This is a genomic window from Streptomyces sp. Q2, from assembly GCF_056820935.1.
The window spans coordinates 1-56,157 of the sequence record NZ_JBXEJE010000026.1; the positions used below are offsets into that span (position 1 = coordinate 1).

The window sequence follows — 56,157 nt, forward strand, 5'->3', positions numbered from 1 at the left end:
CGACACCCCGTCACCGCATCAGAAATGGTGCACTTTCATCCGTACGAGGTGGTGCACGTTCGCTTGTACGCCGACACCACCGTCAGGGCAACTTGGTTGGCCAGGACGAACAGCAGCGTCCACTTCGCCGCGTGGACGCTCTTGCCAAGGCCGGTGCCCCGCCAGTCGAACCGCGGCCGGAACCGGAAACCCGCCGCCCGCGCGAACGGGATCAGCGCCAGGGCCTGTACGGCGATGCCAGCTGTCGTCCCGATCCCCAGCAGCCGCACCTGGCCGGCGGTGATGTCCTCAACCCGGTCGGGCACCGCCATCAGCCCCAGATAGGCGGCGAACATGCCGACGAGCACCACGTTGTTCAGTACCGGGGTCCACATCATCGCGCCGAACTTCTCGCGAGCGTTCAACACCTGCCCGTAGATGCTGAACAGCCCATTCAGTGCACGTCGCCTCGGGTGCGGCACGGGACGCCCTGGCCAAAGAACTGCTCCGGGCCGAGGAGGAGGGACGGACCTCGCCGGATTTCACCGATGGCTACGGCGACGGCCTCTACCTCGAACGCTCGCAGGCCCTGGGCGCGAGTGTCTACCGGGCCCGGGGCGTCGAGCGCTCGGACCGGGACGGCAGGAGTGCGGCGGTCCGCGAGAACCTGGAGTTCTACGACGCTCCCCATGCCGCCTTCCTGTTCATGCCGACGCTCGGAGACGGGGTACGGACGGCCGGCGACATCGGCATGTACGCGCAGAACTTCCTGCTCTCGCTGGCGGCCCGAGGGCTGGCCGGCATCCCGCAGACCGTACTCGGCGTCTACGCCGACACCGTCCGCGAGTTCCTGAGTGTCCCCGCGGAGCTCAAGCTGCTGTTCGGCATCTCCTTCGGCATGGCCGACCCGACGGCACCGGTGAACACGCTCCGCACAGAGCGGGTTTCGCTGCAGCGGAGCGTGGTCCTGCATGACACCCCGGGAGTCCTCGACAGGCCGTAGCTCCTCCGCCGCCGGAGCCATCCGGCGCCGGGCCCGCATCGGAGACATTCTCCGTTTCTCATCGCCTCGTCTGAGGAGTAACCATGACAAACCGACAGATGATCCTGGGCATGCAGTTCAGCGGCGGATACGGGGCCGCACCCGGGGCCTGGCGGCCGCCGGGTGCGAACCTCAACAGCTACACGGACATGGATCAGTTCGTGCGGTACGCGCAGGCGGCCGAGCGCGGAAAGATCCAGCTGCTGTTCATCGCGGACACCCCGGTTCTGGACGTCGACCTCGACAACCATGCCCCGCACCACATGATCGACCCGCTGCTGATTCTGACCGTCCTCGCGCGCGAGACCGGGCGGATCGGCCTGGTCACCACCGCCTCCACCACGTTCACCGAGCCCTACAACCTCGCCCGCCAGTTCAAGGCCCTGGACGTGATCAGCCACGGCCGGGCCGGCTGGAACGCGGTGGCCACCTCCGACCCCGCCGCCGCGGCGAACTTCGGCGCGACGATCCCGCCGCGCGCGGAGAAGTACGAGCGTGCCCACGAGGTCATCCAGATCGTGCAGGGGCTGTGGGGCAGCTGGGAGAAGGACGCCTTGCTCCTCGACGTCGAGGGCAAGCGGTTCGCCGACATGGACAAGATCCAGCCGGTCAACCTGCAAGGCAAGCACGCCGCCTCCCGCGGCCCGCTGCCCATCCCTCCGTCCGAGCAGGGCCAGCCGGTCATCTTCCAGGCGGGCGGCGGCAGTTACGGCCTGGAACTCGCGGGACGTTACGCCAGCGGCGTCTACGCCAACCCGTACACCATCCAGGACGCCCAGGCCCAGCGCCAGGCCCTGCGGGACGCCGCCAAGCGCGCCGGACGCGACCCGGACGAGGTGAAGATGCTCGCCGGCTTCATGCCGACCATCGCCCCCTCCCGCCAGGCCGCCCTGGAACGGCGCCGCTTCCTGGACGAGGTCGTCGACCTGAACCAACGCGTCCACTACCTCGGCGCAATGCTCGGCCTCCCGCTCGGCCCTGCCCGGCTCGACGAGCCGCTGACCGCGGACCAGCTCGCCGACGCCATGCCCAGCCCGCACGACCCGCGCTCCGCCCGCGCCCTCGAAGTGGCCCGCGAAGGCTGGACGCTGCGCGACGTGCTCGCCCACGGCGTCATCGACTACCACCCGGTCGTGGCCGGCACCGCCGCCGACGTGGCCGACCACATGCAGCAGTGGTTCGAGGCAGGGGCCTGCGACGGCTTCTCGATCACCATCGACAGCTACCACGACGGCTTCGACGCCTTCGTCGACCAGGTCGTCTCAATCCTGCAGGAACGCGGCCTGTTCCACGACGACTACGAAGGCCCCACCCTGCGCGAGAACCTCGGCGCCCACGAGCAGTACGGCCTCGACCCGCGCCTCACGAAGCCGGCCCGGTCATGACCACCACCACGCAGCCCATTCCTCGACGCAACCTGAACGGAGATGGCTTCCGCACGTTCTGCCAGGACGACACTGGTGGGTACACCGCGTTCTGCCTGGAGGATCTCCATGATGGTCCGCTGGGCGACAGGTGAACCGCCAGGGTCTTCACGATCCTCACTGACGGCAACTGACGCACACCCGGGCACGCCTGTCACCCACACAGGTGATGGTGCAACACCTGTGGCACCAACTACTCTCCGCTAGAGCTGTTGAGCTGCACGTTCGTGTCCTCAGCCCGTCGCACCACTCTCCGCCCCCTAGAGAAGGCAACCCGAGCCCACCAGCACGATCGACGCGCCGTCGTTGAGCAGTGGAAGGGCCTTCTGAACAGTCTTGAGCGTGCCTTTGGCGTTGATGGTGAAGGTCTTGTCGAAGCGTGGTCGGTGACGTCTTCGAGCCTGGCGACTTCGGCGGTCCCGACGTTCGCGACCAGCATGTCGATCTGGCGGCCGTCGCCCCGCACGGTTTCGTACAGCCGCTCCAGATCTGCGGGGTTCGACGCGTCGCCTTGGACGGCGATCGCGCCCACCTTCGCCGCGGCGGCTTCCCGCTCCTGCTGCTTGCGGCCGGTCACATAGACCACCGAGCCCTCTTCGACGAACCGCTGCGCCGTGGCGAGTCCGATACCTGAACGCCGCCGGTGATGACCGCGACCTTGTTGCTGAGCCTATTTCATGCCTTGAGTCCAACACCGCTGACCTGCCAGAACAATGACGGTCTCGGCATCACAGCGGTACCCGGACGGTATCGGTTATGCGTGGTCGGGCTTGCTGGCTTCCTCGGGTACGTGGAATCCGCGGTCAGCTGTGTCACGGCGGTACGAATCCTTGATGTGTTCACACCCGAGGAGCCGACCTGCGGCAGTGGGATCTGGGGACGAAGGCGTCGCCCACCCTGTCGCTGCGGGTCATCACACCTGGCACCAACAACGACGCATTCTCCGCGTGCGTGCGCGGCCCGCTCCACTGGGGCGAGGCCGTCGGAACAGGTAGCACCACAGCGCGTTGATGACGGCGGTACGACAACAGTGTGCAGGACTACGCGTGCTGACCCCACAAACTTGCGGAGTTGTTTTCACCGGAACTCTGGGTCAGGTCGGAGCAGCGTACGGCTCGTCAGATTTTAGGCCGCGTTGAGCCGCTCTCAAGCATTCGGATGTGGCGCCACACGTTCCCGTGACTGCGCTGAGCCTCGCGTACCCAGGAAGGAACAGAGCGCCAGTCGACGGTCACTTCGCGTTCGCCCCAGGCCGCCTGCATGATCCGTTGATCGCCGGCGAAGTCCTCGACGAGATCGCGACGCAGGAAGAGCAGGTGGCCGCGCCAGGGCTCATCCGCGCGGAAAGCCGCAGAGGCGCGCTGGCCGTCTAGGCCCACGAGGCCCACGGTGCCAGGCAGTTGGCGCAGGCCGAACCGGGCGGCGAACTCGTACGACGGCACGTCATAAGCCCCGCCGAGCCCGGTCTCCGAAGTGTTTTCGGAGGAAGCGCGCCCCGATCCCCGGCAGCGGCCGCGCCGCCCATTCCTGCCCTTCAGAGCGCCACTCAGTGTTCTCTGAATCCGGGAAGCCCGGAGGGATGGATCTCCACACCGAGCCTTCGTCGTCCACCCACAGCAGACCCATGGCATGCAGCCGTGGAATCCGCCTTCAAGGGCATGGGCGGATCCTGGAAGCGGACCGCACCGGGCACCGAGAGCGGCCGGCAGTTGCATGGCCGCCACGGCTACGGACGCTTCCGCGTCCTCGCTCTCGGTTCAAACGCCTCCTGGACGTCCGTGTCCGAGGGACCCGATGGCACCGCCTCCGGCTCCCTGATCGACGAGATCGTCCGCCAGGGCGCCCGCCGGATGTTGGCCGCCGCCCTGGAAGCGGAGGTCGACCAGTACATAGCCGAGCTGGCCGGCCAGCGGGACGAGACCGGACGCCGGCTGGTGATGCGCAACGGTCGTCACCGGCCGCGGACGGTGGTCACGGCCGCCGGGCGGGTGAAGGTGACTGCGCCGCGGGTGAACGACAAGCGGGTCGATCCGGCCTCGGGCGAGCGCAAGCGGTTCTCGTCGAAGATCCTGCCGCCGTGGTGCCGCAAGTCGCCGAAGATCTCCGAGGTGCTGCCTCTTTTGTATCTGCACGGCCTGTCGTCGGGGGACTTCGTGCCCGCGCTGGAGCAGTTCCTCGGCGGCTCGGCCGGGCTGTCTCCGGCCACCGTCACCCGGCTGACCAAGCAGTGGAGCGACGATCACGCCGCGTTTCAGGCCCGCGACCTGTCGCAGGCCGACTACGTGTACGTGTGAGCCGACGGCGTGCACCCCAAGGTCCGTCTCGGCCAGGCCCACAGCTGCGTGCTGGTGCTGGTGCTGATGGGAGTGCGGCTGGATGGCACCAAGGAGCTGATCACCCTGGCCGAGAGGCTGCGCGAGCCGGCCGAGTCCTGGGCCGATCTGCTGCACGACTGCCGCCGCCGCGGCATGCGCGACCCCGAACTGGTCGTTGGCGACGGCGCGATGGGCCTATGGAGAGCCCTGGCCGAGTTTTTCCCCGCCGCCCGCCATCAAGGGTGCTGGGTTCATAAGGTCCGGAATGTCACGAACGCCCTGCCGAAGTCCGCACAGCCAGGCGCGACGAAGGCGATGCAGGAGATCCACAACGCCGAGGACCGCCGACACGCCAAGCAGGCGATCGAGGCGTTCGCCAAGACCTACGGCACAAAGTTCCCCAAGGCCGTCGCGAAGATCACCGACGACCGCGAGGAACTGCGGGCCTTCTACGACTTCCCCGCCGAACACTGGATCCATCTGCGAACGACAAACCCCATCGAATCAACCTTCTCAACGGTCAAGCTCCGGACCAAGGTCACCCGCGGCGCCGGCAGCCCAGCCGCCGCCCTCGCACTGGTGTTCAAGCTCATCGAGTCCGCCCAGGAACGCTGGCGGGCCATCACCGGGGCGCACCTCGTGGCCCTGGTCCACTCCGGCGCCCGGTTCGAAAACGACGTCCTGATCGAGCGGAAGGAGGTCACTGCAGCCTGATCAAGCATGCTATCGCCATCCGACAAGACTCGCCCGATTCCCAACCGCTAGACGCATGCCGATATAGGCATATGATGGCGGCCATGGCACGAGCAGCGACGACGTCGGACGTCTTCAACGCGATCGCCGAGCCGCAGCGCCGGGAGATCCTGGTGCTGCTGCGGGCGGGTGAGCGGCCGGTGACCGAGTTGGCCCAGGAGCTGGGGATGACCCAGCCGCGCGCGTCCAAACACCTGCGGGTGCTCCGGGAGGTCGGGCTGGTGCGGGACCGCAAGGCAGGCAAGCAGCGCCTGTACGGCCTTGACGCCCGCGGGCTGCGACCGGTCCACGAGTGGACCGGCGGGTTCGAGCGGTTCTGGAACGAGAGCTTCGACCGGCTGGACGCATACGTGCAGGACCTCAAGCAGGCAAGGCAGGAGGAGTGACCGATGGCAGCGACAGAACGGGACACGCCGGCGCAGTCCGCGACGGCCGACCGAGAGATCGTCATCTCGCGGGTCATCGACGCCCCACGGGAGCTGGTGTTCGAGGCGTTCACCGAGGTGCGGCACCTATCGCGGTGGTGGGGACCGGAGGGGTTCACCACCACCACGCGGACGTTCGAGTTCCGCGTCGGCGGGGAATGGGACTTCGTGATGCACGGACCGGACGGGACGGACTACCAGGAGTGGATCTCCTGGACCGAGCTCGCCCCGCCGGAGCGGATCAAATTTCACCATGGTGAGTCCCGCGACGACCCGAACGCCTTCGAGTCGGTCCTGACATTCGCGCCTGACGGCGCGGCGACCCGGATCGAGATGCGCACGACGTTCCCCACCAAGGAGCTGCGCGACGATGCGGCCGAGAAGTACCACGCGATCGAGGGCGGCCAGCAGACCCTGAGCAACCTGGCTGCGTACGTCACCGAGATCGTTCAGAACGGAGCGGAGGGCTGATGGCCGGGAAGGTGTTCTTCAGCGTGTCGATGTCGCTGGACGGCTTCATCGCGCCCGAGTCCCCCGAGGAATTGATGGGGCAGCTATGGATGGAGCTCCAGCAGTGGGCCTTCCCGCAGCGGTTCTTCCGGGAGAACCTGAAGCTCGGCGAGGGCGGCGAGGAAGGGCGCGACAACGACATCGCGCGGGAGACGTTCGAGCGCACCGGCGCGAGCGTGATGGGCAAGCGCATGTTCGACGCCGGAGAGCAGATGTGGCCGGAGGAGGCGCCGTTCCACACCCCGGTCTTCGTCGTGACGCACACCAAGCGTGACCCCTGGGAGCGGCCGGGCGGGACCACCTTCCACTTCGTCAACGACGGCATCGAGACCGCGCTCGACCTGGCCCGCGAGGCCGCCGACGCCCGCGACGTCCGCATCGCGGGCGGCGGCGCGACGATCCTGGAGTACGTGAACGCGGGTCTGATCGACGAGTTCTCGATCGCGCTGTCACCCGTGCTGTTCGGCTCCGGGATCCGCCTGTTCGACGGCGTAGACGCGTCCAGAGTCGCGCTGAAGCCGGTCCGTTCGGAGCCGTCGTCGCGGGTGACGCACCTGACCTACGCCGTGCACCCACGGTAGCCACCCCACCACTCCAACCCTTGCGACCCAATCACCCACGGCGCACACGCTTGAATCAGCAGGCCACCACGGCCAACTGCGAATAGCCGCATTACCTGATCCACGACTATTGACTATTGCTCCCGAGTCGCTCTTCGATGACGACGCGGCGCACGATGGCCCACGTCAGCTGTTGCAGATTCGGTTCCCCGAGCAGGGCGTCCCAGAGCCGCAGGGTTTCCAGGAACGCCCGGTGAACCGCACGCTCCGCAGCGTCGTTGGTGCGGAGGAAGTGCAGCGCGTACCCGTGCCATGCCTCCTGGTTCATGACGTAGTGGGCCTCAAAGTCCAGCGGGAGCGGGGCCTGGGTAACGGGACCACGGCCGTCGTCTGCGCGGACGTCTTCGTACATGAATTCTCTTCGTTGAGGAGATGGGATCCCGGCGGGCGCCGGGAGCATTCACTCAACCGGCCGAAATCTTCGAACACGCATGCAAGCGCCGACCAATGTCACGGTCTGGGTGTCGCAAGTGAAATCTGCGCATGCGTGCCTGACCTGCCGCGATGGCCGTCACTCTGCGGCACGGCACGGTCACTCTAGCCTGAATGGGTGATGCAAGTCACAGCTAGGGTCGGTGATTCCGGCCATGTTCAACTACCGTAATCAGCCACGTAGTTGGTGAATTTGAAGCACCCGAACCATCAAGGCCCGCCGGGGCAACCTCCGGCCAGCTCCGAGACGGAGCGCGGGTCCGGACGCAAGGAACGCAGGGGCGTACGACCGAGGCCGTTGGGCTCCCGGGCATACGGTGAGCCAGCCGGTGCCGGCGTCGTGGCCAGCGGCGGCTACGTGCCCGGGGAGTTCTGCGGTGATGGCCGGCCACCGCTGGCGCAGGAAGCACCGGCGGCTGGGGGCTCCCGGCCGCTAGTTACCAGCGCGCCGATCGCCGCTCCGAAGGCCATCGGCTCGCGCCCGCCCGCCGGACCGGCCTCGTACTCAAAAGATGAGAGCCGCTTCAGCACGGACACGTGAGGGGCCATTTCCTGGACTGCTTTCCGGCTCCGGCCATATTTTGAACGGAGCCGGAAAGTGAGCGTTGTCTCAGCTCATTCGTATACGCGAGCCGCCATGACCATGTTCGCCAGGAGGTTCCAGTCCGGCTGGTCCGGAAGCCGCTCACCGAGGTTCCTGTACAAGTTGGGCATGGCCATCACCCAGGCGGACCACGCTTCGAGGAATCGCTCGAGCGTGCCGTTCTCCCAGTCCTGAGGCCGGTTGCGGAGATCGGTCAGAGCATCGGCGAGGAATTGGGCAAATTCCTCCCGCGTGCTCACGGCATCTGCCTGTTCATCCAAACTCATTCACTTCCCCCTGACCACAATAGATGTACCGTCATTCTCCGTCGTGAACTTTCTGGGAAGCTCCCTCTTAACATCCGCAGGGCTTGCCCGAACGAATCGGATATACACGCCGGCTTCTCGGGCGGCGTAGTACTCCAGCCGTAGATCGTGATCTTCATGCTTGAGCGGCTTGTCGCCTGTAGTGGCTGGTCTGGGATCGAGCCTGGTGGCGGCGTCGCCAGACGGACCAGCGAAGCCGGTGGACAGGGTCAAAGGCGCGTTGGATGACAAGCGTGATGAACAGTCGTTGGATCTCGTTACAGGTGAGCGGTATCAGCTCGTCGGGTGAGGGATGACGGTCGTGTTCGTTCGCGCGGACGACTGCGAGGAAGGCGTGCCCCAGCATGGCCAGGGTGACCCAGCGGGACCAAGACGGGTAGCGGCGGACCTGGTGCTCGTCCAAGGCCGCCAAGCCTTTGCCGGACTGGAAAAACTCCTCGACCCGCCACCTTGATCCAGCGACGCGCACCAGGGTGGTCAGCGGCACTGCGGCCGGCGAGTAGCAGCGGTAATATGCGAGTTCGCCGGTGCTTCGGTTGCGGCGGATTAGCAACTGCCGGCTCCCGGGCTGGGGGGCGGTGAGGTCGATGACGGCCCAGTCGTAGAAGCGGTGGCCCTTGGCTCCGGCCCCTGCGGATAGCTTCTGCCAGGCTCTCTTGGGCACCTTCCTGGCCAGCATGTCGGCGCGGAACTTCCCGGCGCCTGTGGTGACTTCGTGCGAGCAGGCCACCGCGATGACGTAGCCGGTGCCACGTTCCTCCAGCGCGGCGCGCAGCCTCGGGTTGCCGCCCGCGACCAGGCGACCCGGTGGCCGGCGTCCAGGAATCGGGTGACCATGCGAGCGGCCAGCTCCGGCTTGGTCGCGAACTCCGTCTTGTCGCCAAGGCCGGCTGCCCAGCAGCAGTCGGGGTCGGAGGTCCAGGAACGCGGAACGTACAGTTCCCGGTCCGCCGCGGCGTGCCCGCGGTGGCCGGCGTAGACCAGATAGACGGCGACCTGGGCGTTCTCAATCCTGCCCGCGGTGCCGGTGTACTGCCGCTGAGCACCGACGGTGTCGGTGCCCTTCTTCACGTCGCCGGTCTCGTCGACAACCAGGACTGCCTCGTCGTCGTGCAAATGCTCGACCACGTAGGCGCGCACGTCGTGGCGGACCTGGTCGGCGTCCCACTTGACCCGCCCGAGCAGGTGCTGCATGCCGTCCGGGGTTTTGTCCCCGGCCCACTCGGCGATGGTCCAGCAGTTCTTGCGCGGCAGGTCGGACAGCAGGCCGAGTACCAACTTCCGGGCCCGGCGCCGGGATTCCACCCGCGGGAACCGCCCCGCTATCCGGCTCATCAGGCCCTCGAACGCTTACTGCCAGCGGGCAGGGTCTACGCTGTGACCTGCGGCCACCGCATGATCGTTTGTCTTCACACACCGATGATCGACGGTGGCCGCGCCCGTCTCCACAGCGCGTCAGGGTCGCGCAGCGTCTGCCTGCCATCCTGCATTTGGAGGACTTGTGCAACGTGGCGAAGTCTGGTGGGTTCAGTTCGACGAGCGGAGGTTGGTCGTACTGCTGTCGGGAGAGGACACGTCCGGGATCCGGGTGATGCAGGTCGTCGCTCCGGCGGGCGTCGACATCAGCGGTCTGGGCATCGAAGTGATGGTGGGCGCCGGTGAAGGACTTCCGTTCGAAGGCGTGCTGCGGCTCGCGTTCCCGCGTCCAGGCTTCACCCCTTGCACGTGGCTGACCACTGTGTCACGGGACGACCTGATAGAGCGGGCGGCCGTCCTGTCCTCGACGAAACTCAGCGAGATCGACGACGCCCTCCGACTCGCTGAACAAGCGCACGAGCGTACCCCGGCAACGACCGCGAAACTCAGCGAGATACGGGACGCCCTCCGTCTCGGTGAACTCGGGTAGACGATGAAGGAGCCGACGCCCGTGACGGCGTGGGCGATCTCGGGCGAGATGATCCACGCTGGCCTCGGCGCCCCTCACCATCGAGATCACGATCTACGGCTGGAGTATTAATACTCCAGTAGGACTTTGCTGTCTGACCTGCGGGTTTCGCTGGGCGGCTGGAGTGTAGCGGGACTTCGATCGTGCGGGGGCGGTCTCACGGGGGACCGCCCCTCGATCGTGCGACAACGCCGCAGGTAGTGACAGCGGCGGGCAACTGCTTGACGTCGGCGGCGCCAGTTCGACCAGCTAAGCGCGTGGTGTAGTCCTCGGTGTCCGCTCAGGTGCGGGGGCCGGGCACGACAAGCTGCCAGGAGCCGCCGAACCTCCGCCACTGTGACTTCGATGGCCCTGGCTGTCCCACCTGTTCCGCCCCTTTTTCCCAAGGCCGGCGTGCCGTGGCAGCCAGGAAGGCGTGCGCGAGCATGGCCAGAGTGATGTGCCGATACCCTCCGCCTGGTGGAAGGCGATGACGGTGTCGACCAGGGCGAGGCCGTGCTCCCGCGGGCCCGTCTTGCTGGCAGCGACGCGCTTCCCGGTGGTCCGGCCGGCCCTCGGTGTGAGCTCGCAGTATGAGACAGGTGGCTCGTTGGGACAGTTGTCAGTTTCTCGTTCTTGCCGCTCTCGCCTGCCGCGTGGCGTTCGCCCTGCCCGTTCGAATCCGGCGGTGCGCTGCCATACCGTCGCGCCGCGTGCGGGACATGTGGGTGACGCTCAGTTAGGTAGTTCGAGTAGCGCCGTCCCCCTGTTCGAGATCTCCCAGACAGGCTCTGACCTCAATAAACGGCCGGTTAGCCACGCGGTGGAGCAGCCGCCGGTTCTCTACGCTGAGTTGTAGGGGCGCGACCCGCTCCTGCGAAGAACTCTCGAAGCTGAGGAGCATGACTTGAGCGACCTCGTACTGCTCGCGGGCGGATCGGTGACGATGACCCACCACGTCACCGGAACCTACTTCATGTGCAACGACTGGCACGACGGTGTCGGCAACCACACCCAGACCTGGGCACAGGACCCCTTCGCCAAGGACAACAACTCGCACCGGTGGTTCCTGCGGCAGGACGCCGACGGCACCGTGCGCATCGAGTCGTACGCCAACCACCGCTGCCTCACCGCAGGGGCCAACCCGCCCGACACTGTGACCCTTCGAGAACGCACGGACAGCCTCAACCAGCACTGGCGGTTGGTTTCCCACGCAGAGCGAGGCAATGACTTCTACCTGGTCTCGGTCGTGCACCCGCGCTACGCCCTGGCCATCGCCGACCACCTCCAGGGCAACGACCGGCTGGTGGGCCTGACCCGCATGTGGGGCGGACCCAACCTCTCCCAGCTGTGGCGGATCTATCCCTCATCCGAGGACCAGGGCTGACTCCGGACCAGCACGAACGCCGCTGTCACGGGAGTTCTACCTGACGCCTGCCGGTTCATCAGCGGGTGGCCGCCAAGCGTCGGCCGGGACGGCGATGCAACGGCGGCCACCCGCAGACGGCGTTCCGCAGTTCTTTCAGGGCCCGCATCAGCTGCGTTCACCGGAAAACAGGGAGTCTTCCCATGAGCCTGACCGCCTCCCATACCCCAGCCGGTCCCCCGGTCCCCCGGTCCCCCGGAGCCCCGCGGGCCGAAGTATCCCTTCCACATCGCCAAGGGAAAGGAACGTCGATTGCGCCTCAAGGGCGCCGAGGCCCTCCCGTCGCTGGTGATCGGGCAGGCCACCTCGTTCGACGAGTACGCCCGCCAGCTGATGGTCCCGCCAGCCGTCACGGACCTTGCACGCAAGGCCGAGGACCTGCGCCTGTCCGCGTGAGAGGTTGAAGCGATGCGCAAGCATCTGGCCCCCGCCGCCGAACCCGGCGACAAGGTGGGGCTGCTGCGCCAGATCCTGCTGGAGAAGTACAAGCACGACCAGACTCATCCGCCGTACATTCGCGTCGCGTGCACCGGCCGGGGCGACTACGGCGACCTGGCCACCGAACACGGCCACCTCCACCCCGACGACCATCCGAAGGGCGATATCGGCTCGCCCGTCGTCCTGGAGATCGCAGCACTACTCGCCCATCCACTCCCACGGCCACACAACCGACATCGTCTTCTGCCTCGCCGGCCAGCTCGACGTCATGGTCTACGAACACCTCAAGTGGGACGCCTGCAAGCTCGGCCTGCACCCCGAGCAGACCGCCGTCCACGACGACAGCTACAACCGCGACTCCTTCGACTACACCGACGAGAAGTCAAAAAAGCGCCGCGCCTTCGCTACCGAATCCGACCTCTCGTGGAGCATCCTCCGCCGTGTCCTGGCCAACACCCCGCTGACCTGAGATCAAGCCAGACTCGGAGTACTCAGGCCGTGGTCAGGCCGGTCGGGCCGCAGCAGCTGGCGAGCATCGGTCAGGGGCTGTCGCCGGACCAGTACAGGTCGGAGTATGCGAGGTGGATTGCGCAGCCACGACATCGGAACAGATACGCCGGCCGGTCGTCCTTGTCCAGCGAGCCGAGGTAGTGCTCAACCTGATCCGACGGCCAGCCCCAACCGCTCGTCTCCTGTCGCACTGTCTCCAGCGCGTCAGCGTGAGCGGCGAGTTCGGCAAACCCGACACGTCCCAGAAAGGCGGCGCCGTCGCCGCAGTGGAAGAACCACTGTGGCTCCTGCGATGCCGAGAAGCCCGGTGCGCCTGTCGACTGCTGAGAAGACCTCAATGGGTACGTCGTCGCCCAGGCAGGTTCCGACCGTGAAGTGCGCGTCAAACCGCTCGGCCACGCTGCCGCTTGCGATGCACCACGGGCACAGTCGGTCCTTGAGGTCTTCGACGGCATAGACCGGGCCCATGTAGATGTACCCGCGTCCCCGCCCACAACAGATGCAGGTCATATCCGAAGGAACAACCACCCCTGTGGCGACAGGGTCGGGGTGGTACGGGAACTCAGGAAGCCGCTCAGTCACAGCCGTGACCGTAACAGTCGTCACGGACAGTCAGCCGTCCCAACCATAAAAAAACAAGCCGAGCACCTGTTTTTGAACCGGACATGCCATATCTTCGCCGACTCGTCAGCGCCGTGCAGCCAAGGTCATCGAAGCCAAGCGGGATCGACGAGTGCGGGCAGGGCCATGTGCGGCTGCGACATCCGCAGGGACGGGTCGGGGGCCCCGATGACGACGGCCATGGTGTACGAGGCCGGGCTGTCGTCGGGCTGCGGTGTGGGCGGGCTCGGCGGTTTCGCCGCGGCAGCCGCGGGGCCCACGACTGGTGGTGACGCCTGTGGGGGATTTGGCAGAGGCTCCTGGCCTCTTGGGGGACGGGCGGGTGGTAGGGCGGCCGTGCAGGCGGGATGGCCCGGCCGACGGTCCTGTTCGGGACACGCGGGTCCGAATCCAGTACCCGCCACAGGCGGTCCGGGTCATCGAAGGGCGGCGGCAGCGGACGGCCGGCGGCCAGGGCCGTGAGTGCGTCGGCGATCCAGTCCAGGCCGGTCAGACCGGCTCCCTCGCAGGCCCGGCGGGCCGCGAGCAAGGCCACCGAGCGCTGGGTGGTGGGGCCGGCGGCGTCGATGGCGTGCAGGAGTGCGGGGTCGAAAGCGAGCAGGCCTCGGACGTTGCCGCCGACGGTGCGCAGGGCCTGGCTGGGCAGTTGTCCGCCCCATTGCCCTCGTTCGTGGGCGAGCAGGCTTTCTCGTTCTGCTTGTTGCTGGGTGAGGCGGGCTTGGTGCTCGGCTGCGGCGCGTTCGGCGGGTGTGGGAGGGGGGCGGCTGCTGTCGGGCGTAGTCATGCCAGTAGGCGGCGTTCTGCGAGGTCTGCTTGAGTACCTGGTCGGGCCGAGGCGACGCAGGCCAGAACTGCAGCAGGTATCTGTCGAGTTGGGGGTCGCCGTCCAGTCGGGTGTCCCGCTCGCGTGCCGCGTCCATGCCTGTGGCGCAGTAGCGCACCCGGTAGTCGGCCCTGTCCAGGTCCAGCGCCCAGGCGTCCTCGCCTGCCCATTCCATGAGCACGCTGTTGGCGGACAGCGGGCGGAAGGACACCTCCACGACCTCCTCCCATGACGGGTCCAACGGCGGGACCTGGCCGTGGACTTCGACGGTGAAGCCGACGCTGCCGGTGTGCAGCCCGGTCGTCAGCCACAGCGCGCCGGGAATCGCCGCCCCGCACAGTCCGCTGCTCTGCCCGGCGAACGCCTCCGCGAGACCGGGGCCGAAACCGTCCGGGTCACTCTCGACATAGATCTGGCCGTAGTGGACATGTACCTCACCATCGACGGGCCTGCGCACCTCACACCCTCCCCGACACGAGCGTGCGCCGGATGCGGCAGTCCCTCATAGGTGACACGGCGATGGCGGTTGTGACGGGCGGCGTCGGCCGAGGCCGGTGAGCGGCGAGGCTTCCTGGACCATGGTGGGTGGGCCTTCTTCCTGGACGGGGCAGGAGGTGTGCGGCGGCCTGCGGCGGGACGGCAGCCACGCTACCGGCTCGGTCCTGGGCTGGGGCTGGGGGCGAGGGCCACGCGGTTATCCGGCCCCACGCCTCTCTCACGCCTCCTGTCTCGTGCATCGAGGTACCGCTCATGTGTGGTCTCCGCCCCGGCAGGATGCGCACATACCTGGAGCAGGCCCGCCCATCCCGCTGGCTCGCAGGGAGCGTTGCCGGGTCTCCCGGACTGTGAAGTTCTCCTCTTGGCGAGGCGACGACAGCTGGTGATCCATTGGAGAACCGTATGCGGGCCCACTGACAGTGACGGACGCGGAGCGCGTTTCTGCAGAGCGTCTACCCTAGACAGCTTGCCCCCCGGAGCACACCGCCAACTTCTAAAACACTCCCTAGTCGTGCTGTCGAGCACGAGCTCAAGCAGACGGCGTGACCGGGGGCCGCAGGCCGAGCCACTGCCCGGCGTCCCAGGCATGGAACCGCTCTACCTCGGTGAACCCAACTTTGCCGCGCGGCGCATCGAGCCGACGTTGGCGGTTTGGGTGCTGAGCACCACCGGCTCGCCGGGAAGGACGCCGTCGAACCAGTCGAGTGCCGCCGCGCACGCCTCGGCGGCGTACCCGAATCCCCACGCCCGCGGCAGGAACACGTAGCCGAGATCGGCCTTCCCCGCGGCAGCCGGGCGACGGTGCCCCGTTGCTCTCCTGAGCAGAATCTGGCCGATCTTCGACCCGTCGAGATCAACGACGAAACTCCCGGACCACCGCTCGGGCACCCTGGGCGTCTCGCGCTCAAGCTCGTCACGCGGCCGGGGACCACCGAGATTGGTGTGCACCTCCGGCGAGGCGAGCAGCTCGATGAACGCCGCACGGTCCCGGGTCTCGGACTCACGGAGCACCAACTCATCAGCAGGCTCGGCAGTGATCAAGGACTCGCGGACGGATCAACTCACCTGCTCAGGCTCCACCCTCACCTACTGGGCCAGTCCCCACAAGCCCGTGGGGACGCGACTCCTCCCCCTCATAAATGAGAGGGCTTCTCGCTATGCCGGTTGGGCTTCGCGACGGACGAACCCGGCCCGTAGAACGTTCAGGGCGCCCACCGTGTCGGCGTGCGCCTGGTGGCCGCACGCGATGCAGTGGATCTTCTCCTGGGTGGGCCGGTTCTCCGCTGCGACGTGCCCTCATTCGGGGCAGGTCCGGGAGGTGTTGCGGGGGTCCACGGCGATCACTTCCCGTCCGGCGCTCTCCCGACGGCGTCCTCGGTCTCCCAGCGCAGCAGGTCGCCCGGCTGGCACTGGAGCACCTCGCAAAGCGCGGCGAGCGTCGCGAAGCGCACCGCCTTGGCGCGGCCGTTCTTGAGTACCGCCAGGTTGGCAGGCGTGATCCCCACGCGGTCCGCGAGTTCGCCCACGGACATCTTGCGCCTGGCCAGCATCACGTCGATGTCGACGGTGATCGGCATCAGATCACCTCGTCCAGCTCGGCCTGCATCTGTGCCGCTTCGACGTCGCGCGCGACGGCCTGGGCGAGCAACATCCGCAGCACGAGCACGATGAGCGCGACCCCCAGGATGGCCAGGCCGATCCCGCCCATGATGACGGTGACACCCGGGTCGTCCCGCTGGCCCGGCGCATTGACGGCCGTGACCGCGAACCACACAAGGGCAGCCGCCACGATCGCGCCGATCACGCCGTCTACGCACCGGAAGGCGGCGTGGGAGAACACGGTTCCGCGTCGCACCATCGCCACCAGCCGCCATACACAGACCAGCGCGACCTGGACCGACACCATGCCCAGGATCGTGATCACGCGCAGCGCGGTCAGGGGGGGGGGCCCCGCCNCGTGGGAGAACACGGTTCCGCGTCGCACCATCGCCACCAGCCGCCATACACAGACCAGCGCGACCTGGACCGACACCATGCCCAGGATCGTGATCACGCGCAGCGCGGTCAGCGGGAGCGACCCGTCCTCCGGATCGCTCCCGCTGACCAACGCCCGCACCATCCCTGCTTGTACGAACACGGTGCCGGCGAGCACTACCACGAGCACGGCGCGCAGCGCACGCACTGTCAGCTTTCCCACGACCCATCCTTCCATCGAATGACGATGGGAATCTATCGAAATTCGATAGGAGAAGCAAGGGCTGGGACGGAGCGTGGTGGCAGGCTCGCACGGTGGCGGGACGCCGCCGTCTCTCATGGTGTGGCGGTTGCGTGAACGGTCTTGATCTTGTCGAAGTCCCCTGGCTGTCAACCATCGAGATCAGGTGTCACCTATCTCGACAAGTCGCGGCAGCTCCGGTGGTCGACTCAGGGCCTTCGCCAGCCAGCGTGAACATCCGCCACCTGTCGCAGCTCGCCGCATCGTCCCGTTGGCGTTCGAGGGTAGGACGAAACTCGATCGTGGTGACGAAGAACGTGCACGACTCGCAGATCGACTCGAAGTGGCAGTCCACCTCGACGGGCCGGGCGCAGTAGCCGTTGCCGTTGCCGTTGCCGTTGCCGTTGCCGTTGCCGAGCATCCGGCGGTGCACTTCACGGCGGAGCTTGGCCATCTCCGAGCCCTCGACATCGGCTGGCAGCTGGCGCGGGGCGTCATAGAGCGCCTCGACCTTCTCGGAGACGGCGAAGTATTCGTCGGCGACGGTCCGGTCCGCGATGGGCGCGTAAACGCGTGTCGGGCTCGCCCGCGTCCGACGCCGGAGCGTCGCGTGACCGCGCGCGGTGGCTCGACTACGCAACTTTCGGTCCCGGCAGACTCCTTGACCGCCGAGATCCGCACCGTGTAGACATCACGCCTACTGGATGTTTACGTAAACATATCGCCTCGACCCCCACCACGCAGGCCCCGATCTCTGTGTCCCGCCGGGACGCGCGGCGCACAGAAGAGCTGGAGTACTCGAGATGGCACACCCCACCCGTAGGAGAAGGCTCCTGGGCATCGGCATCACGGCCCTCGCCACCGGGACCGTCCTGGCCGCCACCTCGGTGCCGGCCGCGCCCGCGGAGCCGACGGCCACCGCCTCGGTCACCGTCCGGCCCGACCCCTCCTACCAGCAGGAGAGGTTCGAGGGCTGGGGCACGAGCCTGGTCTGGTTCGCCAACGCCACCGGCGACTACCCGCCCGCGGTACGTGAGAAGCTGGCCCAGCTCCTCTTCGGGGACGACGGCCTCGCCCTCAACATCGCCCGCTACAACATCGGCGGCGGCAACGCCCCGGACGTCAAGGACTACCTGCGCGCCGGCGGCGCGGTCGAGGGCTGGTGGAAGGCCCCGGCCGGCACCACCCGCGAGGACGTCGACTGGTGGGACGCCGACGACCCCGCCGACTGGAACAACAAGGCCGACAAGACGCAGCGGTGGTGGATCGACCGCATCAAGAAGGACATCACCCACTGGGAGACGTTCAGCAACTCGCCGCCGTGGTTCATGACCGAGAGCGGGTACGTCTCCGGCAACTTCGACGCGGGCAAGGACCAGCTGAAGACCGAGTCCGTGGAGGACTTCGCCAAGTACCTGGTGGGGGCTACCGAGCGCCTGGAGAAGGCGCACGGCATCAAGGTCGACACGCTCGACCCGTTCAACGAGCCGAACACCAGCTACTGGGGCACCAAGCTCGGTACGGACGGCGAGCCCGTCGGCGGCCGGCAGGAGGGCGCCCACATCGGCCCCGAGCTCCAGCAGAAGGTGATCCGCGCGCTGGCCCCGACCCTGGAGGTGTCCAGGACGAACGCGGAGATCTCCGCGATGGACGAGACCAACCCGGGCCTGTTCGCCACCAACTGGAACTCCTACCCCCAGGAGGTCCGCGACCTCGTCGGCCAGATGAACGTCCACACCTATGGCACCGGCCAGCGCACCACCGTGCGCGACCTGGCCAAGGCCGCGGACAAGCCGCTGTGGATGAGCGAGGTCGAGGGCGACTGGGGCGACGGCCAGAGCTTCACGGACATGCGGCCCGGCCTGGGCCTGGCCCAGCGCATGGTCGACGACCTGCGTGAACTGGAGCCCAGGGCCTGGGTGTTCTGGCAGCCGGTCGAGGACTACGACAACATGAAGCCCGGCGGTGAGTCTGCGAAGGGCGGCAACTGGGGTGAGATCCAGCTCCCGTTCAGCTGCACGTCCGCGGACACCCTCAAGACCTGCCCGATCTACACGAACACGAAGTTCGACACGGCCCGCAACTTCACCCACTACATCAAGCCCGGCGACCGGCTGATCAAGACGGACGACACCTCCAGCACCGCGGCCATCTCCAAGAAGGGCAACGCGGCGACGGTCGTCCACGTCAACAGCACCACCGAGGCGCGCGACGTCACGCTCGACCTGTCGAAGTTCGGCCGGATCTCCTCCCACGCCACCGTCACCCCGGTGGTGACCAGCGCCGACGGCAAGCTGGAGAAGCAGAGGCCCGTCCGGGTCACCGGCAAGCAGGCGACCCTCACCGTGCCCGCCCAGTCGGTGACGTCCTTCCTCGTCAAGGGAGTCTCCGGCGTCGCCAAGGACGCGGCCGAGCTGCGCAAGGGCCACACCTACCGGCTGACCGGCGTCCAGAGCGGCAAGGACCTCACCATCGCCGACAACGGCACCGGCCTCGTCATCAAGAGCGCCGACTCCACCGACCCCAGCGGTCAGCAGTGGCGCCTGGAGCGGATCACCGGCACCGACAACCGCAAGCGGTACACCTTCAGCGAGGCCGCCGAGGACAAGCGGCTCGCCGTCCGGGACGGCACCCTGGTGGCAGAGCCCGCCGAAGGCCGCCCTGACCGCGCCGCCCAGTGGATCATGTCCACCACCGGCGACGGCACCTGGACCCTCGTCAACGCCGCCACCGGCCGACTCGCGGACGTCAACGGCCAGTCCACGAACGAGGGAGCCGGCGTGGGCGTATGGCTGGCGAACTCCGGCACCAACCAGCGCTGGAAGGTGACGGACGTGACGACCGCCGCCGCGCAGACCGAGTAGCACGCCCGCCCACCGGCACCCACCGGCCACTCTCCACCACTCACCTACGACGCCCCCGCCCCTCGCCGCCGTGTCCCGGCGGCCGGGGTCTCGGGGGCGTCGGCCCATCTGGGGGAGGCTGTCACGAGAGGGTTCAGGCGTGCTGGAACTTAGAGGGCTGGGTGAGGGGTGCGAGCGCCGGACCTCACGGGCGCCGTCGAGGCTGACCTGCTGAGCGACCTGATCGGCGCCGACCAGGTCCTCCCCCTTCAACGCCATCGCGGTCAGGCGGCCGCGTTGCAGACCGGCGGCGTCCATCAACTGGTAGGCGAGGATGCGCAGATCATCGTCGTGCGCAGACGGCTCGGGCAGGCGGCGGGTCTTCTCCCAGCTGCCATTGCCGGCGAACTTCAGTGTCAGCGTCAGCGCACGGGACACCTGGTCGCGGCGGCGCAGCAGGAGCCCGAGGCGGACCACAAGGTCGAGCAGGGCGGCGCGGGCTTCGGCGCCGTCCAGGATATGCCGGTCGAAGGCACAGCGGACGGTCGCGGCAGCGGGCAGCGTGCGGGGGATGACGGGGCGCGGGTCGATGCCGCGGGCATGGTCGGCGGCGGTGCGGCCGGCGCGGCCGCCCAGCAGGCGCTGCAGCGTGGCGGCGGGGATGGCGGCGAGCAGTCCGATGCTGTGGATGCCGTAGTCGCGCAGCGCTCCTGTCTGAGAGGGCGTTTATGCAGGTCAAGCCCTAAATGCGGCTCTCGCCCCTGCCCTGCTTTGGGAGCCTTCGTACCATAGGCGGCGAATGACGGCCTCCAGGGCGGATACTCAGTCATCCGTCTCGTCCGCTTCCATGCCTGGAAGTCCGTCTGGTTTGAAGTTGCTGTGGAATCGCCCAACGAACGACGGAACCGAGCCCTCCGTCTCGCATGTGATCACGCTACGCCGTGAGCGAGCGCAAGCCGTACCCCAGCGACCTGTCCGAAGCCCGATGGGCACTGATCGAGCCGACGTTGACGGCCTGGAGAAAGGCCCGCCTCGCCCGCAGACCAACCGGACAGCCAGCCAAGGTCGATTTACGGGACGTCTTCAACGCTACGTGAACCGCACCGGAATCCCCTGGAAATACCTCCCGCACGACTTCCCGAACCACGGCACCGTTTACGCCTACTACGCCGCCTGGCGCGACGAAGGAATCTTTGCCCAGCTCAACTACGACCTGACCGGACTGGCGCGAGTGAAAGAGGGGCGCAAGCCCGAGCCGACCGCATCCGTGATCGACACGCAGAGCGTGAAGACTTCCACCAATGTGCCCGTGACCAGCCAGGGAACGGACGCCGCGAAGAAGATCGTGGGCCGGAAGCGGGGCATCCTCACCGACACGATCGGACTCATCCTCGCCGTGACCGTCACCGCCGCCGGCCTCTCGGAGAACGCCCTCGGAATCCGCCTCCTCGACCAGGCGAAGGAGAGGTACCCGACCATCTCGAAGAGCTGGGTCGACACCGGCTTCAAGAATGCCGTGGTCGAGCACGGCGCCACCCTCGGAATCGACGTCGAAGTCGTCAACCGGAATCCGGAGAGCCGCGGCTTTCAGGTCGTGAAAAGGCGCTGGGTGGTGGAGCGGAGTATCGGGTGGATCATGATGCACCGCCGTCTCGCCCGCGACTACGAGACCCTCACCGCCAGCTCCGAGGCCATGATCCACATCGCCTCGATCGACAACCTCGCCAGGCGCATAACGGACGAGACGACACCCACCTGGCGAGGAACGTACTAGGACGTAAACGGCAATCTGCCCACTTCAAACGCCCTCTGAGAGGTCGTTTTCTCCCGATGTTTCATCCCGGAATAGGTGTTTGATCCTGCGGGCTCGGGTCGCGCCAGGAGATGGTGGCTTCGCCGGTGAGGCGGCGGGCCATCAGATCGGCCATGGCTAGGTGGATCATGGCTTCGGAGCGGGTGGGCAGGGTTTCGTAGTCGCGGGCCAGGCGGCGGTGGAACATCAGCCACCCGTAGGTCCGTTCCACGGTCCAGCGTTTCGGCAGCGGGCTGAATCCTCTGGTGCCGGGTGTGCGCCGGACGATTTCCATGTCGATGCCGAGGGTCGCGGCGTGCTCGACGAGGTGTTGGCGGTATCCGCCGTCGACCCAGGTCTTGCGGACGCTGGGATGCTCCGCGGCGACTTGTTCGATGAGCGTCTGGCCGGCGTCGGAGTCCTGCACGCTCGCCGCGGTGACCAGCACCGCCAGCAGCAGTCCGAGGGTGTCGGTGACGATGCTCCGCTTGCGGCCCACGATCTTCTTCGCCGCATCCGTGCCCTGCCCGCAGGCCAGTACGCTGGTGGAAGTTTTGATGCTCTGCGCGTCGATCACGCACGCGGACGGCTCCGCATCCTTGCCCTCCTGCCGGCGTAACAGCCTGCGCAGTACGCCGGTGAGCTGGATGAACACACCATCGTTCTGCCATTTGGCGAAGCAGCCGTAGCAGGTCTGCCAGGGTGGAAAGTCGTGCGGCAGGTAGCGCCACTGCACCCCGGTGCGGTCCACGTACAAAATCGCGTTCATGATCTCGCGAAGGTCGCGCTCGGGCGGGCGGCCGATGTTCAGCGCATACCGGCGCCGCTCGGCCCGCCACGCCGACAGCACTGGCTCAATCAACTCCCAGCGGGCATCGGACAGATCACTCGGATACGCACGACGTTCGGCCATGACCAGGTGATACCGCCGGACAGGGGGCGTGCGCCCAGGCGTGTGTCCCGGCGTTGGAAGCACGGGCCAGGTGTTTTCGTCAGACACTGCTCCTGCCGCAACTTTTGTGACGGCCGCATTGTGAAGTCCGGCTTGATGGCCACGCAATTTGAGTAGCCGTACTCAGGCGTGTGGCTGTCCGCCCGCTTCAGCATGGTGAACATGTTGAAGTGGGTCCTGGACCTTGGCCTGGCGATCCTGTTGTCAGGGCTCGAAGTGGCAGCGCTGGTTGCCTTCTGGTTCGTCGAAGGCATGAAGAAGTGGGCTGCCAAGGGAGGGCCGGTTCCCGGTGAGACGAGTCGGTTCTTCCTGGTACTGAGCGTGGGGTCGACTTCCTCGGCGCCGATGAGCTACGGCTTCTCTCGGGCTGATCTGCCGGTGACCTGTGCGTCTCAGGCGGTCTTGGCTGCACTTCTCACGTTGCTGCTGCTCCTGGGTGCAGGAACCGAATGCGGCAAGCGGATCAGCCGATACCGATTACGGCGCCGACTTCGCCGAGAACGTCGTCGCTGGCACGAGTCCCAGCGTGAAGGCAGTGGACATGCATCGGCTCCGGTCCGCCGGTGCTGGTGGCGGTGGTGACCCCTCGTCACTGAACCGGACCATGCGGCGGACGTCCTGGGATGAGACAGGTGTAAGGCGCGTTCCGCCTCTCCGGTCACCCCTCACGCCCCATCCCCTGCATCCGACTCGTCACCCCCACCGCGACGACACCCACGCGCTGCGGAATGCGGGGGAATTTTCACTTCACGGGCGAAAACGGCCTCTGAGAATCCGTCTTTGAACCTGCTGTAAGCGGCAGCGTTGGCCATGGGTTGCTATGGGTCTCGGACCGCAGGGATGCTGCAGGCAGAGGCCGGGGCTGGGCGTGGGCGAAGGGAGCGTCGGCGTCAGGGTTCTGAACCCCGTGGGCGCCTCAGCCTGGCGGGCGCAGGGCGTCGGCGACGGCACTCGCGAGTTGGGGCATGTTCCAGTACTCCGAGTGGGTCCACAAGCCGGCGCTGGCGGTGTGCGGCAGGGGCATGTCGACGGGGGATGTTCCGTCGTCGAGGCGGAAGATGCCTGAGGCGGCGAACGCCAGCACGTCGAGCGGCTGCCACAGGTTCGTCCAGCGGGCCAGCGATGGGGGAAGGGTGACCGGTGCATCCAGGCTGTAGGGGGTGAGTTGGCCGCCGCGCGGGTCGCACAGGTGGAAGTAGGCGGGCTGAGAGCCGAAGGTGACCAGCGAGGAGATCCATAGCGGGTCCTGGGCCGTGGCCATGTCGACGGCGATCACGCCGCCGAGGCTGTGTGCGGCCACGCGCACCCGGTGGTCGGGGCCCGTGCCCAGGCGGGAGTCGACGGCGGCGATCTGGTCGCGGACGCGTGCCTGGATGGTTTCGCGGTGGCGCTGGTAGACCAGTACATCGCCCAGGAAGCGTGTCGTGGCGGGTCCGTAGCGGGTGCGCAGGGCGTGGTTGGCGCGTCCGGCTACCGCCCGCATCGCGGCTCCGGCGATGCGGTCGAGGTCTGCCAGTCGGCGCCGGATCAGGCTGTGCTGCTGTTCGCGGTCCGTTCCCGGCCCGCGCAGTCCTGGCCAGGAGTCGTCCGTCTCTGCCTTCACGGCGTCGGCGATCGCGCGGCCGGTCTCGCGGAGCAGGGCCTCATCGTCGGTGCTCGAAAGCCACCGGGTGGCGGGCCACTGCTCGGCCAGTGTGTCCAGGACGAACCGCTCGGTGTCCGCGTCCCCGGGGCCGGTGCGCAGCCCGTCGTCGGCCTCGGTGGCCAGGGCGTCCCGGACGCCCTGGCGCACCGCCTGCGGCAGGTCCATGTCCGGGCCGGAGGAGGTGGCGTGGTGGTGGAGCAGGGCTGCCAGTACGCCGGCCGTATCGGCGTCCCTGGGGCTTCCGGCCGTGTCGTCGGGGACGTCGTCGCGTAGTCCTGCCGTGCGGCGTGGGGGCAGGGCCAGGTCGACGAAGGTGTCGTCGGCGCCGAGGTCGCCCCAGTAGACGGGGCGCAGGGTGAGTTCCACGGCGGCCTCCAGCGCGGCCACTGTGTGTGTGAAGCCGTCGCGGTCGCGGTTGCCGACCCCGTGGATGACGAAGACCGGCTCGTCCATGCTTCTCCTTCATCGGACGGGTGGGGGCGGGTCACGAAGGGGTGCAGCGGGCGGCCGGGCTTCCGTAGACAGCGTAGGCCAGCCAGGTCGGGTCGCCGCTCAGGTCGCGGATGGCCTGGCGTGCCTTCATGGATGCCTCGCCCAGGGGCAGTCGGTCGGTGACCAGGTGGGTGTAGAACGCGTCCGCGTAGGTCAGGGCGGAGTCCGAGCGCACCGGCCACAGGGTGCCGACGAAGGCCCCCGCGCCCGCTTTGAGGAACTGCGGGGCCCAGCCCATCGTCGTGGAGTACCAGTCGATCTGCCCCGCACTGCGGCAGGCGTTGAAGAACACCAGTGGACGCGTCGCACGCAGTGCCCCGGAGCGGCTGGCGTAGGCGAGGTCCAGAGGGTCGAAGGAGCCGTCCGCCATGGTGACCCGGGAGCCGGCCTCGGTGAAGACGTTGTGGCAGGCGAAGTGCAGCAGGCCGGCCATCCCCGCGTTGACGAGGTCTTGGACTTCCGCGCGGCCGGTCAGCGTGCCGCCATAGGCAACTGCGGGACCGAACCGGGCGCGCAGCGCGGTGACTTCCTGGTCCGCTTCCGGCGGCGAGGCGGGCGGCACCACGAACGTGGCCCGTGGAAGGGCGAGTTGCCGTACCCGATCCTGGCCGAAGACGCGGCGCACGACGGGCAGCCACTCGGCGAGGAAGCCGTCCCCCTCCTGGGTGCCGTCCACGGGATACAACAGCTCCCACGGCACCACGTCGTGCTCGCCGACCACGGTGAAGGCCCGGATACGGTCTGCCTCCTGCCAGAACTGCCGCCGCACCGCGTCGGGGACGGCCTCTCCCCACAGTGAGACTCCGAGATTGCGCAGCCGCTCCCGCACCCGCGCCGCACTGGTCCCGGCACCGGCCGCCGCCGCGGTCGCCCGCAGCTCCCAGTAGATGTTCTCCGTGGCGCGCCCGGGATCCCCGGCGAGCAGCCGGAAGGACTCCGGTGCATAGCTGGTCGCGCTGATCAGCTGGAAACGGTAGGTGCCGTCCCCTTCCTTGAGGACCTGCAGCGTCGCCTCCCCCGGGTCCATGGCGAGCGACTCCAGCGCAGCCACGCGAGGCGGTCCGTCGCGGGCAGGCACCCCTTCCTCGACGGAGATCTGCACCCGCAGCTCGCCCAGGAACGACCCCCCGCGAAACGCCCGTACCGTGACGGTGTGCAGGCCCGGCCGCAAGGTGCGCAGGCCGAACCGGAGCACGTCGGAGTCACAATTGGCCTCCACCCTCATCTCCTGCTGCGGATCACCCAGCATCAGGAGCCCCGGTGCGTGCACCGTGATCAGCAGCCGGGCCCCCTGGGCGGAGATGGCGAACCCCCGCAGCGGCACGCCCGTCTCGCCGCCGCAGATGACCTGTACCTGCAAGGACACCTCGCGCCCCGGCGATGTCTGCTCCACCAGTTCCGCCACCAGCCGGCGCTGGGGGAATACATCGCGCTGACCGGTATGGGACCCGGGAGGCTCTGCGCCTTCCGAAGACCCGCCGGCTGAGGCACCGCCGCCCCAGGATGGGGAAGCGCGATCGTTTGAACGAACGTATGGGCGCACGGCTTCTCGGCCTGTCTTACGGGGGCTGAACCAGTCCGAACCTGGACCGTTGCTGCTGTCGTGCACGACGTCGGGCGGTGCGTCGGCGCCTCCGCCGGCCGGATCAGGACGTGGGGCGGCGTTCGCACGCTCAGGCTCAGGCCCATCTCCGGACTCCAACGCCGGGGCAGTGTGTGGGGCCGACGAGAAGGCGACTCCACGCAGCGCTGCGGCGACCTCGTCGATGGTAGGGCGCGCGTCGGGATTCTTGGCCAGCAGGGCAGCCAGGAGTTGGGTCAGCGGTCCAGCTGCAGGAAGCACGGGCTCCTCGTAGAGGACGGCGTGCAGGGTGGCCAGCGTTGTCAGGCGGGTGAACGGGGACTGGCCCGCGACGGCCGCACACAGTGTGGCGCCGAGCGACCACAGGTCGGAGGGCGGGCCCTGGCGGTGGCCGCTGATGCGCTCGGGCGCCATGTAGTCGGGCGAGCCGACGACCATGCCGGTCATCGTCAACGAGGTCATATCCTGGATCGCGGCGATGCCGAAGTCACTGAGGATGACCCGTTCCCCCGAACCGAGCAGCACATTTTCCGGCTTGAGGTCCCGGTGCAGCACCCCCATCGCGTGCGCCGCCCGCAGCGCTTCCGCGAGATGGATCCCGACCAGCGCCGCTTTCCGAGCACTCAGCGGTCCGTCTTCGGCCAGGACCCGTTCCAGCGAACGCGCCTCGACCAGTTCCATGACGATCCACAGCCCGTCGCTGCCCTCCGCCACGTCATAGACGCGCACGACGTTCGGATGGTCGATCCCGGCCGTGGCTCTGGCCTCCCGCAGGCTGCGATCACGCAGGATGCGCATGTCCCCGCTACTCGGTTCACCGATCCGCACTTCTTTGATCGCGACCGGTCGGCCGAGTAATTCGTCGGTCGCTCGCCACGTCTGAGGGCTTCGGCCAGGAGAGGATGGTGCGCCCAGTCGATATCGCCCCGCAATCAGAGTCCCGCGCACTAACGCCCCCCCCCGCCCCCGGCTTGACCTGTGCCGGCGCGCCGCTGCCCTCGGCACATGCGCGCTCGCATCGCCCCCGACGCGCAATCCAGGATCGTCCTTTTGCCGCCAGCACCGCCAGGTCCCTGCCGGGGTCGTTCGGCGTACGGTACAGGGAGTAACTGCCCTGGCGGGCGGCCAAGGCCAACTCCTGGTCGGCGTCCGGCTGGGCAAGCCTCCCCAGAAGCGGAACCACTTCAAACGACCCGCGCTGCATCACCGTGCCCGAGGCCCTGGTCCGGCTGCTGCGCCACAACTGCCCCGAGGGCGCCGGCGGATAGGAGGGGTCGGGCGTGGAGAGCATCAGACACGAGAAGCGCGGGCGGATACGTGAGGACGAGACGCGGAAGTACAGGTACGAACCCCCGCTCGGGGTCCGAACCGTCAGGGTCCACTCCACGGCAGGGCCCACATCGCCACGGAAGGCTGCAAACCAAGGAGCGATCTCGTCAAGGAGCTGAGGGCCGTTGTTGCGGACGTTGTTGACGGCCAGTGAGACGGGCCTCGCGTCCAGGTGGCCGCCGGCGGGCTGGGTGAGGAGCGCGCGCAGGTCGTCGGGGTCTTGCTGGTGGGGGTCGAGCCAGGTGTCGTAGTGGTCCTGGGTGAGGGCGAGCGGCATGCGCGGGTGGACGCGTCCGGCTGCGTCGGTGGCTTCGGTGGTGAGGATGGTGAGGATGGTGAGGATGGTGCAGGTCATCAGCCAGGCGGCAGGGTCGTCGTCCCGCTTCGCGTCGGGGTTTCGCCAGTACTCGGCCCCGGTGTCCTAGCTCAGACACCAGCCGCAAAGTAGCGGGGTGATCACGTGCTCGCCGCCGTGGCGACCTGCTCGTCGTGTTCGCGGAGCATCCGCATGACGGTGGCGGGTGAGGGGTGCTGGCCCTTCTTCGCGCCGAGCCCCTCTCCGGAGGTGGAGGGCAGCCAGTCTCCTACGACGCCAAAGGCGCGGTGGTGTGTTCGTCGTGCTCACGCAGCATGCGCATGACGGTGGCCGGGGCTGGATGCTGGCCTCGCTTCTTGCCTGTTCGACTCACGAGCCGGGAAGCGATCACGCGCAGCGACAGGTGTTCCTGGTCGCGCAGGCGCAGGGCGGTGGCGAGCATGTCCTCGTCGGAGACCTTGACGCCGCCGATGGCCTTGCCGTTCTTGCGGGCGGTCTCCTGGCCTTCGAGGGTCTTGTCGCGGATGTAGTCGCGCTCGGACTCCGCCGTAGCGGCGAAGAAGGCGAACAGGGCGGCCCCGTGCCCGGCCGGGTCGTGCTTCCCGGCCAGAGGGCCGGTGAGGACGGACCGGCCTGCGGCAATGCCGTCGCCGTCCGGCGTTGAAACGGGGACCGGCTATGCAACAGCTCGTTTCGCCGATCTACGAGGCGCGCCGCGTCCGCCGATTGCCCGGGCTCCTATCGCTTGCCCGGAACAGAGTGATCGCTGCTGCCTTCTGGCATGTCTCACCTCATTGCTCCTGGTCGTTCCCCGCGCCCTGTCATGCCTCGGCGAATCGGCGGCGCAAAAGGCACGAACGGCTACCTGGATGCGATGTGCTCCCAGATACGCCGGGAGTCTTCCAGCGGGTAGGGGGCGTCGGTGGGGAGTGTGTCCCATATCCGGGTAGTGGGGCTGGGGTGTTCGGGCGCGAAGCGCGGCCAGCCGGGGTCGCCGGTGGCGGCGAAGGACGTCCAGGCCGTACGGATGCGTTCCGACAGGCCGGCGAAGTCGGCAGGCGGCGGGGAGCCGAGGAACCGGGCGGCCGGGCGGTTCGTGGCGTTGCCGAAGACGAACGGGACGTCGATGCCATGGGCGGCGCCCAGGGAGGGGCCGCGCCAGGTGAAGTCGTAGAGCCAGGTCCGTCCGCCCGCGCGGGCATGGGCCTCGGCGACCCAGGTGGTGGGCATGCGGACGAGCGCGTCGGACAGCATCACGGTGAACAGGTCGGCGTCGCTGACGCCGGGATGGCTCTGCCGGTAGGCGGTGGCCGACTCTTTCTCCAGCCCGACCGCTTCGGCGACAATCGCCAGGTCGACTCCGGGCGGGGGCTGCGGTCCCTGGCCTCGGTATTCCTCGTGGGTGAACCCGCAGACCAGGTCCACGTCCCGGCCTGCGCCCGTGCGAAGCGCAGTCCAGGGCGGTCCCGTCACGAGGTCGCCGTCGATGACGGGGGCGAACGCGGTGAACCCCTGCCGGTCGCGCAGCGGCGCGTCCTGGACGGCGAGGATCGTCTCGGGCGGCAGTGCGGCGAACGCGTCCCAGGTCGGTGCGATGCCGAGGGCTGCCGCGATCGTCGCGGTGACGGACTCGGCCTCGGCGCCGGTGCGGATCCCGGAGGGGATGCTCTGGGTGATCGCGCTACGGAACAGGCCGCGCGCGGCGGGCGCGGCCATGAGCAGGGCGGTGGAGGCGGCACCGGCGGACTGGCCGAAGACGGTCACGTTGGCGGGGTCGCCGCCGAACGCGGCGATGTTGTCCCGGACCCATTCCAGGGCGGCGATTTGATCGCGCAGCCCGCGGTTGTCCGCGACCCCGGGCAGGTGTCCGAAGCCCTCGAAACCGACGCGGTAGTTGAAGGTGACCACCACGGTTCCGGAGTCGGCCAGGGTGGAGGCGTCGTACTGCGGCATGTTGGAGGAGCCGTGCTTCCACAGGCCGCCGTAGATCCACACCATGACCGGCAGGCCCGCCGCGCCCACGTCTGGGCTCCATATGTTCAACGTCAGGCAGTCCAGCCCGGCACCGGGCCGCCACGCCGGTGGAGCGGTGGGTGCCGGTGCCAGTTGCGGCGGGGCCGCGCCGAACCCGACGCAGTCGCGGACCCCGTCCCACGGCGCGGCCGGTTCCGGAGGCCGCAAGCGCAGCATCCCCTCAGGGGCTGCTGCGTAGGGCACTCCCTTGAACGCCGTAATGCTGCCCGTACCAAGCCCGCGGACCCGGCCCGTCGTCGTGCTGACGATCATCTCGACCACCCGGCGGGGACGGTCGGGTCACACTGGGTCGCCATGGTGGGCTCCTGGGGTGTCGGGTACGGGCACAGACGTGCAGGGACGTTATGACGGAGCGTCGCCATCTGAGTGCGTCTGGTGCACGGGTGCGATCCCAGCGTGCACCAGGCGCAGGAACAACGCCTTCCGCTGCTGCAGCGACTGCGGCGCCGCACTCGTCTTCCTCAGCCCGTCCGCGACTGCGAGGAGGAGAAGCGCGATGTCCTCGGCGGTCGCGTCGGAGGTCGAGAACTGCACTTCTCCCGCTGCCGCCGCGCTCTGCAGTGCGCCGGTGAGCCGGGTGACCAGAGCCGCATGGGCCTCGCTGACGATGTCCCCGGCGACGTCGAGACTCGCACCGAGGACCTCCCCGCCGTGCACGCTCGACGAGATCTGCGCCAGGAGTCCTCCGAAGTAGGCGGTCACCGCGGCATCGACTCGGGGCAGCACGTCGCCCTGCTGGGCGAGAGCAGTGTCCACCTCGCCGAGCGCCCGGGAGTGCGCCCGGCGGGACCCTGCGCGGAAGAGATCTTCTTTGCTGGGGAAATGCAGGTACAGAGCGGCCCGGGACATCCCGGCGGCGCGGGCGATGTCCTGCATGGTGGTCTTGCCGTAGCCGTACTGGCAGAAAGCGGTCAGCGCGGCATCGAGGATGTGTTCCGTTCGGTCGTCTGCCATGCTGTGATCTTGACGTAATGGACTCTAATCGTCAATGAGTCCAAACTTGCTGGTCATCTAGGGTGCTCCACGCCCAGTGCTTGGCTTCTCGACCCATCAGGAGTGAATCCCCCATGGCGCAGACAACAGCCGTCCCGGCCGGCGGTGCGATCGCCGAGCAGATCCGCGACGTCGAGCGGGTGAGACTCCGAGCGCTCGTCGCGGGCGACATCAGTACCGCTTCCGAGCTGCACGCACCCGACTTCCAGCTCGTCACCCCCGTCGGCCACGTGCTCTCCAAAGACGCATACCTCCAGGCGATCGCAACCGGAGACATCACCTACGTGGAATGGGAACCCGGCCCCATCGACGTCCGCATTCACGGGAACGCCGCCGTCATCCGCTACCAGGCCACCCTGGAGGTGATCTTCAAGCACCGCCCGGTACCCCGCGCGAGCTACTGGCACACCGACACCTATGAGAACGCAGACGGCCAGTGGCAAGCAGTCTGGTCCCAGGCAACCGCGATCGAGCAGATCACGCAGTCGCCCACTCCCGTAGCGGCCCGCCGGACCTGAGAGCGCCGTAGCTCCCCGGGGCATGGGCGTGTCCGCGGACGCTTGCTGCACGCTCTGCTCACCTCGGCGATATTCCGGCCCAAGGCGGGCCGCTGGCCCGGTCCCGCGACAGCTCATCGCGTCTGCGTACTCGATCGCTCGGCGGCCTCCGCCGGTGTGCGGGGGCGGGGCACGGCAGCGGTCGACCCCTGATCGAGCCGCTTGTCCATCTCCAGGCGGAAGGTGCCGTACGGGTTGACGTTGGACCAGAACAGCGCGGTCAGGCCGCGCCGGTCCTGGTCGCTCAGCTTCTTCGACCAGGCCGGTTCGGCCAGGACCTTCTGCACCGGCAGCGTGTTGACGTGCACGAGCGCGGACTGGAGCAGGTGCAGGGCGAGCATCGACGTCTCGGCGTGCTCCGTGATGAAGTGTCGGCGGACATGCCGCAGCGCGGCGTCGGTCTCGCCGTGCTCGCCGGTGGCCACGATGGCGCGGATGCCCATGTTCGTACCCAGGGCGAAGAGGGCCAGCAGGAGGCGGCGCTGGAGGACGTCACGGTCGATGCGCTCGTACGCGGCCACCGAAGAGAACTCCTCAGTGAAGCCGGTGAGGAAGTCGGAGTTCTTCAACACGTCCAGGAGGTCGAGGACGCCCCAGCGCCGTACGACTTCATCCTTGAGGGCCTGGAGGCCGGTGGGCTCGTCCAGCGGTTCCAGCTTGGGCACGGTGAACAGGGCTCGCTCTTGCGGGTGGTGACCTTCACCCCGCCCCCCGAGCCATCCACGAGCGAGGTCGAGAGCCGGTTCAGGCCCGTGGTCATGCGCTTCTTCAGGTCCGCGATGAACGCCCTCGGGTTCAGGGGCTGGCGGATCGCGGCGTAACGCACGGTGCGGGTGGCCTCGAAGTCGCCGGGCAGGTCGTCCTCCGGGTTGCGCCAGCGGGCCGCGCCTTCCACGTAGATCTCGCGGCGGACCGCGTCCCGCAGCGCGACCAGCACGCACAGCTCGTACGGGATGCGCTCGAGCACATGCTCCTGGTCGCCCGTCTTATCGGTGCGGTGCGATTGGTGCGCGAAGCGCCTGCGTCATCGGCCGCGTCGGGCTCCAGGAGCTGGCCGTCCCCCGTCGACGTCGACTGGCTGGAGGATGTCACCGGCATCGAAGCAGTCGTACCGGAGAACCCAAACGCCGGCCGGAGATCCCGGCTCCTGGTAACGGCAACCGGGACCACGGCCTCCGGGTCGGCTCATGACTGCCTTGGTCTTCGCGATCCCCGAAAATGCCGCCGCCTCCTTGCGGGCCTGCGGCAAGACCGTCCGCCATGCGGCGAAGGACTCCCGCATCGCCCACTGCGAGGGCTGCACCCGCAGCCCGAGGCCGCCGCGGCGGCGCGGATGGTTGAACAGGTCAGTGGGCGACTCCACCAGCGTGCCGAACGACCGGTGGATCGCGCCCCTTGGTGGCTGATCAGGGGTGCGGTGGAGCGGTAGTGGTCGACGGCCCAGCAGGCCCGCGGCCGCCTGCAGCTCGTCCACTGCTGGACAACAGGGAGGTGGCCACCCCGCACGGGCACGGGCTGATGACCATGTGGTCCTCACCTATGGGGTGAGCGCTCGTCGCAGTGCCTCGTCAAGGAGGTGTCGCAGCCGGGTGGCGGTGTCGGCCACCGCGGTGGCGAGGAGTGCCGGGCCGGCCAGGGGGACCAGCACACCGTGGGCTGGGGCGTCGAGGTCGCCGAAGAGGACCGGTGAAAGGGCTGCCGGGGCGAGGGACGGGTCGACGACGAGGAGTTGACCGCAGGCGCGGTGCGAGCCCATGACGGCCGGGCCGTCCCAGGCAGGGTGGGCGCCGCCGAAGGAGGTGTGCTGGTCGAGAAGGGGGCGGCCGGCGCGGAGCACGGTGAGGCGGGTCGTCAGGTCGCCGCTCATCTCACCGGTGCGGCCGAGGACCTGTTCGTCCCTCAGGACGAGGCGGGCGGTGGCGGCGAGGTCGACGGTGCAGGTCTGGCGGAGGTTGCTGCCCGCGGTGCTGATCAGGGGCTGCGGCAGCCAGCGCAGGGCGGCATCGTCGCCGACGGACAGGCGGATGTGGTAGGTGGCCGTGTCGTCGGTGGCGCCACGCAGCGCGATGGTGGAGGCGGCTGACGTGATCTGGAGGCGGGCGCGCGGGCCGACGTCGGCATGGAAGGCGAGCCGGTCGCCGCCGAGGGGACCGCTCATGGCGCCGATGACGTCGACACGGGCCAGGCCGCCACGCGAGCGGAGCCTTTGGAGGTGAAAGGGGCCGTCGCTGCTGAGCAGCGGAAGGGTGGTGGTGCAGCCGTTATGGCCGGCCCGCACCCGGGCGGTCGCCACGACTGCGGACGCGTCCGGGAGAGCCGCAGGGAGGGGCGTGAGGTCTTCGGCGAGCATGCTCATGTCTTCTGCTCTTCTGCCGGGTCGTGGCGGGATCAGTGCGCGGCGGCGGGTTCGGGCGTGGTCTTGCGGCGCCAGGCGGTGAGGCGTTCCAGGACCCAGTCGGCGATGGGCCGGACACCGTCGTCGCCGGTGAGGGAGGTGAAGACGACGGGCAAGTCGCCGCGCCGCTGGACCGCGTCGGAGGCCATGGTGGCGAGGTCGGCGCCGACGTACGGGGCGAGGTCGGTCTTGTTGACGACGAGGAGGTCGGCGGTGGTGATGCCGGGGCCGCCCTTGCGGGGGATGTCGTCGCCGCTGGAGACATCGATGACGAAGATCTGCGTGTCGATGAGGCCCTTGGAGAAAGTGGCGGTGAGGTTGTCGCCGCCGGACTCGACGAGGATCAGATCCAGGGGGCCGAGGCGGTCCTCCAGCTCTTCTACGGCCTCCAGGTTGGCGGAGATGTCGTCGCGGATCGCTGTGTGCGGGCAGGCTCCGGTCTCCACGGCGGTGATCCGCTCGGGCGGCAGCACGGCCTCGCGGAGCAGGAACTCGGCGTCCTCACGGGTGTAGATGTCGTTGGTGACAACGGCAAGTGAATACCGGTCGCGCAGGGTGCGGCAGAGGGCGGCGACGGTGGCGGTCTTGCCGGAGCCGACCGGACCGCCGAGACCGATCCTGAGGGCGCGGCGGGTGCCGTCGAGGCGGTGGGCGTCGGCGGAGACGGCGTCGGGGCCGTCGTGCGTGTGGTCGAGGTGCATGGGCGTGAGCTCCTTCGGATGTGCGGCGAGTGGCGGGTTGGGCGTCAGGAGGCGAACAGCCGCATCGGCCAGGCGGCATGCTGTTCGGCGGTGATGTCGAGCAGTGGCGACGACGCAGCCGGCAAGATGCCGACACCCTCGTCGACGACGCGCGCGGCGGCGTCGGCGGCTTGGTGGGCCACGGCGTCGACGTCGTCGCAGAGACGGGCCAGGACGGCAGTGGCGTCGAATGGGTCGAGGCCGAGCAACCGCACGGCCGCGGCGGCCGGGCCTGCAACGTTGCTGAAGGCCGCGGCATGTGCGGCATCCAACGCGGTCAGGCCGGCTACTTGGGCGGCGACGCCGAGCACCACGGGCTGGTGGGCGCCGCCCGGCAGATCACGTGCAAGCCGCTGAAGCGCCTCGCACGGCCAGGCCGCGCGGGCTGCCCGCAGCATCTGCCGGCCCAGTTTGCGGGCCGTGGCCCGCAGCGCCGGGGAGGGCGTACGGGCGTCGGCGGCCTCGTCCAGGACGAGCGGGTCGCATCCGGCGGCTGCCGCGGCGGCCAGTGAGGCAGCGGTGAGGCCCGCGGTGTGCAGACGGCCACGGCAGAACGCGTAGAGGGTGGAGGGATCGTGGACGGCGCGGGCGGCGACGGCGGCCTCGACGCCGCCGGAATGCGCATGGTCTCCTGCCGGGAAACGGCCGTCGGCGAGGACGAGGAGAGCGGTCCGGCTCATGGGAGGGGTGGCCATGCCTTTCGAGGGCGCGGCGGGAAAGACGGGGACGGGCGACGTCCGGCTTACCGTTCCGCCCGCGCCGCCGTCCGCCAGACGGTCAGAAGATGAAGTACCGCTGGGCCATGGGCAGTTCCGACGCGTAGTGCGTGGGGGCGGGCCGCTGGGGGCACAGCGCCTCATCGGCCTGCGCCTGTTCCTCCTTCTGCCGGCGCAGTTCGGTGATGCAGATGTCCTCGATGAACACCTCGTAGGTGTTCGGGTCGACCCGGATGTTGGGGGTGGCATCGTTGAGGATCATGTGCCGTTTGAACACCTGGCGAGTGTCCTTGATCTCGTGCAGGGACTTGCCGATGCCGAGTTCCTGAGCGCTGACCGTGGCCTGCGGGCTCACGAAATTGACCGAGTTGGCGCTCGGCGCGTTTCCTGTGGCGCCCCACATCGGGCGGGGCAGGACGGGCTGCGGCGTCGGGATGGATGCGTTGGCGTCACCGACCTGCGCGTAGGCGATCTGACCGCCCTTGAGGACCATGTGCGGCTTCACGCCGAAGAACTTCGGCTCCCACAGCACCAGGTCCGCCAGCTTGCCGGTCTCCACGGAGCCGATCAGGTCGTCCGCGCCGTGGGCGATGGCCGGGTTGATCGTGTACTTGGCGACGTAGCGGCGGGCACGGAAGTTGTCCGCCTCGCGCCGCTGCTGTTCCTGCTCCACGGCGGTGCCTTCGCGCAGCTGGCCATAGCGGGCCTTCATCACGTGAGCGGTCTGCCACGTCCGCATGATCATCTCGCCGATGCGGCCCATGGCCTGCGCGTCGGACGACATGATCGAGATGGCGCCCATGTCGTGCAGCAGATCCTCGGCCGCCATCGTCGATGGCCGCACCCGGGAGTCGGCGAAGGCCCGGTCGGCGGGCAGCTCCGGGTTGAGGTGGTGGCAGACCATCATCATGTCGATGTGCTCCTTGACGGTGTTGACCGTCAAAGGGCGCGTCGGGTTGGTGGACGCGGGCAGAACGTTCTCCTCCCCGCACAGGGTGATCATGTCGGGAGCGTGGCCGCCGCCGGCGCCCTCGATGTGGAAGATGTGCAGAGGACGGCCCTTGAACGCGGCCTTGGTGCTCTCCACGAAGCCCGCTTCGTTCAGCGAGTCCGCGTGCAGGGCCAGTTGCACGCTGTTGGTGACGAGGCCGCCGGTCCGCTTGTCGTCCTCAGGGCTGTTCCTGCCCTCGCACACCTTCAGGCAGGTGTCGATGACCGCCGGGGTGGCGCCCCAGTCCTCATGGATCTTGAAGCCGATCACGCCGGCCTTCACCTGGTCGAGCATCGACTCCCGGGACATGGTGCTGCCCTTGCCCAGCACCCCGACGTTCACCGGGAACTCATCCAGCGCCTTGAACAGACGCCCGACATGCCACTTGCCTGGGGTGACCGTGGTCGCGGTGGACCCCTCAGCCGGTCCGGTGCCACCGCCGATCAAGGTCGTCACCCCGGACGCAAGGGCCTCGCCGACCTGCTCCGGGCAGATGAAATGGACATGGGTGTCCACCCCGCCCGCGGTCAGGATGCGGCCCTTGCCTGAGATCACCTCGGTCTCCGGGCCGATCACGAAGTCCGTCGGCCCGTCCGTCCGGCCATCGTGGATCCTGGCCATGGTCTCCGGGTTGTACGCCTTTCCGAGGGCGCTGATCCTCCCGTCCCGGATCGCAACGTCCGCTTTGACCACGCCCCAGTGATCCAGGACCACCACGCCGGTGATCACCGTGTCGGCAGGACAGACCTCGACGTCGCTGCGTGGCCGGGCCGACTGGCCCATCGACTCCCGGATCACCTTGCCGCCGCCGAAGACCATCTCGTGCCCGCTCCTGCTCGTCAGCAGGCTGATCTTGCCCTTGTCCTCGCCCGGGCAGTTGTCGTTGTCCTCGGGCGCCGGAACGGGCAGAGCGGTCACCGGATCTTTGGTGAGACCGCCGGACCAGTCGTCGGTGACCTTGATACGCAGCGCGGTGTCCGCCAGCCGGATCTCGTCCCCGGTCGTCGGGCCGAACAGGTCTACGTAGTCCTCGCGCGCGGTCGTCCTGGTGTTCTTCCGCTCAGCCACGGTCATCAGCTCCCTCACCGTCACAGTCGTCCAGGGCCTGGTCCTGCAACACCCCACCGACCAGCCCGCGCAGCCCCAGCACCTTCCGCTCGCCCTCGATGCGCACCAACTCCACCGTGCGGCGATCCCTCGGCTCGAACCGTTCGGACGTGCCGGCCGCGACGTTGAGCCGCTTGCCGTACGCCTCCTTCCGCTCAAACTCGAGCCCTTCGTTGGCCTCATAGAAGTGGTAGTGCGACCCAACCTGCACCGGCCGGTCGGTCGGGTTGTGCACCTCGATCTCGGTGACGTCCAGCCCCGGGTTCAAAGGCACCGCCTCGTCGACGAAGTCGACTTTGCCCGGGTGGAGTTCGATCTCCCCGTGCGGCGCGTCGAACGGGTCGTGGATCGTCACCAGCTTCGTGCCGTCGGGAAACGTCGTCTCGACCTGGACGTTGTCGATCATCTCCGGGACACCGTCCATGACGTCGTCCCGTGTCAGAACCCCCCGCCCCGAGTCCATGATCTCGCCGACGCTCCGGCCGATCCGCGCCTGGTCGTAGACGTAAGCGGTGAGCAGCGCCACCGCCTCCGGGTAGTTCAGCCTGATTCCTTGCTCTCTACGCTGCCGCGCCACGTCGGCCGCCACATGGACCAGCAGGCGCTCCTGCTCATGGGGAGTGAAATGCATCGTGCCCTTCTCGGCTCCGGAGACCAACGTCTGTCGACGGCGCGGGCACGCCGGACCACCAAAGCCAGAGGTCCCAGCCACGCTGCACCGCGGCCGATCGTCCTGGCTCGGGCCGGCGCTTCGACGCGGAACCTTCGCTTTCACTTCTCGCAGCCAGTCGGCCACGAGGCGGGTGCTGAGGTCGTCGAGGAAGACGACGTGGGTGTGCTCACCCCGGTGTACCGCCAGGGTTCAGCCGGAGAGATCGGCGTCGGCCAGGTTGAGCCGCGCGACTTCCGCGGCGCGCACAGCGTGGATGGCGACCAGGCCGACGACGAGGCGCGCAGCGGGACCGTCGAGCCGGTCCAGGGCGCCTTCCAGCCGGTCGCTGGAGATCGGCAGCGGCAGGTGCACCCCGCCGGGCCAATGCAGCCCGGTGGTGGGGTTGTGAAAGATCCCCCTCTCCTGTTTCAGTGCCCGGAAGATGCTTCGCAGAACGCTGAGGAGTTGGCGAGCCACGTTGCCCTGGTGTCGGGCGAGTTCGGCCTGTATGTGATCGGCGGTGATCTGCTGCAGGTCCTGCCCGGCCTGGGCCCATGCGGTCAGGGCGTGTGGACGATCGCGAAATTCCCCAGGCGGAAGTTCACGTAATTCCCCAGCTACTGACGTGAGCTGACGGTAAGGCAGATCGCGAGCTGTTTCCAACCTCAGCTTGAGCAGGTCAGATGCAGGGTGAGGACCGCACCCACAGCAACCGCTTCAAGCGCTGAACACTTCGCGAAGCGCTGCAGGCGGTCGCGAGCTGGCAGGTCGGCAACGACGACGAAAGGCAGATCAGCGCACCGGCTCAGACGTGCCTCGCGCCTGGTCGCGGCTGGCGACCACCAGGTATCCATCGCTCTCGGGGTCGAAGGTGGTGGACTGCACCGTGAGCCCGACGCTCCGCAACTGCGCCACGAGGTCCTCGTACCGGTAGGGCCAGATGGACAACCGCTCCGAGCAGGCTCGCACTGCCCCATCCGGCTCGATCTGGGCGACCACGATCTCGAGGAAGTGTTCCTGCTCCCAGCGCTGCTCGATCTGCCAGTAGTAGCTGACGACCGCATCGCGGTCGTTGCGGCGGATGAGTCGATCACGGACGTCTACCCGTGAGCCGGCGGAGCGCACGAGCTCCCAGTTGCGTGAGTGGAGCACAAGGCGTCCGCCCGGATTCAGCAGCCGCGACATCACTTCCAGTGCGGTCAGGCGCCCGGCTGCGCCCTCGGCGTGCCCGAGCGAGTTGCCGACGCAGAACACCAGATCGAACGTGGAGTCCTCCAGGTGGTCGGGCAGCTCGTCCCAGCTCGCGCGGAGGGCTCGAAGCGAGACACCCTGCTCGTCGGCGGCATTCTCGGTCCGGCGAACCATCCCGCTGCTGGCGTCTGCGGCGACCACGTCAAGGCCAAGACTCGCCAGACCGACGGCGAGCTGGCCGGTTCCACACGCGCAGTCGAGGACGCGCGCGTTGGGCGGCAGAGAGCCCACAACATCGCTGTAGTAGACCGCGGCTGCCTTGGCGGGGGTCAACCTGTCGTCCCCGATCAGCCACTCGTATACGTCGGAAAGCGCCCCATAACCAGCCACCGCGATAACCTCCATCACTCGACGGCACGCGGGCTAGACCGCGCCTGCGATTCGGACCTTGCGCCTCGCACGGTGCCGGGCCGTGTCAGCGAAGCATTGAGCAGGACCCAACCACTTCCGGCCGCTGAGACTCCACCGGATTTCGTGGGAAACCGCGACACGCCGCACCGACGCAGGTCCCCACTCCACCGGCGCCCCATCGGCCACGATGGGGACCGCGGCCGGCAAGCGCGCGTTCACTGCGGAGCGCTTTAGGCACAGCCATCCAAACTGATTGCCGAAACGCCGCGTCCGGATGAGGGACCGTCAGCGACCGCCCCCACTGCCAAGTATCCCGACGACGTCCACCGGTTTTTCCTACTTGGTCTTGTCGGTGGGGTTCCTGGGCCGCTTGTTCGGGCGGTAGCTGGGCCTGTTCATGATCACCTGATGGCTGGTGTTGATGAGCCGGTCCAGGAGGGACTCGGCGACGACGGGGTTGGGGAAGAGGGGATACCAGTCGCTGGGCGCCCTGTTGCTGGTGATGATCAGCGAGCGTCCCTGCCGCTCGGAGACGAGTTCGTAGAGGTCGTCGGCCTGGGCCGCGGACAGCTGACGCATGGCGAAGTCGTCGAGGATGAGGACGTCGGGGCGAACGAGTTCGCGGACGCGTTTCTCCCAGGTGCGGTCCGCGTGGCCGCCGGCGAGGTCAGCGAGGATGCGGCTGGTCTTGGCGAAGCGGACGTGCGCGCCCTGGCGGACGGCGAGGTGGCCGAGGGCCTGGGCGATGTGGGTCTTGCCGACGCCGACGGGGCCGAAGAGGATGACCGATTCGCCGGCGTGGAGCCAGCGCAGGGCTCCCAGATCGCGGATCTGGGCGGCGGGCAGTTTCGAGGAGGCGGTGAAGTCGAACTCCTCCAGGGTGACCTGCTGTTCGAACTTCGCTCGCTGCAAGCGCCGTTGGAACGCTACGGTCTCGCGACGGGTGATCTCGTCCTGGCAGAGGACCTGGAGGAAGTCGAGGTGGCCGAGCTCGCCTCCGTGGGCCTGGGCGAGGCGAGCGTCGAGGGTTTCCAGCATGCCGGACAGTCGCAGGGCCTTGAGCGACTCCCGCAGGGCGGCGTCCATCACGGTCATCGGGCTTCCACCTCGGCTTCGTCGTGGACCTGGTCGTCGTGGTCGTCATCCGTCGCGTCGGGGGTCGCGACGGTGGCGAAGAGCCGGGCGGGGCCGTGGAGGAAGGCCGCGGCCCCGGCATCACCGCTGGTCTCGGGCTCGGGGTCGGTTTCGGTGCCGGCGATGAGGATGCCCTTGATGGTGCGGTAGGACGGATCGCCAACCGCGATGGCCCTCGCGCAGGCGGCCTCCAGCCGTGTGTCGCCGTACTTCTTCCGCAGCCCGAGGACCCCCTGGGCAGCGCGGAGCCTATAGAGGACGTTGACCTCCAGCATCTGGTCGACGACTTCGCGGTAGGCGTCGCCGACCTCAGACGCCTGGCTGCGGCACCAGACCGGCGTCCGCATCTGAAAGGCGATCTTCTCTGGCGGATAGTCGTTCTTGTCGGTGCGTTTTCCCTGGTCAAGGGCTGCGTGGGTCTTGACGAGCTGGCCGTCGTGGAAGACCTGGACCATCGTGGCGGTCGAGCGGACGTCGACCTTGCGGCCGATCAACTTCCACGGAACCGAGTAGAGGGTGCGGCCGACCTTGATGTGGATGTCCGGGCCGACCGTGGCCGTCGACCAGCGGGCCAGCACGAACGGAGTCGGCGGCAGAGGCAGCAGTTCGGCCGCCTCCAACGCGTCGAACACGGTCATCGGGGCGGCCCCGCCGAGCGGCCGGCACTTCCGCCGCCCCGCGACCTGCTGGCTCCAGGTCACGGCCTCGGCCTGCATGTGCTCGATCGAGGTGAACTCCCGGCCTCGCCAGAACGAGTCGCGGAGTAGGGCATCGGCCGCTCGACCCGCGGCTTGTCCTTCGGCTTCGCCGCCCGGGCGGGATCGACCAACGCTCCGTAGTGCGTTGCGAGTTCGGCATACGCCTTGTTGATCTTCGGGTTGTAGAGGTCGGGCTTGTCGACGCCGGTCTTGAGGTTGTCCGGGACGAGCCGGCGCGGGACGCCGCCGAAGTAGCGGAAGGCCGCGACGTGCGCTTCCGTCCACGCGTGCTGGTCCAGGTGCAGCACCGGCCGGACAAACATGTGCCGCGAGCACGGCAGCACCATCACGAACGCCCAGACCCGGTGGCGTTTCCCGGTCCGCGGATCGTTCCACGGCCCGAGGAAGCCGTAGTCGATCTGAGCCTCCAAGCGGGCTCGATGTCGTCGCGCAACACTGTGACCTGCGACTTCGCCACCTCGTCCGGAAGCGTCGCGTGCACCCACCGACGGAACGAAGAGATCGACACCTGCAGTTTGTGTTCGTCACGCAGGCGCTGGTGGATCGTCGAGACGGTCACCGTCCCGAGCAGGCTCTTGATGTAGTCGCGGTGCTGGTCGATGTCCGGCCAGGTCACCTGCCTCAGCCTTCTGTCGATGAGCCCCGGGAACCACTCCCTGATCAGCTTCGACCAGTCGGACTCGCTCATCGGCGGGCCGCCCGGGCTGATCCCGGACGCTTCCGCCGGCGCCAGGTACTTCCTGACCGTCTTGCGGTCCACCCTCAGCGACGCAGCCAGCTCGCTCTTCGAGCGGCCCGCGTACCAGTGGACGTAGATCTCGGTGATGTCGACCACGACGAACGTTCTCCTCGCCATCCGGGCTGCCCATCGGCCATCCGAACCACGGGACGAGGAACTTGACCAGCTCCGCGACGACCAGGTCCCTCGATCCCGACCTCCGCGCTACCCATGGCCAATTAGGAGAATTCGGGATGGGAAATTACATGACGCTCAAACCGCCCAACCTGGGGAAAAACTTGATCGTCGACAGGGCGGGCCACGCGACGTACAGGTAGCGGCGGAAGTCGGCCGGAGGGTGCTGGGTAACGGCCGTGACCGCGCATGACCCGCACCCAGGCATGGAGTTGGCCGGCCATGGGCTTTGGCAGTTGCGTGAACTGCTTGGTCAGAGCCTGTTCATCGTGCCGGTCGCGTCGCTCCTGGCCCAGGTCCCGGACGCGTGGCAGGACGGGGCGCTGCGCATCGGCCGCAGCTGTCCGGGCGCTTCGGAGAGTTCGTCCGGCTCCAGCAGGGCTTGCTCGCTAAGGAATGCGATCACCCGGCGGGTGGCGGCGGTGCCGGCAGCGACGGTGTCGGCCAGGGAGGCCACCGATTCGGCCTCCAACAGGTCGGCCACCGTGCACTACTGCAGCGCCGCGCAGATCTTGTCCAGGTCGTCCAGCCGCACCGTCACCGGGGTACCGCCCCACAACGCGGCCACCTTGCTCAGCGACGGCGTGAACCCCACCTTCGCGAACGCCTGCAGATCAACCGGCCGCCAGATGTCACGCTTGGCAGCCGCCCAGCGCAGATTCCACTTCACCGCAAACTCCCCCTATCCGCGACCAGCCGCTGCCCGGCCCGCGCCGCCGACTGCCGCCACCGGTCCGCCTGCTCCGGATCGGCCTGCGCCGTCGCCAGATAATTGACCGCCGTGGTTGTCCAGACGTGCGCGAGCAACCGCTGCACCTCCCACAACGTCATCCCGCGCTCGTAGTTGTGGGTGGCGCACGCATGCCTTGTGTCCGCAGAGGCCGTGTGCGGATAGGTCCGTGTGGCCATTGAGCGGGGCGATTGCCGCGGCCGGTTTCGCCTTGATGTCGACGGGCGGTGTTGCGATTCCCGAGTGGTCGCAGTGAGGCAGGTCACAACCCGTCCTTGCTTCGCGTTGCCTGCGGAAGGCTCGCGGAGGTCCGGATGTCGGTGGTGTGCGGCAGGGTGGTCGTCATGGGAACGAGACTTGAGACTGTGGCGATCACGGGTGCGGCCGGGCGGATCGGATCGGTGGTGCGGACGGGCTTGCGTGATGAGGTAGCGCGGTTGGTGCTCATCGATCGTGTTGGGCTCACAGCGCAGACGCCGACGGAGGACGTTCACCAGTTGGATCTGCGTGATGCCGAGGCGGTGACAGCAGTTCTGAAGGACGTGGACGCGGTGGTGCATCTGGGTGGGGTCCCTGATGAGGCGCCACTGCCGGATCTGCTGGACGGGAATGTCCGAGGGACGCACAACGTGCTGGAGGGCGCGCGTCGGCAGGGAGTGCGGCGGGTCGTGCTGGCCAGCAGCAATCGTGTGAGCGGTTTCTATCCGGTCGCGGAGACCGTGACACCCGAGATGCCCGCGCGTCCGGACGGCCTTTATGGGGTCAGCAAGGTTGCGGTGGAAGCGCTCGGGCGGCTGTATGCGGACAAGTTCGGCCTGTCGGTGGTGTGCCTGAGGATCGGGAGCTTTGAGGACGCACCGAGCGAGCGACGGCATCTGTCCACGTGGCTGAGCCCCCGCGACGGCCTCGGCTTCGTCCGGACGGCTCTCACCGCTTCGGACGTGCTCTTCGAGACCGTCTATGCAGTCTCCGCCAACACCCGCCGTTTCTGGGATACCGATGCCGGGGCGGATTTGGGATACGTGCCCGTGGACGATGCCGAATCCTTCGCTTCGCGTCTTCCGGCGGGCCAAGATCCGGCCGGGAGCGATCCGCAGGGCGGCGAGTATGCCGGCGCGGAATACACCCTCCGACATATGTGAAGGCCGGCTCGGCTGCTGTGGGCTGAGCATGTCAGCTGCAGGATCCGATTGTCGTTGTTCGGGCTGCTGGGAGGCGGGTCACACGGTTGGCCGCGGCGGCGGTTTCGCGGAGATGGGCGATCTCTGCGTGGTGTGCGGCGAGTCGGGCGAGGGCCTGGGTGCGGAAGTCGGAGAGTTTGTCGACGGTGCTCTCCGACTGGGCGAGCCGTTCCTTGAGCTTTGCGTTCTCCGTTTTGAGGCGGGCGACCTGGGCTTCCCGCGGGTCGGGGATCTCGCCAGCCCGGTGCAGTGTCTGCGGCCGCCGACACGCGAACGGAACGGGGCAGGCCGTCGTAGGCGGAGAGCCGGTACGCGACGGTGCGACGGGCCTCTTGTTCCTCATCGCTCACCCCATCAGAGGTGAGCGGGAAGACCGCAGCCTCGTACATCGCGATGCTCAACAGGACCACGTCGGCGATCCCTTCCGCATAGCCGTCGCCCCTGGCCGCCCGGCACTGACCGTCACTCCTCGTTACCGCCGATTACGGGACAGAACCGCTCTTTTGACAGACCCTGACCAGGCCAGATAGCGAAACGCTTCTGGAGTAGCCGAAGAGGACGAGGAACAGCTGGACGGGCGCCGTGGGGATCCCCCTGGTCAGGAAGACGCCGGTGAAGACGCGTACCAGGAGAGGGACGCGCATGGTTCAGCGGAAGTTTCTTTGCCGCCTCAAACACCTCGGGAGGCGGGACACGTGCCGGTGCGCGTCAGCACGTACCGTGGCGCTCCCGATCATCTCCGCTGCTACTTCACCACGAAGGTGATCGTGGCGTCGTCACGTTCGTCGTAACGGCTCTTCACTTCGTACCGGAGCGAATCCTCGCCGGTGAAGTTCTTGGCGGGCGTATACCGGATGACATCGCTGAGGTGTTTTTCCGTTCCATGCTTCGGCTTGGACACCCGCGTGATCGCGATGGGGTGTTTCCCCCAGACCAACTCGTTCACCACTCTCACGGTGAAGGCCTTGTTTTTGGGGATCTCGTACGTGGTGCCCATGGCAGTCAGCGGAATGTGTCCGACACGGACCTCCACCTTGATCGTCTCACCGTCGTCGAAGGTCTCCATGGGGCTGGCCAGCACCGTCACGCGCCTTTCCGTGAACTTGCTGACGTTGTTCAACAGGGTCCTCCACTTCTTCTTGCCCACGTTCTCGACCTCGGTGATCACCGTGTCAGTGTCCGTGGCCTCCACGAGCTGGAAGGCGGCGTCGACGACCTCGGACGCGGCGGCTGCGCGCACAGAGATCCTTTCTCCGGGCCTCAGCCGGAACGTGGCATCGCTGCAGTCCGCCCAGTTGGTGGTGTCACCTTCCGGGCAGTCCTTGGTCACGTCGCGCGGCGGGGGCGGGGGCGGAGGCGGCTTCGGGGCCGACGCGGCCTGCTGGGTCGCACCGGGGTTCGGTTGGCCCGTCGCCGCTGTCGGGCCGGACATTCCGACGAACAGCGCTCCTGAGACGGCTACGGCGATCAGAGTTCTCTTTCGCATGGCACCCTCCTGGTTCACGCCACGAACCACGGCTCCCCCGGCCGCGCAGGGCCTGGGCTGCGCGGAGGGATGGTCGCCCTGGTTCCAGGGTAGTAAGCCGCGGGCTTACGAGCAGCGTGGCAGCTACGGGGCGGGACTCGCCGTCCGCCAGGTGCTTGCCTTTGGGGCGGGGCGGGGCGGGGAGAGGCGGGGCCGCGGTCACGGTAGCGGCCCGGCGCCGGGGCCTGGACGGCGCGGGTCGCTGGAGTCGCGGGGCTGGCCGTAGGTCTGGAAGGGGTTGCGGGCAGGCCTCCTCGGGAGGTCCGGGCAGCGGAAGCAGGGCGGCGAGGTGGCAGGAGCGGCGGGGCTGCTCCTCGACGGGGCCGATGGCGGCGTCGAGCTTGGTAACGGCGGCCGTGCCGGGGCGGTCGGTAGGCCCGTCAAAGGCGCCGCGCACGGCACCGGGTGACGCCCCGCTCCAGCCAGGCCTGCAAAGCCGGGGCGGGCGAGGCGCCGGACGACTGGCGCGGGAGCTGGCGGAGGGGCGAGGTGGGGAGGTGGGGAAGCGGGGGTCGTGATCTTGGTGCCGGCAGCCGACAGCCTTAAGACTCGAGTACTCCCCCGGCCTCCTGCGGCAGCCGTTAACTGAACACCGTGGAAGGCCCCTGATCACATAGCCTCTCCTGGCACGCACACGACAAGGGGAGGATCATGCGAGGCAGAATGGCCTGGGCCGCGGCCGGCGGAGCAACAGTCCTGGTGCTGACGACGGGGACCGGAGCGCACGCGGAGGGGCGGGGCGACATCCGAGTGGTGAAGACCGTCGTCAACGGCGGGGGCAACGTCATCGTGGGTACGTCGAAGACAATCCTGTACCCGATCGACATCACCATCAAGGACAACTCGGGAGTGAAGGGGCTCACGCGTGTCAGCACCTTCAACAAGACGAATGGCTACACCTTCGCGACCTGGAACGACGACTCGTCTTGCACGAAGCAGAGCGCGACCACCTCGGTGTGCCGGGCCACGATGACCATCGACCCCGCCTGGATAGCTGACAGCGACGACATCGACACCAACAAGGTCGCCGGCATCTGGCAGGTCAACGCCACCGTCAAGGCGGAGGACGGCGACTACTGGATCTCCGACCACATTGCCGAGTACAAAGTCAAGCGGGCCGCCCAGCTCACCACGGTGATCGCACCCGAGAAGGTCGCCCAAAACGCCCAGGTGACCGTCACCGGCAAGCTGTCGCGGGCCAACTGGGAGGACCTGAAGTACCACGGGTTCACCCGACAGCAGGTCAAGCTCCAGTTCAGGAAGAAAGGCGCCGCCCACTACACCACGGTCAAGACCGTGACGACGGGCGACGCCGGCAAGCTGACCACCAAGGTGACCGTCACCTCGGCAGGCAGCTGGCGCTGGTACTTCCCCGGCACCACGACCACCTCGCGCAAGGTGTCGGCCGGGGACGTACTCAACCTGAAGTAACTGACGAACGGCGCCTCAGAAGTCCTCTTGGGCCACGGCGCATCCCGTGGGCTGCGCAGGCACTACGGGACGCGCCCCTGAGTGCGAGAGACACCCGCATCCTCGGTGCGCGCATGCCGGAGCCTCTACCGCACGTTCCGGTTTGACATCTTTGCGGGCGGCCGCTGCCACTTCTCGTGCTGGTAGGGCACGCCGTCGGTCTTGCAACTCGCCCCACGCCCGATATTCATGCCATCCGTGTGCTGACGTTCCCGATCACCTCGACGTGGGTGGCGTTCGGCGGCGTCATCGGTGCCTTGGAGCGGGTGCCAGATCCTCGACGCCCTCGGCCTGGTAGCGGCGGTACCACCAGGGCGCAGGCGGCACGGTCCGCCTCCCGTACTGCGGCCGGTGGGACCGCCCCTCCGTCGGCCAGCAGGCCGTCAACCGATCTCACGCAAAGGTCCGGGCCCTGGTCGAACAGGCCATCGCCACCCTCAAGTCCTGGCGGATCCTCCGCAGGCTCCGCTGCTCAACGATCCGAATCACCAGCCTCGTCCAAGCCCTCCTCACCATGCATCTGGCCAGCTCAAGCCGAGGATGGAAAGGCTCCCTACGTTGTTCTGCGGGACGTCGTGGCGGAGAGCGCGCGTCTGCGTCATGTCCGGTTTCGCTCAGAAGGTCGCGCGGCGGGCCCCGTCACACGTGCGGTTTGTCTACGCCGCGCTCGGCCTGGCGCCGAGCGGGGCGGCTCCGTCATGGTCGCCTACGGGTGGGGCTACCGTGATCCCGGCGTGTAACGCGCAGCCCGTGCTGACATGCCCTGACTCTACGATTGCAGAGGCAGGACTCTGCGGCTGTAGAGGGTGCTCGAACCGAACGGAAGTGGAGTTCCATGCCGAAACGTCACGCGGTGGTGGCCGGGGCCGGAATCGGCGGCCTCACCGCCGCCGTCGCACTGCACCGCCGCGGCTGGCGCGTCACCGTCTGCGAACGCGCCCCCGAACCCCCCGCCACCGGCGCCGGCATCGGCCTCGCCCCCAACGCCCTGCGCGCACTCGACACCATCGGCATCGACGCCGCCCGCGCCGCCGGCAGCGCCGTACCCACGACGATGGGCGTACGCCGCTCCGACGGCCAGTGGCTCACCCGGACCGACACCGCCGACATGGCAGCCCGCTACGGCATGCCCCCGATCGCCGTCCCCCGCCCGGCCTTCACCGCCGCCCTGGCCGCCTCCCTGCCGCCGGAGGCCCTCCGCTACGGCACGGCCGTGACCGCCGTCGACGGCGCCGCGGGCCGCCCGACCATCCGTACGGCGGTCGGCTCGAACCTTCCCGCCGATCTCGTCGTCGCCGCCGACGGCATCCACAGCCCGCTGCGCCGCGCGTACTTCCCCGCCCACCCCGGACTGCACTACATCGGCGAGACCGCCTGGCGGACCATCGTGGACGCCCCGGACCTCCGGATACCGGCCATGAGCGAGACCTGGGGGCGGGGCGAGCGGTTCGGCGTCACCCCGCTCTCCGACGGCCGGTATTACCTCTACGCCACCGCGGTCCTCCCGGCCGGCACCCGGTCGGCCGACCCCCGCGCCGAACTCCGGCGCCGCTTCGGCTCGTGGCACGACCCGATTCCGGCCCTGCTGGACCGCGTCCGCCGCCTCGACCCTGCCGACGTCCTCCAGAACGACCTCTACGACCTGGCCGCCCCGCTCCCCACCCTGCACCACGGCCGGATCGCCTGGCTGGGCGACGCCGCCCACGCCATGGCCCCCAACCTCGGCCAGGGCGGCTGCCAGGCCATCGAGGACGCGGTGCTCCTCGCACACCTGCTTCCCGCAGGAGACGGCGACGACAGCACGGACTCCGTCCCGGCCGCCCTCGCCGCGTACACCACCGCCCGCCGCGGGCGTACCGACGCCGTACGCGTCCGCGCCCGCCGGGTCGGCCGCCTGGGCGCCCTGCGTAACCCGCTCGCGGTGGCGGCCCGCGACCTCGCTGTCCGTGCCACCCCTGCCCGCCTGGCCCTGCGCGGCATGGACGACCTCTTCAACGGCTTCCGCCTCCCCGGGTAGCAGGGACCGCGAGCCTCTGCCGTCAAAGTCCCGCCGGGCCACGCGGCCCAGCACCGCTGCTCGCTTCGTTGTCGGACCGCCCAACTGCGTCGCGGTGGGACAGGCGGTCTGGCGGGTGAGGCGACGGGTCATGAGCGTGATGGCGGCGAGGGTGAGCATCGCTTCGGAGTGCTCGGGGGGCGTAGTCCCGGGCGTTCCTGCGGGCGTGTAGCCACCACCACGCCAGGCTCCGCTCCACTACCCACCTTCGCGGCAGAAGAACGAAGCCCTTCGCCCCTTCGGGCTGTTCACGGTCTTGATCGTCAGGTTGAGCAAGGTCTTGGCCCAGTCGACCAGCGTTCCCCCGCAGATGGAATCCGCCCAGACGACGGCGACCTGAGGGTGCATGAGACGCAGCCGGAAGAGGACCTTCCCTGCCGCGACGGCGTCATGGGTGCTGGCCGGCGTCACCATGACGAACAGCAGCAGTCCTTTCCTGCCGACGACGATATGTCGCTTCCGGCCCGGGATTTTCTTGCCCGGATCGAATCCGGAAGTGGACCTCGGGACGGTAGCGGCGACCCTGACGGACTGCGAATCGATCACCGCGGCCACGGGGTGCGGGGATGTCCCATGGCGCGGCGGACCCGGCGCCGGAACTGGTCACGGATGAGGTTGAAGACGCCGGCCGCGCGCCACCGGCTGAAGAACCCGAAGACCGTCTGGAAGGGCGGGAAGTCCGCGGGCAGGGCCCGCCTCATGTGGAATCGAGCCGGGCTTGTAGTGCGGCCGATTGCAGAGGAAGCAACCGTCCCAGAGCGGGAGCGCGCTGAGGACGCGGTGGCGCACGCACGAGGCCATCGCGGCCTCGTCCCGGCCGGGGAAGCCGCGTGCGGCGCTGCTGTCGGCGGGCGGGGCGCAGGACTCCACCATGGTCGTGAAGCGGTGCAGGTAGTCATGCACGCGGGGCGGGTGGTAGCCCAGCTCGCTCCAGCGATGTCCGCTCGCCGCGAGTGCTGTGGCACGCAGCACGAAGTCCTTCGCGCGGGCGCGTTCCCGCTCCGACGCACCCCAGTCGAACTCCGCCAGGTCGAACCCGACGGCACCGCGCCCCATGACGTTCTGGTCCTGCAGGGTCAGCAGCGCCGCGAAGCGGAAGTCCCAGTCCTCGGAGGCGAGATCGGACACGGCCAGCATCAGCACGTCGATGAACACCGCGGTGGCACCATTGGACAGGTCCAGGTCGAGGCGATCGCCGGAGAAGATGTCGTTCACCGACCTATGGTGTGATCCTGGCCCTCCACCTGCTTGGAGAAGACGCATGACGGATGCGGGCACCGGCAAAGTGGTGGTGAACAGGGTGATGTCCCTCGACGGGTTCATCGCCGGTCCCGGCCACACGATGGACTGGATCTTCGAACACATGACGTCGGCGACGTTCCCGGAGGTCATGGCGGCCACGGGCGCCATGCTCATCGGCCGGGGCACGTACGAGGTCGGCAAGCGCATGTCCGACGAGAACACCGACTACGACGGCGGGGCGCAGTTCGTCCTCACCCACCGCCCGCCCGACGAGCCGGACCCCAACGTCACCTTCCTCACCTGCGACCTCGAGGAAGCCGTGGCCACGGCACGCCACGCCGCCGGCGACAAGAACCTGGAGATCCTCGGCGCCGACCTGGCCGCCCAGTGCCTGCAGCGCGGCCTCGTCGACGAGATCCTCGTGTACGTGCTGCCGGTGCTGCTCGGCGACGGCGTCCGCTTCGCGCCGCCGGGCCTCGACCGGATCGACCTGGAACCGTTGAGTAACGTCCAGTCGGGCGGGGTCACCATGCTGCGCTTCCACGTGCGCAAGTAGGCACGGTCGCAACTTCGGAACGCCCCAGGTGGCGAGCTCGGAAGGGTGGGGCGTCCGAGTAGCCCTCCTGCGGCGCGGGGTGCCAGAGGGGGCGCGCATGAAGCCACGGGCTTTCGGCCTGGTCCTCCGTCGGCGCGGCATCTGCCTCAGCCCCTGCGCGAAACCATGGGCTTTCGGTGAGTGGCTGTCGGTCCTCTGGATCGATGCCGTCGACGGCGTCGTTCCACAACCGCTGCAGATGCTGCCTGCGTGTGGTCGGACCCCCGGACTCGTTCCAGCCACCCGACTCCTCGGGCCATCGCAGGCTTTCGGTCGGAGTGGAGTGAGGACCTCCGCCAGGCTGGCCGACTCAGGTGCGAGCCGCCACCCTGCGTCCGACGCTGGTCCGTACGAGCTGGGGCCACAGGAACTGGCCGCAGATCATGCCCCTGTCGTGCTCAGCCCGCACCCCGACGACACCGCCTGGTTCCAGCAGACGGCACTCCGGCTCCTGGGCGAACACCGCGCGCTGGGGCGCCGCCCCCTCGACATCCACCACGCCCTGCGGCGCAGCCTGCTCGAATCGTTGCTGCTGCGCCTGGCCAACTCCCTGGGCATCGCCCCCATCGGCACGTCCACGGCCGGCGCGGGCCGTGCCGACAGGTACGGGCGCTTCCTGGACGCCGTGAAGCTGCACTTTCGCGAACTGAACCAAGCTGCGGATTACGCCGAGTTGCTCGGCTGCTCGGTCCGCACCGTGAGCCGTGCTGCCCGGGACGCCACCGGCAAGGGGGTACGTGAACTCATCGACGAGCGGCGCCTCCTCGAAGCCCGGCGCCTGCTGGGAGGTGCCCGGTGGGACGCCCGGACGGTGGCCGTCCACGTCGGCTTCACCGACCCCGCGAACTTCGGCTCTTCGCGCGCCCCGGCAGCCCCTGTGAGCGAGGGACGAATGAGAATACCAACGGCTTGATCCGGCAATACCTGCCCAAGCGCACGAACCTGTCCCTGCACAACGCTGACGATCTCCGCGCCATCGAGCAACGGATCAACAACCGCCCCCGCAAGAATCTGAGTTGCCAGACCCCGGCTCAGGCATTCGCCTCGGCTCTGGCACTCTGAGCCTGCAACGATGCGACGATCATGCGAATCCGCCGGTGGGCGCGTTCGTCCGGGACCGGGAACGGCAGCCGTCAGCACACAGGGTTGCTTCCTGGTCGGCGAGTTTGTTGCGCGATAGTTGGCGAACTCTTGTCGCCGATTCCGGTTTGCTGTTCCTGCTTTCAGCCTGGCGGACCCCTCTGCACTATGTGCCCCTACCGAAATGGGGTCTGCGCCCGATGGCCGTCTGGTGTCCGGGCGGTGAGGGTGGGAGGCCAAGGGGAGAGTGCCACGAACGCGGTGGTCTCCCTCGGCTGATGTGGGAAGGGACTGTTTCGTGATGTCGCTGGACTCCACTGCCCGCGCCGGTTCTGCTGTCGAACGCCTGAGTGCGTCTGAGGCCAGCCAGCGTCTGGAGCACGAGCGCGGCGCCCGTCTCGCCCAGTTGCAGGCCGTCGACGAAGCCTCTGGCGGTGCTCGGCAGGCCGATGATCTGCAGGTCATGCAGAGGGGAGCGATCGAGCGGGCACTGAAGGAGATCGAGGCGGCCTTCGCCCGGCTTGAGGAGGGCAGCTACGGCATTTGCCAGGGGTGTGGCAGGTCGATCCCGGCGGAGCGGTTGGAGATCCTGCCGTACGCAGGGTGCTGCGTGCCCTGCCAGCAGCGCACCGGCTGATCAGCGAGGTCTTCCCTGTGCCACAGGGCACACAGGGGCAGGGGCGGCCGGAACGTTCTGTGTGCCCGCCCCCTACTTCATTTCTGGAAAGTGGTGAAGTCGTGAACCAGCAGGTCGTCGATGCCGTCACCAGTGCGGGCCTGAGCGCGGCTGAACTGTCTGCGCTGCGCGAGAACCTCAACGAGCAGCGTGACTTTCGTCTGGACCAGCTCGCCCAGCTCCGGCAGGGCGCTCCTGCCCGGGCCCAGCGCGCCCGCGAACGCGCTGCGATTGCCCAGCTGGAGGTGCACATCCAGCTGTGTGCCTCGGCCCGCATGGTCCTGGCCGATGTCGAAGCCGCCCTGGAGCGCATGGATCAGGGCACGTTCGGCATCTGCCAGCAGTGCCGGCGCCCCATCGAGCTGGCGCGGCTGCGCATCGTGCCGCAGGCCCGCTACTGCGGGCGCTGCCACCAGGTCAGGGAGGCCCGCTCATGATCGCCACCCTTCGTCGCCCGCCGTGGCCGGCCTGCCGGCGCTGCCCCGCGATCGCCATCGACCTGGGCAGCACCCGTACACGCGCCTGGACGGCCGGCCGCCACGGCATCCTCGACGTGCCGACCGTCACCGGCCCGGACGACCTCGCGGCCCATCCCGTCCAGCGCGGCACGATCGTCGATCCGGCCGGTAGCGCGCGGATGCTGTCCCGCCTGCTGGCCCACCGCATCCCGAAGAACGCGCAGCCGGTGATCGCGTTCACCATGCCGGTTCTCAGCGGTCAGAGCCACTACACAACCGCCGTGAGCGTCCTTCAGGTGCTGCGCCCGCGTACCGTGCTGGCGCTCGACAGCGTCATGGCCATCGCCCTGGGCACCGGCGCTGACCCGTTTCATCCGCTGCTCGTGATCGACCTCGGCTTCCACCTGACCGAGGTGGCATTGCTGGCTGACGGCGAGATCATGACCGCCCGGCGGGAAGCCATGGGCACCCGCGACCTGGAGGACAGCAGCTCTGCGGATCTGGTCACCGGCATCACCGCCGTGGTCACCACCATGATGCGCGACGATCCGCTGCCGCAGTTCGTCGACGCCCTCGACCGCGGGCCGCTGCTCGCCGGGGGCGGTGCCCTGCGGCCGGGGCTGGTCTCCCAGCTGTCCGCGCAGCTGCACGCCCCGGTCCAGCCCGTGCCCCAGCCGCACACCGCCGCCGTGCGCGGAGCCGCCCAGGCCCTGCGCTCCGCCCAGCACCACCCCTCTCTCGGGCCCCCTTTGCACCCCACGCCCTGATGGAGCTGCTCCCCGGAGGCAGCTCCGTTCCCCCGACTCGTGGCTGGAGGCGACGTGCCCGACCCGATTCCGCGAGCTCAGCCGCCGCCCATACGCACCGTCCGATGGTGGCGGTGGCGGCGCAACGCGCTGCGCCGCCCAAGCGATCTGCTCCAGGCATGGATCGGCGTCATCCTCGCCATCACGGTGGCGATCACCGCCCCCCTGTCCGCGTGGGTGGTCGGCACGGTTGTGCACGACACGCTCACGGCCAACGCCTCCGAGCAGGCCCGCACCGGACGTCACGCCACGGCCGTGCTCCTCAAGGACACGCCAGGGCACCCAGAGCCGGGCTCAGCAGAGGCCAGAAAAACCCAGTACCCAGTCAAGGTCCGCTACACCGCATCCGACGGCACCGTCCGCACCGCCACCACCGACATGGACCCCGGTCTTCCGGCCGGGCACCGCGTACAGGTGTGGACCAACGCCGAAGGAACGCTCACCAAGCCGCCCATGCGCCCGGATGAGATCCGCAACCGCGCCGTCGGCGCCGGCGTCCTCAGCGCCATCACGGTGCTCATCACCGGCGCACTCGTCTACCGGCTCACCGCACGCGTCCTGGACCAGCGCCGCATGCGCGCAGGGGAGACCGAATGGCAGCAGACCGCTCGCCGTTGGACCACCTCCCCTTGACTTCCTCCCCCTCGTGAACGAGGGGGATCCCTACGGCTCGCGCCGTGGGGTTTCCTGCTTCGTCGCCGACTGCCCGCCCGGAGAACTCCGTTGAGGTCTTACACCAGCTCCACAGACAGACGCCGCCAGCCCGGCGGCCAGAAGGTTCTTCGCCGCGTTCACGTCCCGGTCATGGGCCGCACCGCAGGCGCGCGTCCACCTACGGACGCTGACCGGCATCTTCTCCTGCACGGTGCCGCAGACGGAACAGAGCCTGGAGGAGGGGAAGAAGCGGTCCAACGCGATCACTTCCCGCCCTTACCAGGCGGCCTTGTACTCCAGCATGGAGCGCAACTCGCTCCAGCTCGCGTCCGAGATGGCCCGGGCGAGCGTGCGGTTTTTGACCATGTTGCGCACGGTCAGGTCCTCGATCACGAGCGTTTGGTTCTCACGCACGAGCCGAGTGGTCAGCTTGTGGAGCATGTCCCGGCGCCGGTCAGCGATCCTCGCATGGACCCTGGCGACCTTACGCCGCGCCTTGGCCCGATTGGCACCATCGCCTCTGGCCTTGCGGGACAGCTTGCGCTGAGCCTTGGCGAGTCGGACGCGGTCGCGGCGTTCATGCCGGGGGTTGGCGATCTTCTCCCCCGTGGAGAAGGTCAGCAGGTGGTCCAGGCCGACATCGATGCCGACCGCGCCGTCGGCGGCGGGCAGAGGCTGGACGGACGGGTCGTCACACAGTATCGAGACGAACCAGCGTCCGGCGGCTCCTGCGACACAGTGACGGTGGACGGCTTCGCTCCTTCGGGCAGCGGCCGGGACCACACGATGTCCAACGGGTCCGCCGTCTTCGCCAGCGTCAGCCGGCCGTCGCGGAAGCGGAATCCGCTGGTCGTGTACTCCGCCGACTTCCGCGACTTCTTCCGCGACTTGAAACGCGGATACCTCGCCCGCTTGCTGAAGAAGTGGGTGAACGCGGTCTGCAAGTGCCGCAGCGTCTGCTGGAGCGGCACCGACGACACGTCATTGAGGAACGCCAACTCCTCGGTCTTCTTCCACGCCGTCAGCATCGCCGAGGTCTGGTTGTAGTTGACCCGCTCCTGCCGCGCCCACGCCTCAGTACGCGCCGCGAGCGCCAGGTTGTAGACCTTCCGCACACAACCAAACGTGCGCGACAGCTCCACTGCCTGCGCATCACTCGGATAGAAACGGTACTTGAACGCCCGCCTCGCATGGTTCGCGGCCACGCGCACAAACTAGCCAGACCGCAAGTAGAGATCAAACCTGCCCGTCAGGGCACTGTGATCCGCCCTGACGGCGAATCCCGGCTCCTTGCCCTGCTCCGCAGGCATTTCGTT

The 56,157-nt window shown here is 68.3% G+C and carries 49 protein-coding genes and 17 pseudogenes (1 of these 66 only partly in view); 28 read left to right on the forward strand and 38 right to left on the reverse strand.

From position 1 onward, the window contains the following. Positions 1-65 precede the first annotated feature (65 nt). Positions 66-431, reverse strand: a pseudogene (locus ACWBNA_RS27665) (lipid II flippase MurJ); the annotation flags it as partial. A gap of 5 nt (positions 432-436) precedes the next feature. Between ACWBNA_RS27665 and ACWBNA_RS27670 the strand changes: the two are divergent. From ACWBNA_RS27670 to ACWBNA_RS27680, 3 genes are all read left to right on the forward strand, one after another. Then, entirely contained in the window at positions 437-982 is a 546-nt protein-coding gene (locus ACWBNA_RS27670; protein ID WP_482707236.1) for a nitroreductase family protein, read from the forward strand. A gap of 83 nt (positions 983-1,065) precedes the next feature. After that, entirely contained in the window at positions 1,066-2,406 is a 1,341-nt protein-coding gene (locus ACWBNA_RS27675) for an NtaA/DmoA family FMN-dependent monooxygenase (RefSeq protein ID WP_482707237.1), read from the forward strand. Further along, a complete protein-coding gene (locus ACWBNA_RS27680; protein WP_482707238.1) occupies positions 2,403-2,540 on the forward strand; it encodes a hypothetical protein in 138 nt (45 codons plus the stop codon). Before ACWBNA_RS27675 ends, ACWBNA_RS27680 begins: the two co-directional genes overlap by 4 nt. 98 nt (positions 2,541-2,638) lie before the next feature. Here ACWBNA_RS27680 and ACWBNA_RS27685 read toward each other — a convergent pair whose 3' ends face one another. Together ACWBNA_RS27685 and ACWBNA_RS27690 are read right to left on the reverse strand one after the other, a co-directional pair. Next, entirely contained in the window at positions 2,639-3,031 is a 393-nt protein-coding gene (locus ACWBNA_RS27685) for an SDR family oxidoreductase (protein ID WP_482707239.1), read from the reverse strand. A gap of 532 nt (positions 3,032-3,563) precedes the next feature. Continuing rightward, positions 3,564-3,887, reverse strand: a complete 324-nt coding sequence (locus ACWBNA_RS27690; protein WP_482707240.1) for a hypothetical protein — start codon at positions 3,885-3,887, stop codon at positions 3,564-3,566. A 336-nt stretch (positions 3,888-4,223) separates the two neighbouring features. On the opposite strand from ACWBNA_RS27690, the pseudogene ACWBNA_RS27695 reads away from it, so the two are divergent. The 4 genes and pseudogenes from ACWBNA_RS27695 to ACWBNA_RS27710 all read left to right on the forward strand — a co-directional run bounded on the left by ACWBNA_RS27695 (position 4,224) and on the right by ACWBNA_RS27710 (position 7,029). Continuing rightward, positions 4,224-5,474, forward strand: a pseudogene (locus ACWBNA_RS27695) (IS256 family transposase). An 83-nt stretch (positions 5,475-5,557) separates the two neighbouring features. After that, on the forward strand, positions 5,558-5,899 hold the full coding sequence (locus ACWBNA_RS27700; RefSeq protein WP_390672878.1) for an ArsR/SmtB family transcription factor: 342 nt from the start codon (positions 5,558-5,560) through the stop codon (positions 5,897-5,899). A 3-nt stretch (positions 5,900-5,902) separates the two neighbouring features. Beyond that, entirely contained in the window at positions 5,903-6,409 is a 507-nt protein-coding gene (locus ACWBNA_RS27705; protein ID WP_482707241.1) for an SRPBCC family protein, read from the forward strand. After that, positions 6,409-7,029 (forward strand): dihydrofolate reductase family protein, encoded by a 621-nt coding sequence (locus ACWBNA_RS27710; protein ID WP_482707242.1) that lies wholly within the window; start codon positions 6,409-6,411, stop codon positions 7,027-7,029. Before ACWBNA_RS27705 ends, ACWBNA_RS27710 begins: the two co-directional genes overlap by 1 nt. A gap of 106 nt (positions 7,030-7,135) precedes the next feature. On the opposite strand, the gene ACWBNA_RS27715 is transcribed toward ACWBNA_RS27710, so the two are convergent. The 3 genes and pseudogenes from ACWBNA_RS27715 to ACWBNA_RS27725 form a co-directional block, all read right to left on the reverse strand. Then, entirely contained in the window at positions 7,136-7,420 is a 285-nt protein-coding gene (locus ACWBNA_RS27715; protein ID WP_482707243.1) for a hypothetical protein, read from the reverse strand. Positions 7,421-8,115: 695 nt separating this feature from the next. Beyond that, a complete protein-coding gene (locus ACWBNA_RS27720) occupies positions 8,116-8,370 on the reverse strand; it encodes a DUF7660 family protein (RefSeq protein ID WP_482707244.1) in 255 nt (84 codons plus the stop codon). A 154-nt stretch (positions 8,371-8,524) separates the two neighbouring features. After that, positions 8,525-9,744 (reverse strand): annotated as a pseudogene (locus ACWBNA_RS27725) (IS701 family transposase). Positions 9,745-9,910: 166 nt separating this feature from the next. On the opposite strand from ACWBNA_RS27725, the gene ACWBNA_RS27730 reads away from it, so the two are divergent. After that, a complete protein-coding gene (locus tag ACWBNA_RS27730) occupies positions 9,911-10,315 on the forward strand; it encodes a type II toxin-antitoxin system PemK/MazF family toxin (protein ID WP_482707245.1) in 405 nt (134 codons plus the stop codon). A gap of 319 nt (positions 10,316-10,634) precedes the next feature. Here the strand turns inward: ACWBNA_RS27730 and ACWBNA_RS27735 are convergent. Continuing rightward, positions 10,635-10,808, reverse strand: a pseudogene (locus ACWBNA_RS27735) (IS701 family transposase); the annotation flags it as partial. Positions 10,809-11,240: 432 nt separating this feature from the next. Here ACWBNA_RS27735 and ACWBNA_RS27740 point away from each other — a divergent pair. The 3 genes from ACWBNA_RS27740 to ACWBNA_RS27750 all read left to right on the forward strand — a co-directional run bounded on the left by ACWBNA_RS27740 (position 11,241) and on the right by ACWBNA_RS27750 (position 12,666). After that, positions 11,241-11,720, forward strand: a complete 480-nt coding sequence (locus ACWBNA_RS27740; protein WP_482707246.1) for an RICIN domain-containing protein — start codon at positions 11,241-11,243, stop codon at positions 11,718-11,720. Between the two features lie 291 nt (positions 11,721-12,011). After that, positions 12,012-12,155 carry a hypothetical protein gene (locus ACWBNA_RS27745; RefSeq protein WP_482707247.1) on the forward strand — a complete coding sequence of 48 codons (144 nt, stop codon included), beginning with the start codon at positions 12,012-12,014 and terminating at the stop codon, positions 12,153-12,155. Between the two features lie 310 nt (positions 12,156-12,465). Continuing rightward, complete coding sequence (locus ACWBNA_RS27750) at positions 12,466-12,666, forward strand: hypothetical protein (RefSeq protein WP_482707248.1); 201 nt, start codon at positions 12,466-12,468, stop codon at positions 12,664-12,666. Positions 12,667-12,736: 70 nt separating this feature from the next. Here the strand turns inward: ACWBNA_RS27750 and ACWBNA_RS27755 are convergent. The 6 genes and pseudogenes from ACWBNA_RS27755 to ACWBNA_RS27780 form a co-directional block, all read right to left on the reverse strand. After that, positions 12,737-13,313: pseudogene (locus ACWBNA_RS27755) on the reverse strand (CbrC family protein). Positions 13,314-15,178: 1,865 nt separating this feature from the next. Further along, positions 15,179-15,690 (reverse strand): annotated as a pseudogene (locus ACWBNA_RS27760) (GNAT family N-acetyltransferase). Between the two features lie 114 nt (positions 15,691-15,804). Next, a pseudogene (locus ACWBNA_RS27765) lies at positions 15,805-16,014 on the reverse strand (zinc ribbon domain-containing protein); the annotation flags it as partial. Next, complete coding sequence (locus ACWBNA_RS27770) at positions 15,990-16,226, reverse strand: helix-turn-helix domain-containing protein (RefSeq protein WP_482707249.1); 237 nt, start codon at positions 16,224-16,226, stop codon at positions 15,990-15,992. The pseudogene ACWBNA_RS27765 and the gene ACWBNA_RS27770, both read right to left, overlap by 25 nt. Beyond that, on the reverse strand, positions 16,226-16,846 hold the full coding sequence (locus tag ACWBNA_RS27775; RefSeq protein WP_482707250.1) for a DUF2975 domain-containing protein: 621 nt from the start codon (positions 16,844-16,846) through the stop codon (positions 16,226-16,228). The genes ACWBNA_RS27770 and ACWBNA_RS27775 overlap by 1 nt, the downstream gene beginning before the upstream one ends. Before the next feature lie 187 nt (positions 16,847-17,033). Further along, a complete protein-coding gene (locus tag ACWBNA_RS27780) occupies positions 17,034-17,504 on the reverse strand; it encodes a hypothetical protein (protein ID WP_482707251.1) in 471 nt (156 codons plus the stop codon). A 163-nt stretch (positions 17,505-17,667) separates the two neighbouring features. On the opposite strand from ACWBNA_RS27780, the gene ACWBNA_RS27785 reads away from it, so the two are divergent. Further along, complete coding sequence (locus ACWBNA_RS27785) at positions 17,668-19,728, forward strand: RICIN domain-containing protein (RefSeq protein WP_482707252.1); 2,061 nt, start codon at positions 17,668-17,670, stop codon at positions 19,726-19,728. Positions 19,729-20,007: 279 nt separating this feature from the next. Here ACWBNA_RS27785 and ACWBNA_RS27790 read toward each other — a convergent pair. Next, positions 20,008-20,184 (reverse strand): annotated as a pseudogene (locus ACWBNA_RS27790) (DinB/UmuC family translesion DNA polymerase); the annotation flags it as partial. 464 nt (positions 20,185-20,648) lie between these two features. Between ACWBNA_RS27790 and ACWBNA_RS27795 the strand changes: the two are divergent. Then, positions 20,649-21,481, forward strand: a pseudogene (locus tag ACWBNA_RS27795) (IS5 family transposase). Positions 21,482-21,542: 61 nt separating this feature from the next. On the opposite strand, the gene ACWBNA_RS27800 reads toward ACWBNA_RS27795, so the two are convergent. Further along, a complete protein-coding gene (locus tag ACWBNA_RS27800; RefSeq protein WP_482707253.1) occupies positions 21,543-22,412 on the reverse strand; it encodes an IS5 family transposase in 870 nt (289 codons plus the stop codon). A gap of 201 nt (positions 22,413-22,613) precedes the next feature. On the opposite strand from ACWBNA_RS27800, the gene ACWBNA_RS27805 reads away from it, so the two are divergent. Next, positions 22,614-23,033, forward strand: a complete 420-nt coding sequence (locus ACWBNA_RS27805) for a hypothetical protein (RefSeq protein ID WP_482707254.1) — start codon at positions 22,614-22,616, stop codon at positions 23,031-23,033. A 334-nt stretch (positions 23,034-23,367) separates the two neighbouring features. Here the strand turns inward: ACWBNA_RS27805 and ACWBNA_RS27810 are convergent, their stop codons facing one another. The 3 genes and pseudogenes from ACWBNA_RS27810 to ACWBNA_RS27820 all read right to left on the reverse strand — a co-directional run. Beyond that, positions 23,368-24,549, reverse strand: coding sequence for a hypothetical protein (locus tag ACWBNA_RS27810; RefSeq protein ID WP_482707255.1), 1,182 nt, complete (start codon positions 24,547-24,549; stop codon positions 23,368-23,370). Positions 24,550-24,580: 31 nt separating this feature from the next. Then, entirely contained in the window at positions 24,581-27,106 is a 2,526-nt protein-coding gene (locus tag ACWBNA_RS27815) for a protein kinase domain-containing protein (RefSeq protein WP_482707365.1), read from the reverse strand. 493 nt (positions 27,107-27,599) lie between these two features. Next, positions 27,600-27,908: pseudogene (locus tag ACWBNA_RS27820) on the reverse strand (SOS response-associated peptidase family protein); the annotation flags it as partial. Positions 27,909-28,107: 199 nt separating this feature from the next. Here ACWBNA_RS27820 and ACWBNA_RS27825 point away from each other — a divergent pair. Continuing rightward, positions 28,108-28,479, forward strand: coding sequence for a hypothetical protein (locus tag ACWBNA_RS27825; RefSeq protein WP_482707256.1), 372 nt, complete (start codon positions 28,108-28,110; stop codon positions 28,477-28,479). Positions 28,480-28,676: 197 nt separating this feature from the next. Here ACWBNA_RS27825 and ACWBNA_RS27830 read toward each other — a convergent pair whose 3' ends face one another. Together ACWBNA_RS27830 and ACWBNA_RS27835 are read right to left on the reverse strand one after the other, a co-directional pair. After that, positions 28,677-30,101 (reverse strand): carboxylesterase/lipase family protein, encoded by a 1,425-nt coding sequence (locus ACWBNA_RS27830; RefSeq protein WP_482707257.1) that lies wholly within the window; start codon positions 30,099-30,101, stop codon positions 28,677-28,679. 90 nt (positions 30,102-30,191) lie between these two features. Then, on the reverse strand, positions 30,192-30,803 hold the full coding sequence (locus tag ACWBNA_RS27835) for a TetR/AcrR family transcriptional regulator (RefSeq protein WP_482707258.1): 612 nt from the start codon (positions 30,801-30,803) through the stop codon (positions 30,192-30,194). A 113-nt stretch (positions 30,804-30,916) separates the two neighbouring features. On the opposite strand from ACWBNA_RS27835, the gene ACWBNA_RS27840 reads away from it, so the two are divergent. After that, on the forward strand, positions 30,917-31,360 hold the full coding sequence (locus ACWBNA_RS27840; RefSeq protein WP_482707259.1) for a nuclear transport factor 2 family protein: 444 nt from the start codon (positions 30,917-30,919) through the stop codon (positions 31,358-31,360). A 113-nt stretch (positions 31,361-31,473) separates the two neighbouring features. Here ACWBNA_RS27840 and ACWBNA_RS27845 read toward each other — a convergent pair whose 3' ends face one another. The 7 genes from ACWBNA_RS27845 to ACWBNA_RS27875 form a co-directional block, all read right to left on the reverse strand. Then, the gene (locus tag ACWBNA_RS27845; RefSeq protein WP_482707260.1) at positions 31,474-32,064 is read right to left on the reverse strand and encodes a Tn3 family transposase; all 591 of its coding nucleotides are present in this window, start codon (positions 32,062-32,064) and stop codon (positions 31,474-31,476) included. Continuing rightward, positions 31,965-32,366, reverse strand: a complete 402-nt coding sequence (locus ACWBNA_RS27850) for a hypothetical protein (RefSeq protein ID WP_482707261.1) — start codon at positions 32,364-32,366, stop codon at positions 31,965-31,967. The genes ACWBNA_RS27845 and ACWBNA_RS27850 overlap by 100 nt, the downstream gene beginning before the upstream one ends. A gap of 570 nt (positions 32,367-32,936) precedes the next feature. Then, positions 32,937-33,755 carry an urease accessory protein UreD gene (locus ACWBNA_RS27855; protein ID WP_482707262.1) on the reverse strand — a complete coding sequence of 273 codons (819 nt, stop codon included), beginning with the start codon at positions 33,753-33,755 and terminating at the stop codon, positions 32,937-32,939. Between the two features lie 32 nt (positions 33,756-33,787). Continuing rightward, the gene (gene ureG / locus ACWBNA_RS27860; RefSeq protein WP_482707263.1) at positions 33,788-34,495 is read right to left on the reverse strand and encodes an urease accessory protein UreG; all 708 of its coding nucleotides are present in this window, start codon (positions 34,493-34,495) and stop codon (positions 33,788-33,790) included. Between the two features lie 44 nt (positions 34,496-34,539). Further along, on the reverse strand, positions 34,540-35,214 hold the full coding sequence (locus ACWBNA_RS27865; RefSeq protein ID WP_482707366.1) for an urease accessory protein UreF: 675 nt from the start codon (positions 35,212-35,214) through the stop codon (positions 34,540-34,542). A gap of 97 nt (positions 35,215-35,311) precedes the next feature. Next, positions 35,312-37,309, reverse strand: coding sequence for an urease subunit alpha (ureC, locus tag ACWBNA_RS27870; protein WP_482707264.1), 1,998 nt, complete (start codon positions 37,307-37,309; stop codon positions 35,312-35,314). After that, positions 37,302-38,144 carry an urease subunit gamma gene (locus tag ACWBNA_RS27875; RefSeq protein WP_482707265.1) on the reverse strand — a complete coding sequence of 281 codons (843 nt, stop codon included), beginning with the start codon at positions 38,142-38,144 and terminating at the stop codon, positions 37,302-37,304. Before ACWBNA_RS27875 ends, ureC begins: the two co-directional genes overlap by 8 nt. Positions 38,145-38,177: 33 nt before the next feature. Between ACWBNA_RS27875 and ACWBNA_RS27880 the strand changes: the two genes are divergently transcribed. After that, positions 38,178-38,609, forward strand: coding sequence for a hypothetical protein (locus ACWBNA_RS27880; RefSeq protein ID WP_482707266.1), 432 nt, complete (start codon positions 38,178-38,180; stop codon positions 38,607-38,609). A 183-nt stretch (positions 38,610-38,792) separates the two neighbouring features. On the opposite strand, the gene ACWBNA_RS27885 is transcribed toward ACWBNA_RS27880, so the two are convergent. The 5 genes and pseudogenes from ACWBNA_RS27885 to ACWBNA_RS27905 all read right to left on the reverse strand — a co-directional run. Next, on the reverse strand, positions 38,793-39,596 hold the full coding sequence (locus ACWBNA_RS27885; RefSeq protein WP_482707267.1) for a class I SAM-dependent methyltransferase: 804 nt from the start codon (positions 39,594-39,596) through the stop codon (positions 38,793-38,795). A 342-nt stretch (positions 39,597-39,938) separates the two neighbouring features. Further along, the gene (istB, locus tag ACWBNA_RS27890) at positions 39,939-40,697 is read right to left on the reverse strand and encodes an IS21-like element helper ATPase IstB (protein ID WP_482707268.1); all 759 of its coding nucleotides are present in this window, start codon (positions 40,695-40,697) and stop codon (positions 39,939-39,941) included. Beyond that, positions 40,694-42,290, reverse strand: a pseudogene (gene istA / locus ACWBNA_RS27895) (IS21 family transposase). Before istA ends, istB begins: the two are co-directional and overlap by 4 nt. 331 nt (positions 42,291-42,621) lie before the next feature. Next, a complete protein-coding gene (locus tag ACWBNA_RS27900) occupies positions 42,622-42,852 on the reverse strand; it encodes a hypothetical protein (protein WP_482707269.1) in 231 nt (76 codons plus the stop codon). A 9-nt stretch (positions 42,853-42,861) separates the two neighbouring features. Then, positions 42,862-43,038, reverse strand: a pseudogene (locus ACWBNA_RS27905) (helix-turn-helix domain-containing protein); the annotation flags it as partial. Between the two features lie 425 nt (positions 43,039-43,463). Between ACWBNA_RS27905 and ACWBNA_RS27910 the strand changes: the two are divergent. After that, positions 43,464-44,240 (forward strand): NAD-dependent epimerase/dehydratase family protein, encoded by a 777-nt coding sequence (locus ACWBNA_RS27910; RefSeq protein ID WP_482707270.1) that lies wholly within the window; start codon positions 43,464-43,466, stop codon positions 44,238-44,240. Between the two features lie 784 nt (positions 44,241-45,024). On the opposite strand, the gene ACWBNA_RS27915 is transcribed toward ACWBNA_RS27910, so the two are convergent. Next, entirely contained in the window at positions 45,025-45,765 is a 741-nt protein-coding gene (locus tag ACWBNA_RS27915; RefSeq protein WP_482707271.1) for an Ig-like domain-containing protein, read from the reverse strand. Between the two features lie 690 nt (positions 45,766-46,455). Between ACWBNA_RS27915 and ACWBNA_RS27920 the strand changes: the two genes are divergently transcribed. The 3 genes and pseudogenes from ACWBNA_RS27920 (at position 46,456) to ACWBNA_RS27930 (ending at position 49,291) form a co-directional block, all read left to right on the forward strand. Then, entirely contained in the window at positions 46,456-47,235 is a 780-nt protein-coding gene (locus ACWBNA_RS27920; RefSeq protein WP_482707272.1) for a hypothetical protein, read from the forward strand. Positions 47,236-47,581: 346 nt separating this feature from the next. After that, positions 47,582-47,809 (forward strand): annotated as a pseudogene (locus ACWBNA_RS27925) (transposase family protein); the annotation flags it as partial. A gap of 300 nt (positions 47,810-48,109) precedes the next feature. Continuing rightward, positions 48,110-49,291 carry an FAD-dependent oxidoreductase gene (locus tag ACWBNA_RS27930; RefSeq protein WP_482707273.1) on the forward strand — a complete coding sequence of 394 codons (1,182 nt, stop codon included), beginning with the start codon at positions 48,110-48,112 and terminating at the stop codon, positions 49,289-49,291. 181 nt (positions 49,292-49,472) lie between these two features. Here the strand turns inward: ACWBNA_RS27930 and ACWBNA_RS27935 are convergent. The 3 genes and pseudogenes from ACWBNA_RS27935 to ACWBNA_RS27945 form a co-directional block, all read right to left on the reverse strand. Then, positions 49,473-49,574: pseudogene (locus ACWBNA_RS27935) on the reverse strand (IS5-like element IS4811 family transposase); the annotation flags it as partial. Further along, positions 49,529-49,885: a transposase gene (locus ACWBNA_RS27940; RefSeq protein WP_482707274.1), complete on the reverse strand. Its 357-nt coding sequence runs from the start codon at positions 49,883-49,885 to the stop codon at positions 49,529-49,531. The gene ACWBNA_RS27940 and the pseudogene ACWBNA_RS27935, both read right to left, overlap by 46 nt. 48 nt (positions 49,886-49,933) lie before the next feature. Then, entirely contained in the window at positions 49,934-50,545 is a 612-nt protein-coding gene (locus ACWBNA_RS27945) for a hypothetical protein (RefSeq protein WP_482707275.1), read from the reverse strand. Positions 50,546-50,591: 46 nt separating this feature from the next. On the opposite strand from ACWBNA_RS27945, the gene ACWBNA_RS27950 reads away from it, so the two are divergent. The 7 genes and pseudogenes from ACWBNA_RS27950 to ACWBNA_RS27980 all read left to right on the forward strand — a co-directional run bounded on the left by ACWBNA_RS27950 (position 50,592) and on the right by ACWBNA_RS27980 (position 54,820). Next, on the forward strand, positions 50,592-51,128 hold the full coding sequence (locus ACWBNA_RS27950) for a dihydrofolate reductase family protein (protein ID WP_482707276.1): 537 nt from the start codon (positions 50,592-50,594) through the stop codon (positions 51,126-51,128). Between the two features lie 409 nt (positions 51,129-51,537). Beyond that, a pseudogene (locus ACWBNA_RS27955) lies at positions 51,538-52,080 on the forward strand (helix-turn-helix domain-containing protein); the annotation flags it as partial. Next, a pseudogene (locus ACWBNA_RS27960) lies at positions 52,023-52,229 on the forward strand (transposase); the annotation flags it as partial. The pseudogenes ACWBNA_RS27955 and ACWBNA_RS27960, both read left to right, overlap by 58 nt. A gap of 319 nt (positions 52,230-52,548) precedes the next feature. Next, positions 52,549-52,884, forward strand: coding sequence for a TraR/DksA C4-type zinc finger protein (locus ACWBNA_RS27965; RefSeq protein WP_482707277.1), 336 nt, complete (start codon positions 52,549-52,551; stop codon positions 52,882-52,884). 101 nt (positions 52,885-52,985) lie between these two features. Next, positions 52,986-53,360, forward strand: coding sequence for a TraR/DksA family transcriptional regulator (locus tag ACWBNA_RS27970; RefSeq protein ID WP_482707278.1), 375 nt, complete (start codon positions 52,986-52,988; stop codon positions 53,358-53,360). Then, positions 53,357-54,148, forward strand: coding sequence for a rod shape-determining protein (locus ACWBNA_RS27975; RefSeq protein ID WP_482707279.1), 792 nt, complete (start codon positions 53,357-53,359; stop codon positions 54,146-54,148). Before ACWBNA_RS27970 ends, ACWBNA_RS27975 begins: the two co-directional genes overlap by 4 nt. A 54-nt stretch (positions 54,149-54,202) precedes the next feature. Then, complete coding sequence (locus tag ACWBNA_RS27980; protein ID WP_482707280.1) at positions 54,203-54,820, forward strand: Rv1733c family protein; 618 nt, start codon at positions 54,203-54,205, stop codon at positions 54,818-54,820. Positions 54,821-54,850: 30 nt separating this feature from the next. Here ACWBNA_RS27980 and ACWBNA_RS27985 read toward each other — a convergent pair. Both ACWBNA_RS27985 and ACWBNA_RS27990 read right to left on the reverse strand, forming a co-directional pair. Then, a pseudogene (locus ACWBNA_RS27985) lies at positions 54,851-56,052 on the reverse strand (RNA-guided endonuclease InsQ/TnpB family protein). Between the two features lie 25 nt (positions 56,053-56,077). Then, positions 56,078-56,157, reverse strand: the 3' portion of a protein-coding gene (locus ACWBNA_RS27990) for a pirin family protein (RefSeq protein WP_482707281.1). The gene runs 1,033 nt beyond the window's last position; 80 of the gene's 1,113 nt are visible here — the last part of the coding sequence; its start codon lies off the right edge, out of view; its stop codon occupies positions 56,078-56,080.

Coding starts and splice junctions, on each gene's coding strand:
- ACWBNA_RS27750 (WP_482707248.1), top strand. CDS start 12,466: ATGGTCTACGAACACCTCAAGTGGGACGCCTGCAAGCTCGGCCTGCAC.
- ACWBNA_RS27950 (WP_482707276.1), top strand. CDS start 50,592: ATGACGGATGCGGGCACCGGCAAAGTGGTGGTGAACAGGGTGATGTCC.
- ACWBNA_RS27720 (WP_482707244.1), bottom strand. CDS start 8,370: ATGAGTTTGGATGAACAGGCAGATGCCGTGAGCACGCGGGAGGAATTT.
- ACWBNA_RS27840 (WP_482707259.1), top strand. CDS start 30,917: ATGGCGCAGACAACAGCCGTCCCGGCCGGCGGTGCGATCGCCGAGCAG.
- ACWBNA_RS27965 (WP_482707277.1), top strand. CDS start 52,549: ATGTCGCTGGACTCCACTGCCCGCGCCGGTTCTGCTGTCGAACGCCTG.
- ACWBNA_RS27830 (WP_482707257.1), bottom strand. CDS start 30,101: ATGATCGTCAGCACGACGACGGGCCGGGTCCGCGGGCTTGGTACGGGC.
- ACWBNA_RS27715 (WP_482707243.1), bottom strand. CDS start 7,420: ATGTACGAAGACGTCCGCGCAGACGACGGCCGTGGTCCCGTTACCCAG.
- ACWBNA_RS27675 (WP_482707237.1), top strand. CDS start 1,066: ATGACAAACCGACAGATGATCCTGGGCATGCAGTTCAGCGGCGGATAC.
- ACWBNA_RS27810 (WP_482707255.1), bottom strand. CDS start 24,549: ATGGACGAGCCGGTCTTCGTCATCCACGGGGTCGGCAACCGCGACCGC.
- ACWBNA_RS27770 (WP_482707249.1), bottom strand. CDS start 16,226: ATGCCGATCACCGTCGACATCGACGTGATGCTGGCCAGGCGCAAGATG.
- ACWBNA_RS27865 (WP_482707366.1), bottom strand. CDS start 35,214: ATGAGCCGGACCGCTCTCCTCGTCCTCGCCGACGGCCGTTTCCCGGCA.
- ACWBNA_RS27705 (WP_482707241.1), top strand. CDS start 5,903: ATGGCAGCGACAGAACGGGACACGCCGGCGCAGTCCGCGACGGCCGAC.
- ACWBNA_RS27800 (WP_482707253.1), bottom strand. CDS start 22,412: ATGGCCGAACGTCGTGCGTATCCGAGTGATCTGTCCGATGCCCGCTGG.
- ACWBNA_RS27785 (WP_482707252.1), top strand. CDS start 17,668: ATGGCACACCCCACCCGTAGGAGAAGGCTCCTGGGCATCGGCATCACG.
- ACWBNA_RS27915 (WP_482707271.1), bottom strand. CDS start 45,765: ATGCGAAAGAGAACTCTGATCGCCGTAGCCGTCTCAGGAGCGCTGTTC.
- ureG (WP_482707263.1), bottom strand. CDS start 34,495: ATGCACCTCGACCACACGCACGACGGCCCCGACGCCGTCTCCGCCGAC.
- ACWBNA_RS27680 (WP_482707238.1), top strand. CDS start 2,403: ATGACCACCACCACGCAGCCCATTCCTCGACGCAACCTGAACGGAGAT.
- ACWBNA_RS27930 (WP_482707273.1), top strand. CDS start 48,110: ATGCCGAAACGTCACGCGGTGGTGGCCGGGGCCGGAATCGGCGGCCTC.
- ACWBNA_RS27920 (WP_482707272.1), top strand. CDS start 46,456: ATGCGAGGCAGAATGGCCTGGGCCGCGGCCGGCGGAGCAACAGTCCTG.
- ACWBNA_RS27710 (WP_482707242.1), top strand. CDS start 6,409: ATGGCCGGGAAGGTGTTCTTCAGCGTGTCGATGTCGCTGGACGGCTTC.
- ACWBNA_RS27885 (WP_482707267.1), bottom strand. CDS start 39,596: ATGGAGGTTATCGCGGTGGCTGGTTATGGGGCGCTTTCCGACGTATAC.
- ACWBNA_RS27975 (WP_482707279.1), top strand. CDS start 53,357: ATGATCGCCACCCTTCGTCGCCCGCCGTGGCCGGCCTGCCGGCGCTGC.
- ACWBNA_RS27700 (WP_390672878.1), top strand. CDS start 5,558: ATGGCACGAGCAGCGACGACGTCGGACGTCTTCAACGCGATCGCCGAG.
- istB (WP_482707268.1), bottom strand. CDS start 40,697: ATGACCGTGATGGACGCCGCCCTGCGGGAGTCGCTCAAGGCCCTGCGA.
- ACWBNA_RS27855 (WP_482707262.1), bottom strand. CDS start 33,755: ATGAGCATGCTCGCCGAAGACCTCACGCCCCTCCCTGCGGCTCTCCCG.
- ACWBNA_RS27805 (WP_482707254.1), top strand. CDS start 22,614: ATGTTGAAGTGGGTCCTGGACCTTGGCCTGGCGATCCTGTTGTCAGGG.
- ACWBNA_RS27835 (WP_482707258.1), bottom strand. CDS start 30,803: ATGGCAGACGACCGAACGGAACACATCCTCGATGCCGCGCTGACCGCT.